45 protein-coding genes and 6 pseudogenes (2 of these 51 running past the window's edge) are annotated in these 57,671 nt (G+C 64.3%); 18 read left to right on the plus strand and 33 right to left on the minus strand.

The genetic code is table 11. From position 1 onward, the window contains the following. A protein-coding gene (locus ACVWYI_RS15050; RefSeq protein ID WP_456662457.1) for a bifunctional [glutamine synthetase] adenylyltransferase/[glutamine synthetase]-adenylyl-L-tyrosine phosphorylase crosses the window boundary here: on the plus strand, nt 1–2,694 show its 3' portion. Its footprint begins 294 nt before the window's first position; the window shows 2,694 of its 2,988 coding nt (coding positions 295–2,988); the start codon falls outside the window, past its left edge; it ends in the stop codon at nt 2,692–2,694. On the opposite strand, the gene ACVWYI_RS15055 is transcribed toward ACVWYI_RS15050, so the two are convergent. From ACVWYI_RS15055 to ACVWYI_RS15075, 5 genes and pseudogenes are all read right to left on the minus strand, one after another. Further along, nucleotides 2,651–2,884, minus strand: coding sequence for a formate dehydrogenase subunit delta (locus ACVWYI_RS15055; RefSeq protein ID WP_247349973.1), 234 nt, complete (start codon nt 2,882–2,884; stop codon nt 2,651–2,653). The two genes, ACVWYI_RS15050 and ACVWYI_RS15055, sit on opposite strands and share 44 nt — an antisense overlap. Then, a complete protein-coding gene (fdhD, locus tag ACVWYI_RS15060) occupies nt 2,874–3,701 on the minus strand; it encodes a formate dehydrogenase accessory sulfurtransferase FdhD (RefSeq protein WP_456662458.1) in 828 nt (275 codons plus the stop codon). Before fdhD ends, ACVWYI_RS15055 begins: the two co-directional genes overlap by 11 nt. A gap of 4 nt (nt 3,702–3,705) precedes the next feature. Further along, nucleotides 3,706–6,580, minus strand: a pseudogene (gene fdhF, locus ACVWYI_RS15065) (formate dehydrogenase subunit alpha). Between the two features lie 10 nt (nt 6,581–6,590). Next, a complete protein-coding gene (locus ACVWYI_RS15070) occupies nt 6,591–8,147 on the minus strand; it encodes a formate dehydrogenase beta subunit (protein ID WP_456662459.1) in 1,557 nt (518 codons plus the stop codon). Then, complete coding sequence (locus ACVWYI_RS15075) at nt 8,144–8,620, minus strand: formate dehydrogenase subunit gamma (protein WP_456662460.1); 477 nt, start codon at nt 8,618–8,620, stop codon at nt 8,144–8,146. Before ACVWYI_RS15075 ends, ACVWYI_RS15070 begins: the two co-directional genes overlap by 4 nt. 222 nt (nt 8,621–8,842) lie before the next feature. Here ACVWYI_RS15075 and ACVWYI_RS15080 point away from each other — a divergent pair, with 222 nt between their 5' ends. Beyond that, entirely contained in the window at nt 8,843–9,736 is an 894-nt protein-coding gene (locus tag ACVWYI_RS15080; protein WP_247349978.1) for a LysR family transcriptional regulator, read from the plus strand. A 3-nt stretch (nt 9,737–9,739) separates the two neighbouring features. On the opposite strand, the gene ACVWYI_RS15085 is transcribed toward ACVWYI_RS15080, so the two are convergent. The 13 genes from ACVWYI_RS15085 to ACVWYI_RS15145 all read right to left on the minus strand — a co-directional run bounded on the left by ACVWYI_RS15085 (nt 9,740) and on the right by ACVWYI_RS15145 (nt 24,447). Continuing rightward, a complete protein-coding gene (locus ACVWYI_RS15085; RefSeq protein WP_456662461.1) occupies nt 9,740–12,070 on the minus strand; it encodes a PAS domain-containing sensor histidine kinase in 2,331 nt (776 codons plus the stop codon). Between the two features lie 225 nt (nt 12,071–12,295). Further along, nucleotides 12,296–13,669, minus strand: coding sequence for a cation diffusion facilitator family transporter (locus ACVWYI_RS15090; protein ID WP_456662462.1), 1,374 nt, complete (start codon nt 13,667–13,669; stop codon nt 12,296–12,298). A gap of 192 nt (nt 13,670–13,861) precedes the next feature. Further along, nucleotides 13,862–14,833, minus strand: coding sequence for a zinc-binding dehydrogenase (locus ACVWYI_RS15095; protein ID WP_456662463.1), 972 nt, complete (start codon nt 14,831–14,833; stop codon nt 13,862–13,864). Between the two features lie 25 nt (nt 14,834–14,858). Beyond that, nucleotides 14,859–15,854: an NAD(P)H-dependent flavin oxidoreductase gene (locus tag ACVWYI_RS15100; protein ID WP_247349989.1), complete on the minus strand. Its 996-nt coding sequence runs from the start codon at nt 15,852–15,854 to the stop codon at nt 14,859–14,861. Between the two features lie 1,018 nt (nt 15,855–16,872). Next, on the minus strand, nt 16,873–17,523 hold the full coding sequence (locus tag ACVWYI_RS15105) for a hypothetical protein (RefSeq protein ID WP_247349991.1): 651 nt from the start codon (nt 17,521–17,523) through the stop codon (nt 16,873–16,875). A gap of 73 nt (nt 17,524–17,596) precedes the next feature. Then, entirely contained in the window at nt 17,597–17,797 is a 201-nt protein-coding gene (locus tag ACVWYI_RS15110) for a hypothetical protein (RefSeq protein ID WP_007608336.1), read from the minus strand. A 210-nt stretch (nt 17,798–18,007) separates the two neighbouring features. Continuing rightward, the gene (locus ACVWYI_RS15115; RefSeq protein ID WP_456662464.1) at nt 18,008–18,409 is read right to left on the minus strand and encodes a hypothetical protein; all 402 of its coding nucleotides are present in this window, start codon (nt 18,407–18,409) and stop codon (nt 18,008–18,010) included. Between the two features lie 148 nt (nt 18,410–18,557). Then, the gene (locus ACVWYI_RS15120) at nt 18,558–19,346 is read right to left on the minus strand and encodes a fumarylacetoacetate hydrolase family protein (protein ID WP_456650619.1); all 789 of its coding nucleotides are present in this window, start codon (nt 19,344–19,346) and stop codon (nt 18,558–18,560) included. Continuing rightward, a complete protein-coding gene (locus tag ACVWYI_RS15125) occupies nt 19,343–20,362 on the minus strand; it encodes a 2-dehydropantoate 2-reductase (protein WP_354044504.1) in 1,020 nt (339 codons plus the stop codon). Before ACVWYI_RS15125 ends, ACVWYI_RS15120 begins: the two co-directional genes overlap by 4 nt. A 234-nt stretch (nt 20,363–20,596) precedes the next feature. After that, complete coding sequence (locus tag ACVWYI_RS15130) at nt 20,597–21,025, minus strand: CBS domain-containing protein (protein ID WP_354107530.1); 429 nt, start codon at nt 21,023–21,025, stop codon at nt 20,597–20,599. 183 nt (nt 21,026–21,208) lie between these two features. Continuing rightward, nucleotides 21,209–22,531, minus strand: coding sequence for an oxalate/formate MFS antiporter (gene oxlT, locus ACVWYI_RS15135; protein ID WP_456650618.1), 1,323 nt, complete (start codon nt 22,529–22,531; stop codon nt 21,209–21,211). A gap of 255 nt (nt 22,532–22,786) precedes the next feature. After that, nucleotides 22,787–24,073: an oxalate/formate MFS antiporter gene (oxlT, locus tag ACVWYI_RS15140; protein ID WP_247350002.1), complete on the minus strand. Its 1,287-nt coding sequence runs from the start codon at nt 24,071–24,073 to the stop codon at nt 22,787–22,789. Between the two features lie 236 nt (nt 24,074–24,309). After that, nucleotides 24,310–24,447 carry a hypothetical protein gene (locus tag ACVWYI_RS15145; protein WP_456662465.1) on the minus strand — a complete coding sequence of 46 codons (138 nt, stop codon included), beginning with the start codon at nt 24,445–24,447 and terminating at the stop codon, nt 24,310–24,312. A gap of 299 nt (nt 24,448–24,746) precedes the next feature. On the opposite strand from ACVWYI_RS15145, the gene ACVWYI_RS15150 reads away from it, so the two are divergent. Continuing rightward, nucleotides 24,747–26,078 (plus strand): Hsp70 family protein, encoded by a 1,332-nt coding sequence (locus ACVWYI_RS15150; RefSeq protein ID WP_354044491.1) that lies wholly within the window; start codon nt 24,747–24,749, stop codon nt 26,076–26,078. 126 nt (nt 26,079–26,204) lie between these two features. Here ACVWYI_RS15150 and ACVWYI_RS15155 read toward each other — a convergent pair whose 3' ends face one another. Further along, nucleotides 26,205–26,648, minus strand: coding sequence for an SRPBCC family protein (locus ACVWYI_RS15155; RefSeq protein ID WP_456662466.1), 444 nt, complete (start codon nt 26,646–26,648; stop codon nt 26,205–26,207). Nucleotides 26,649–27,112: 464 nt separating this feature from the next. On the opposite strand from ACVWYI_RS15155, the gene ACVWYI_RS15160 reads away from it, so the two are divergent. The 3 genes from ACVWYI_RS15160 to ACVWYI_RS15170 all read left to right on the plus strand — a co-directional run bounded on the left by ACVWYI_RS15160 (nt 27,113) and on the right by ACVWYI_RS15170 (nt 27,941). After that, complete coding sequence (locus ACVWYI_RS15160) at nt 27,113–27,322, plus strand: cold-shock protein (protein WP_007593324.1); 210 nt, start codon at nt 27,113–27,115, stop codon at nt 27,320–27,322. Nucleotides 27,323–27,419: 97 nt separating this feature from the next. Next, nucleotides 27,420–27,662, plus strand: a complete 243-nt coding sequence (locus ACVWYI_RS15165) for a transcriptional regulator (RefSeq protein WP_354107527.1) — start codon at nt 27,420–27,422, stop codon at nt 27,660–27,662. Nucleotides 27,663–27,716: 54 nt separating this feature from the next. After that, on the plus strand, nt 27,717–27,941 hold the full coding sequence (locus tag ACVWYI_RS15170; protein WP_247444992.1) for a hypothetical protein: 225 nt from the start codon (nt 27,717–27,719) through the stop codon (nt 27,939–27,941). A 66-nt stretch (nt 27,942–28,007) separates the two neighbouring features. Here the strand turns inward: ACVWYI_RS15170 and ACVWYI_RS15175 are convergent, their stop codons facing one another. The 4 genes from ACVWYI_RS15175 to ACVWYI_RS15190 form a co-directional block, all read right to left on the minus strand. Next, nucleotides 28,008–28,190, minus strand: a complete 183-nt coding sequence (locus ACVWYI_RS15175) for a hypothetical protein (protein WP_247444991.1) — start codon at nt 28,188–28,190, stop codon at nt 28,008–28,010. A 351-nt stretch (nt 28,191–28,541) separates the two neighbouring features. After that, the gene (frc, locus tag ACVWYI_RS15180; protein WP_247350010.1) at nt 28,542–29,819 is read right to left on the minus strand and encodes a formyl-CoA transferase; all 1,278 of its coding nucleotides are present in this window, start codon (nt 29,817–29,819) and stop codon (nt 28,542–28,544) included. A 62-nt stretch (nt 29,820–29,881) separates the two neighbouring features. Continuing rightward, nucleotides 29,882–31,615, minus strand: coding sequence for an oxalyl-CoA decarboxylase (oxc, locus tag ACVWYI_RS15185; RefSeq protein ID WP_456662467.1), 1,734 nt, complete (start codon nt 31,613–31,615; stop codon nt 29,882–29,884). 61 nt (nt 31,616–31,676) lie between these two features. Next, nucleotides 31,677–32,372: a GntR family transcriptional regulator gene (locus ACVWYI_RS15190; RefSeq protein WP_247445015.1), complete on the minus strand. Its 696-nt coding sequence runs from the start codon at nt 32,370–32,372 to the stop codon at nt 31,677–31,679. A gap of 345 nt (nt 32,373–32,717) precedes the next feature. Here ACVWYI_RS15190 and ACVWYI_RS15195 point away from each other — a divergent pair, with 345 nt between their 5' ends. The 8 genes and pseudogenes from ACVWYI_RS15195 (at nt 32,718) to ACVWYI_RS15230 (ending at nt 42,678) form a co-directional block, all read left to right on the plus strand. Beyond that, nucleotides 32,718–34,847 (plus strand): acetate--CoA ligase family protein, encoded by a 2,130-nt coding sequence (locus ACVWYI_RS15195; RefSeq protein WP_456662468.1) that lies wholly within the window; start codon nt 32,718–32,720, stop codon nt 34,845–34,847. Between the two features lie 57 nt (nt 34,848–34,904). After that, on the plus strand, nt 34,905–35,753 hold the full coding sequence (locus ACVWYI_RS15200; protein ID WP_354044470.1) for an IclR family transcriptional regulator: 849 nt from the start codon (nt 34,905–34,907) through the stop codon (nt 35,751–35,753). Between the two features lie 108 nt (nt 35,754–35,861). After that, a pseudogene (locus ACVWYI_RS15205) lies at nt 35,862–36,654 on the plus strand (NYN domain-containing protein). A gap of 84 nt (nt 36,655–36,738) precedes the next feature. Continuing rightward, on the plus strand, nt 36,739–38,541 hold the full coding sequence (locus ACVWYI_RS15210) for an adenine deaminase C-terminal domain-containing protein (protein ID WP_456662469.1): 1,803 nt from the start codon (nt 36,739–36,741) through the stop codon (nt 38,539–38,541). Between the two features lie 151 nt (nt 38,542–38,692). Beyond that, a complete protein-coding gene (gene gcl / locus ACVWYI_RS15215; RefSeq protein WP_456662470.1) occupies nt 38,693–40,483 on the plus strand; it encodes a glyoxylate carboligase in 1,791 nt (596 codons plus the stop codon). An 11-nt stretch (nt 40,484–40,494) separates the two neighbouring features. After that, entirely contained in the window at nt 40,495–41,280 is a 786-nt protein-coding gene (gene hyi / locus ACVWYI_RS15220) for a hydroxypyruvate isomerase (RefSeq protein ID WP_456662471.1), read from the plus strand. A 12-nt stretch (nt 41,281–41,292) separates the two neighbouring features. Beyond that, entirely contained in the window at nt 41,293–42,195 is a 903-nt protein-coding gene (locus ACVWYI_RS15225) for a 2-hydroxy-3-oxopropionate reductase (protein ID WP_456662472.1), read from the plus strand. Nucleotides 42,196–42,294: 99 nt separating this feature from the next. Further along, nucleotides 42,295–42,678, plus strand: a complete 384-nt coding sequence (locus tag ACVWYI_RS15230) for a DUF1236 domain-containing protein (RefSeq protein WP_354044452.1) — start codon at nt 42,295–42,297, stop codon at nt 42,676–42,678. Between the two features lie 42 nt (nt 42,679–42,720). On the opposite strand, the gene ACVWYI_RS15235 is transcribed toward ACVWYI_RS15230, so the two are convergent. From ACVWYI_RS15235 to ACVWYI_RS15245, 3 genes and pseudogenes are all read right to left on the minus strand, one after another. Then, nucleotides 42,721–43,098 carry a VanZ family protein gene (locus ACVWYI_RS15235; RefSeq protein WP_456662473.1) on the minus strand — a complete coding sequence of 126 codons (378 nt, stop codon included), beginning with the start codon at nt 43,096–43,098 and terminating at the stop codon, nt 42,721–42,723. Between the two features lie 76 nt (nt 43,099–43,174). Further along, a pseudogene (locus tag ACVWYI_RS15240) lies at nt 43,175–43,779 on the minus strand (thiamine pyrophosphate-dependent enzyme). An 11-nt stretch (nt 43,780–43,790) separates the two neighbouring features. Beyond that, entirely contained in the window at nt 43,791–44,357 is a 567-nt protein-coding gene (locus ACVWYI_RS15245) for a thiamine pyrophosphate-binding protein (RefSeq protein WP_456662474.1), read from the minus strand. Nucleotides 44,358–44,623: 266 nt separating this feature from the next. Here ACVWYI_RS15245 and ACVWYI_RS15250 point away from each other — a divergent pair, with 266 nt between their 5' ends. Next, nucleotides 44,624–45,673 carry a hydroxyacid dehydrogenase gene (locus tag ACVWYI_RS15250; RefSeq protein ID WP_456662475.1) on the plus strand — a complete coding sequence of 350 codons (1,050 nt, stop codon included), beginning with the start codon at nt 44,624–44,626 and terminating at the stop codon, nt 45,671–45,673. A gap of 133 nt (nt 45,674–45,806) precedes the next feature. Further along, nucleotides 45,807–46,019 carry a hypothetical protein gene (locus ACVWYI_RS15255; RefSeq protein WP_247350040.1) on the plus strand — a complete coding sequence of 71 codons (213 nt, stop codon included), beginning with the start codon at nt 45,807–45,809 and terminating at the stop codon, nt 46,017–46,019. A 37-nt stretch (nt 46,020–46,056) separates the two neighbouring features. On the opposite strand, the gene ACVWYI_RS15260 is transcribed toward ACVWYI_RS15255, so the two are convergent. From ACVWYI_RS15260 to ACVWYI_RS15275, 4 genes and pseudogenes are all read right to left on the minus strand, one after another. Then, nucleotides 46,057–48,258 carry a xanthine dehydrogenase family protein molybdopterin-binding subunit gene (locus tag ACVWYI_RS15260; RefSeq protein WP_456662476.1) on the minus strand — a complete coding sequence of 734 codons (2,202 nt, stop codon included), beginning with the start codon at nt 48,256–48,258 and terminating at the stop codon, nt 46,057–46,059. Between the two features lie 7 nt (nt 48,259–48,265). Further along, nucleotides 48,266–49,282, minus strand: coding sequence for an FAD binding domain-containing protein (locus tag ACVWYI_RS15265; RefSeq protein WP_456662477.1), 1,017 nt, complete (start codon nt 49,280–49,282; stop codon nt 48,266–48,268). Next, nucleotides 49,279–49,771 (minus strand): annotated as a pseudogene (locus ACVWYI_RS15270) ((2Fe-2S)-binding protein). Before ACVWYI_RS15270 ends, ACVWYI_RS15265 begins: the two are co-directional and overlap by 4 nt. A gap of 138 nt (nt 49,772–49,909) precedes the next feature. Then, a pseudogene (locus ACVWYI_RS15275) lies at nt 49,910–50,390 on the minus strand (Lrp/AsnC family transcriptional regulator). A gap of 133 nt (nt 50,391–50,523) precedes the next feature. Between ACVWYI_RS15275 and ald the strand changes: the two are divergent. Further along, complete coding sequence (gene ald, locus ACVWYI_RS15280) at nt 50,524–51,639, plus strand: alanine dehydrogenase (protein ID WP_456662478.1); 1,116 nt, start codon at nt 50,524–50,526, stop codon at nt 51,637–51,639. Between the two features lie 9 nt (nt 51,640–51,648). Here the strand turns inward: ald and ACVWYI_RS15285 are convergent, their stop codons facing one another. Genes ACVWYI_RS15285 through ACVWYI_RS15295 form a run of 3 tightly spaced genes read right to left on the minus strand, consistent with a single transcriptional unit; the run spans nt 51,649 to nt 56,351 of the window. Then, nucleotides 51,649–52,284: a DsbA family protein gene (locus ACVWYI_RS15285; protein WP_456662479.1), complete on the minus strand. Its 636-nt coding sequence runs from the start codon at nt 52,282–52,284 to the stop codon at nt 51,649–51,651. Nucleotides 52,285–52,305: 21 nt separating this feature from the next. Then, on the minus strand, nt 52,306–54,216 hold the full coding sequence (locus ACVWYI_RS15290) for a flavin-containing monooxygenase (RefSeq protein ID WP_456662480.1): 1,911 nt from the start codon (nt 54,214–54,216) through the stop codon (nt 52,306–52,308). Further along, entirely contained in the window at nt 54,213–56,351 is a 2,139-nt protein-coding gene (locus ACVWYI_RS15295; protein ID WP_456662481.1) for an AMP-binding protein, read from the minus strand. The genes ACVWYI_RS15290 and ACVWYI_RS15295 overlap by 4 nt, the downstream gene beginning before the upstream one ends. Nucleotides 56,352–56,522: 171 nt before the next feature. Here ACVWYI_RS15295 and ACVWYI_RS15300 point away from each other — a divergent pair. Continuing rightward, nucleotides 56,523–57,671: pseudogene (locus tag ACVWYI_RS15300) on the plus strand (ABC transporter substrate-binding protein) (it continues 113 nt past the right edge of the window).

Genomic DNA, 57,671 nt, shown 5'->3' on the forward strand with positions numbered 1-57,671 from the left:
ACGCTGATCGCGGAGGCGAGCGGTGCGGTGCTCGCGGCATCCGACGAGGCCGAGGTGATGCGGCTGCTTCGCCGCATGAAGGCGGAGGCCGCGCTCCTGACCGCGCTGTGCGACATCGGCGGCGTCTGGCCGGTGATGCGGGTGACCGCAGCGCTCACCGATGTCGCGGTGTCCTCGGTGCAGGCGGCGCTTCAGTACCTGCTGCGGCAGGAAGCCGCACGCGGCAAGCTCTTGCCGCCCAATCCCGAGGCGCCCGAGGAAGGCTGCGGGCTGATCGTGCTTGCGATGGGCAAGATGGGCGCTGGCGAGCTGAACTATTCCAGCGACATCGATCTGATCGTGTTCTTCGATCCCGACAATACGACGCTGGCAGCGGATATCGAACCCCAGCCATTCTTCGTGAGGGTGACGCAGGGGATGGCACGCATTCTCCAGCAGCGCACCTATGACGGCTATGTCTTCCGCGTCGATCTGCGCCTGCGTCCCGATCCATCCTCGACGCAGGTGGCGATTTCGCGCGACGCCGCGCTGAACTATTACGAGCGGGAAGGGCGCACCTGGGAGCGCGCCGCGATGATCAAGGCGCGACCCTGCGCCGGCGATCCCAAAGCGGGCGAAGCGCTGCTCGCGGAGATCGCGCCCTTCGTCTGGCGCAAGCATCTCGATTTCGCCGCGCTTGCCGACGTTCACGACATGAAGCGGCAGATGCAGACCTATCGCGGCCAGAGCGAGGTCGCGGTCGAAGGGCATAACGTGAAGGTCGGGCGCGGCGGAATCCGCGAGATCGAGTTCTTCGCCCAGACCCAGCAATTGATCGCCGGCGGCCGTCATCCCGAGCTGCGCGTGCGGCCGACGCTCGCCGCGCTCAATATTCTCGCTTCCAGCAACTGGATCACGTTCGCAGCGCGCGACGAACTGGCCACTGCATACGAATTCCTTCGCCGGGTCGAGCATCGGCTCCAGATGATCGCCGACGAGCAGACCCATACGCTGCCCGAGGACAAGGAGGCGGTCGAGCGTTTCGCCTGGTTCTTCGGCTATCCGGATCGCGAGGCCTTTGCCGGCGACCTCTTGCGCCAGCTCGAGATCGTCCAGGGTCACTACGAAAAACTGTTCGAGGGCGACGATCCGACCGGCACGGCCAGGCTGCCGGCACTCGACTACAGTGTGGGTCCCGACGATCCGCGGCTGCTTCAGCAGTTGGCGGCGCTCGGCTTCAAGAAGCCCGCCGCGGTTGCGCAGACCGTGCGTGACTGGATCACCGGCGACTACCGCGTGTTTCGCAATGAGGCGACGCGAAACGCCTTCGTCGAATTCGTGCCGGCCCTGATCGACGGTCTCGCTCATGCCGAAGAGCCGGATCGGGCGGTCGTGGCGTTCGATCAATTCCTTGGGGCGCTCCAGCGCGGCGGCCGGCTGATCACGCTGCTCGGCCAGAACCGCGATCTCGTCGCGCTGGTGGCGCTGGTGCTGGGTGCGGCTCCGCGGCTCGGCGAGATGCTGGCACGGCAGCCGCAGCTCATGGACGGCCTGATCGATCCGCGCTTCTTCGGCGCCATGCCCGACAGGCAGGAATTGTCGGGGCGGCTCGCGACGACGGTGCAGGATGCCGGCTCATACGAAGAGTTCCTCGACCGCCTGCGCCTGTTCGGGCAGGAGAGCCTGTTCCTGATCGGCACGCGCATCCTGTCCGGCACGGTCTCGGCGCAGCAGGCGAGCACCGCCTTTGCCGACGTCGCCGAGGGCATCGTCCACACCGTGCACGGCCTTGTCGCCGACCGCTTTGCCGCCCAGCACGGCCGGATCAAGGGGCAAGAGACCGCGATGATCGCGATGGGCCGGCTCGGCAGCCGAGAGATGACGGCCTCGTCCGATCTCGACCTGATCCTGCTCTACGATTTCGACAGCGACAACCCGGACTCCGACGGTGCGAAGTCACTGCAAGGTGCACACTACTTCGCCCGCTTCACCCAGCGCCTGATCAGCGCCTTCACGACGCGTACCAATTACGGCGTGCTCTACGAGATCGACATGCGGCTGCGCCCCTCGGGGCGTGCCGGCCCTGTGGCGTCGAGCCTCGTCTCCTTCGCGGACTACCAGACCAACGAGGCCTGGACCTGGGAGCACATGGCGCTGACGCGCGCGCGCGTCGTGTCGGCTTCGCCCGCATTTCGGGAACGGATCGAGCACGTCATCCGCGATGTCCTGACCCGCCGCCGCGATCCCGGAATCACCGCCAACGACGTCGCCGACATGCGGCGCGCGATCGCGCAGGAGAAGGGCGAGACCGACCATTGGGATCTCAAATACGCCGCCGGCGGCATGGTCGACATCGACTTCATCGCGCAATATCTCCAGCTCGTGCATGCTCACGAGACACCGGAGATTCTCGACGTCGGCACTATGCAGGTGCTGGAAAATGCATGTCGGCTCGGCGTGCTCGCACAATCGGAGACCGAGATACTGCGCGCCGCAGCGCGGCTCTATCACGACCTGACGCAGATCCTGCGGCTCTGCGTCAGCGACCGCTTCAAGCCGGAAACAGCCGGCACCGACCTCCTGCGCGTGATGGCACGCGCCGGCGACGCGCCGGATTTCTCCTCGCTGGAGGCGCGCGTGAAGGAGACGCAGAGCGAGGTGCGCCGTGTCTTCAGGGCGCTGCTGGAAGGGACGTCGCCGGCTTCAGCGAGGTGAGCGCCTCGCGCACGTTCGGCTCCAAGCCAACGCCGCCGGCATCGAGATGGGCGAAGATCGCGCGCTTCATCCGCGGATCCCAGAACTTCTTGATATGATCGGCGATCCCCGGCACGGCCTTGTCGTGGCCCTGGCTCCGGAAGAACGTGCCGATCTGGTTGGCCATGTAGATCAGGCGGTCAGGCGACATCGGCAATCTCCGTGGCATGACGCGCGATAACCCGGCCGCCATGCGAAAACACTTCGAACCCGTCCTGGCGGGCAATGGCAATCAACGTGATGCCGGCGGCCTCCGCGGTGCGCACCGCGAGCGCGGTCGGCGCAGAGACGGCGACCATCACCGGCGCGCCGATGGCGGCGGTCTTCTGCACCATCTCGACCGAGACGCGGCTGGTCAGCAGCACGATGCCGCCGCTTGCGGTCGTGCGGCTGCGCGCCAGTGAACCAGCGAGCTTGTCGAGCGCGTTGTGGCGGCCGACATCCTCTCGCAGCGCGACGATGCCGCCGGCAGGCGACCAGAACGCGGCGGCGTGAACGGCGCGGGTCTGCAAATTGATCGATTGCAGCGGTGCGACGGTCTGCATCGCCGCCATGACCTGTTCGGGCGTAAACGTCTGTCCCTGCGGCACGACCGCCGCAGGCCGCACGGCTTCGGCAATTGAATCGATGCCGCAAATGCCGCAGCCGGTCGGGCCGGCGATGTGGCGGCGGCGCTCGCCGATGCGCGCGGCATCTTCCGAGGCCAGCCACATGCGCAGCTCGATGCCGTCGTCGAGGCGGACCATTTCGAGCGACTTGATGTCGTCGACCGATTTGATGATGCCTTCATCGAGGCTGAAGCCGACCGCAAAATCTTCCAGGTTCTGCGGCGTCCCCATCATGACGGCATAGGTGCCGCCATTGTAGGTCAGCGCCAGCGGCGTCTCCTCCGGGATCAGCCGTGTCCCCTCGGACGCGATACCGTCGCGCCAGATCTCGCGGTCGATGGCCTGGACCGGCACGTGCATGCCGCTACTCCGCCGCCTCGGCCGGCGCGATACGGCGGGAGTGCCGTGCCTGCGCGTCGTAGGCCTTCTGCCAGTCGGACGGGCCGTTCGACGGCGAGATCTGCACCGCCGTGACCTTGTATTCGGGGCAGTTGGTCGCCCAGTCCGAATAGTCGGTCGTGATGACGTTGGCCTGCGTGTCCGGATGGTGGAACGTGGTGTAGACGACGCCCGGCGCGACGCGATCGGTGATCTCCGCACGCAGCGTGGTCTCGCCGGCACGGCTCTTCAGCCGCACCCAGTCGCCGTCGCGCACGCCGCGCTGCTCGGCATCGTGCGGATGGATCTCCAGCCGGTCCTCGGCATGCCAGACCACGTTCTCGGTGCGCCGGGTCTGCGCGCCGACATTGTACTGGCTGAGGATGCGGCCCGTGGTGAGCAGCAGCGGATAGCGCGGGCCGGTGCGCTCGTCGGTCGCGATATATTCGGTGACGACGAACTTGCCCTTGCCGCGGACGAAGCCGTCGATATGCATCACCGGCGTGCCCTCGGGCGCCTCCTCGTTGCAGGGCCACTGCACCGAGCCGAGCTCGTCGAGCTTGGCGTAGGAGACGCCGGCGAAGGTCGGGGTCAGCGCGGCGATCTCGTCCATGATCTCGGATGGGTGGCTGTAGTTCATCTCGAAGCCCATGGCCTTGGCAAGGCCGATGGTGACCTCCCAGTCGGCGAAGCCGTTCTTCGGCGTCATCACCTTGCGAACGCGCTGGATGCGGCGCTCGGCGTTGGTGAAGGTGCCGTCCTTTTCGAGGAAGCTCGAGCCGGGCAGGAACACATGGGCGTAGTTCGCGGTCTCGTTCAGGAAGAGGTCGTGGACGATGACGCATTCCATCGCCGACAGTGCGGCCACCACGTGCTTGGTGTTGGGATCGGATTGCAGGATGTCTTCGCCCTGCACGTAGATGCCCATGAACGTGCCTTCGACCGCGGCGTCGAACATGTTGGGGATGCGCAGGCCGGGCTCGGGATTGAGCTTGACGTTCCACAGCGCCTCGAACTGCTCGCGCACGGCATCGCCCGCGATGTGACGATAGCCCGGCAGCTCGTGCGGGAACGAGCCCATGTCGCAGGAGCCCTGCACGTTGTTCTGGCCGCGCAGCGGGTTCACGCCGACGCCGGAGCGGCCGATATTGCCCGTGACCATCGCGAGGTTGGCGATCGCGATCACAGTCGTGGAGCCCTGGCTGTGCTCGGTGACGCCGAGACCGTAATAGATCGCGCCGTTGCCGCTGGTGGCGTAGATGCGGGCCGCTTCGCGCAGTTCCTTGGGATTGACGCCGGTGAGGATGGCGGTGGCCTCCGGACTGTTGTTAGTCTGGGAGACGAAAGCCGCCCACTCCTCGAACTCGCTCCAGTCGCAACGCTCGCGCACGAAGGCTTCGTTGGCGAGGCCTTCGGTCACGATCACATGCGCCAGCGCCGTCATCACGGCAACGTTGGTGCCGGGCATCAGTGGCAGGTGCAGCGCCTTCACATGCGGCGATTCCACCATCTCGGTGCGGCGCGGATCGATCACGATCAGCTTGGCGCCCTGGCGCAGCCGCTTCTTCAGGCGCGAGGCGAAGACAGGATGGGCCGAAGCTGGGTTGGCGCCGATGATGACCACGACGTCTGTGTCTTCGACCGAGTCGAAATCCTGCGTGCCGGCAGACGTACCGAACGTGGTGGAGAGGCCGTAGCCGGTCGGGGAGTGGCAGACGCGGGCACAGGTGTCGACATTGTTGTTGCCGAAGCCGGCGCGGATCAGCTTCTGCACCAGATAGGTTTTCTTCATTGGTGCAGCGGGATGAGGTGATGCCGCCGATGGCGTCGCGACCGTACGTCTTCTGGATGCCGCGCATCCTGTCGGCGGCAAACGAGAATGCCTCGTCCCACGACACTTCGCGCCATGGATCCTCGATCCGCTCGCGGATCATCGGCTTGAGGATGCGTTCCTTGTGGTTGGTGTAACCCCAGGCGAAGCGGCCCTTGACGCAGGAATGGCCGCGATTGGCCTTGCCGTCCTTGTACGGCATCATGCGAACGACTTCCTCGCCGCGCATTTCGGCCTTGAAGGTGCAGCCCACGCCGCAATAGGCGCAGGTGGTGACGACGGAGTGTTCGGGCTGGCCGATCTCGATCACGGATTTCTCGGTCAGCGTCGCGGTCGGGCAGGCCTGCACGCAGGCGCCGCAGGAGACGCATTCGGAGCCGAGGAAGCTCTCGCTCATGCCGGGCGAGACGCGGCTGTCGAAGCCGCGGCCGGAGATCGTCAGAGCGAAGGTGCCCTGCACCTCCTCGCAGGCGCGGACGCAGCGCGAGCAGACGATGCACTTGGAGGGATCATAGGTGAAGTACGGATTCGACTCGTCCTTCGGCATCCAGGCGGCGTTGATCTCGCCATTGGATTTGGCAAAGACGTGGTTCTCGCCCTCATAGCCGTAGCGCACGTCGCGCAGGCCGACGGCACCGGCCATATCCTGCAACTCGCAGTCGCCGTTGGCGCCGCAGGTGAGGCAGTCGAGCGGATGGTCGGAGATGTAGAGCTCCATCACGCCCTTGCGCAGCTTCTTCAGCCGTTCGCTCTGGGTGTGCACGACGAGGCCGGGCATGACGGGCGTGGTGCAGGAGGCCGGCGTGCCGGCGCGGCCCTCGATCTCGACGACGCAGAGGCGGCAGGAGCCGAACGCATCGACCATGTCGGTCGCGCAGAGTTTTGGGATCTGGTGGCCCGCATCCATCGCGGCCCGCATGATCGAGGTGCCCTCGGGCACCGTGACCTGGTTGCCGTCGATGGTCAGCGTCACCATCGTTTCCGATTTCGAGCGCGGCGTGCCGAAGTCGATTTCTTCGATCAGAGACATTGTCGCTCTCCTATTCCGCGGCCTGAAGCGTGGTCGGGGCCGGGATAAAATCTTCCCGGAAGTGCTTCAATGCGCTGAGCACAGGGTAGGGTGTGAAGCCGCCGAGTGCGCAGAGCGAGCCGAATTTCATGGTGTTGCAGAGGTCTTCGACGAGCGCCAGATTCTCGCTCACGCGCTCGCCGCGCATGATCTTCTCGATAGTCTCGACGCCGCGGGTCGAACCGATCCGGCACGGTGTGCACTTGCCGCAGGATTCGATGGCGCAGAATTCCATCGCGAAGCGCGCCTGCTTGCGCATGTCGACGCTGTCGTCGAACACGACGATGCCGCCATGGCCGATCAGGCCATCGCGCGCGGCAAAGGCCTCGTAGTCGAACGGGGTGTCGAACAGCGCGCGCGGGAAGTAGGCGCCGAGCGGGCCGCCGACCTGAACCGCGCGAACGGGACGGCCCGTGAACGTGCCGTCGCCGATGTCGTCCACGAGCTCGCCGAGCGTGACGCCGAACGCCGTCTCGAACAGCCCGCCCTGGCGAATGTTGCCGGCGAGCTGGATCGGCATCGTGCCGCGCGAGCGACCCATGCCGAAATCGGCATAAGCCTTGGCGCCTTCGGCCAAGATGAAGGGGATGGCCGCGAACGATAGCACGTTGTTGATGACGGTCGGTCTGCCGAACAGGCCGTGATGCGCGGGCAGCGGCGGCTTTGCACGCACCAGGCCGCGGCGGCCTTCGAGGCTTTCCAGCAGCGAGGTCTCTTCGCCGCAAACGTAAGCGCCGGCGCCGACGCGTATTTCGAGATCGAAGCTGTATGTAGAGTCGCCGATCTTGTCGCCGAGATAGCCGCCGCGTCTAGCCGCGGTGATGGCCGCGTTCATCGCTTCGACGGCATGCGGATATTCGCTGCGAATGTAGATGTAGCCCCTGGTCGCGCCGACGGTGATGCCGGCGGTCGTCATGCCCTCGATCACGAGGAAGGGGTCGCCTTCCATGATCATGCGGTCGGCGAAGGTGCCACTGTCGCCTTCGTCGGCGTTGCAGACGATGAATTTACGATCCGCTTTCGCCTGCGCGACCGTCTTCCATTTGATGCCGGTCGGGAAGCCCGCGCCGCCGCGGCCGCGCAGGCCGGATGCGGTGACTTCGTTCAGGATCGCATCCGAGTCGAGCGAGAGCGCACGCTCAAGGCCCTTGTAGCCGTCATGGGCGCGGTAGTCGTCGAGCGAGCGCGGGTCGATCACGCCGCAGCGCGCGAAGGTGAGGCGGGTCTGGCGCTTCAGCCAGGGGATTTCATCCACGGTGCCGAGCCGCAAGGGATGAGATCCATTGCTCGCCATCGAATCGAGCACGGAGGCAACATCCTCCGGGCCGACCGGGCCGTAGGCGATGCGGCCTCCGGGGGTCGCCACCTCGATCATCGGCTCCAGCCAGCAGAGCCCGCGCGAGCCGGTCCTGACGATCTCAATCGGCAGGCCGCGCTGTGCCGCGACCTGTTCGAGCGCCGTGGCCACGTCATCGGCGCCGACGGCGACTGCAGCCGCATCGCGGGGGACGAGTATCCGCATCTTCATCGCTGCGCCTCCGCAACAAGCGCATCGATACGCTTTTCATCGAGCCGGCCAATGAGACGGCCGTCGAGCATCGCGGACGGTGCGGTCGCGCACAGGCCGAGGCAGTAGATCGGCTCCAGCGTGACGCGGTCGTCGGCGGTCGTGTTGCCGAGCGAGACGCCAAGCTTCGCCTCGGCACGCGCAGCCAGCGCATCGCCGCCCGCCGCCTGACAGGCCTCCGCGCGGCAGAGTTTCAGCACATGGCGGCCGGCCGGCTTGTGGCGGAAATCATGATAAAACGTGAACACGCCATGTACTTCGGCGCGCGACAGATTGAGCGTTTGCGCCACCATCGGAATGGCTGCTTCCGGCACGTAGCCGAACGCCCCCTGGAGCGCGTGCAGGATCACCAGCGTCGCGCCTTCCTGCTTGCTGTGTTCGGCGATGATATCGGCGCCGCGCGTTTCGTCCCAAGGCTCAAAAACCGCTGTCATTCTTCGTTCTCAACCAGAGCGTCTGCTCATCGCAAACTATTTGGAATCATTCGAAGATCAATAAAGCTGTCCCATGCTGCGATTGCGAATTCCGATCGATTTGCGTTGGCGATCAGTTGATCTGAAATTGCAATCGGAGCTGTCTGCCGGGCGGTTTTTGCGTGTTGGGCGGGGCAGGGCGTGCTAGCTTGTATGCCACCACACAATCCGAGGGGATGACGGTTGCTCGACAAGCTTGAATTGCTGCTGGCGCTGGCGAAAGAGCGGCATTTCGGCCGGGCCGCAGAGGTGTGCGGCGTGACGCAACCGACGATGTCGACCGGGCTCAAGCAGCTCGAGGAGATTCTCGGCGTGATGCTGGTCCAGCGCGGCTCTCGCTTCCAGGGTTTTACGCCGGAAGGCGAGCGGGCGCTGGATTGGGCCCGTCGGATCGTGGGCGATGCACGCGCGATGCGTGACGAGATCAATGGGCTGAAGCATCAGCTCTCCGGCGAGATACGTATTGCCGCGATCCCGACCGTGCTCGGCATGGTCGCCGCGCTGACGACGCCGTTCCGCGCCAGGCATCCCGAGGTGCGCTTCAGCATCCGGTCCACCACCTCGTCCGAGGTGCTGGGGCTGCTCGAAAATCTCGAGGTGGACGCGGGGCTGACCTATATCGAGAACGAGCCGATCGGCAAGGTGCGCACCATTCCGCTCTACAACGAGAGCTATCGCCTGCTCACCGCGCCGGATGGAATGTTTGGCGATCGCGAGACGGTAACGTGGACGGAGGTCGGGCAGGTGCCGCTGTGCCTGCTGACGCCCGACATGCAGAACCGCCGCATCATCGACCGCGCGCTGCGTTCGGTCGGCGCGGAGGCGACGCCGACCTTGACGTCGAACTCGCTGCTGGTGCTGTTCACGCACGTGAAGACGGGACGCTGGGCCAGCGTGATGCCGGCCAAGCTCGCCGAGACGCTCGGCCTGTCCGACACGGTGCGCTCGATCCCGATCACCGATCCGGATGTCAATTACAGCATCGGCATGGTGATCCCGCAGCGCGATCCGATGACGCCGTTGATTGCGGCGCTGGTCAATGTCGCGCGCGAAGTCGCGCCGTCGCTGCAATCTTAGGATTCAGGCCGCGGCCGATATTCCGGACGCCGCCTTGATCGCGTCGCGCGGCAGGGTCACGCGCACGACGGTGCCGACTTCGAGCTTGGAGCGCAGCCGCATCGAGCCGCCATGGAGCTGCGCCAGCGAGCGGGCGATCGCAAGCCCCAGTCCCGAGCCGTGATAGGTCTTGGTGAGCTGGCTCTCGACCTGCTCGAAGGGGCGGCCGAGCCGCGCCAGTGAATGCGGGGCGATCCCGATGCCGGTGTCGGCGATCATCAGCACGATCCTGTCGTCGAACTGCCGGCTGCGCACCACGATGCGTCCGCCGTCGGGCGTGAACTTCACGGCGTTGGAGAGCAAATTGACGATGATCTGCTTGGTGGCGCGGCGATCGGCGACGACGGAGAGGGATTTTTCGATGTCGGCGTCGAGCGTCAGGTGCTTGTCCTGCGCCCGGCCGGTGACGACCCGCAAGGATTCCGCCAGCGTCTGCGCCAGGTCGAGCTCTTCCATGTCGAGCTTCATGCGGCCGGCCTCGATCTTGGACATGTCGAGGATGTCGTTGATGACTTCGAGCAGATAATGCCCGCTGGTCAGGATGTCGTGGCAGTATTCCTGGTACTTTTCCGAACCGAGTTCGCCGAACATGCCCGAGCCCATGATCTCGGAGAAGCCGATGATCGCGTTCAGCGGCGTGCGCAGCTCGTGGCTCATATTGGCGAGGAATTTCGACTTGGTCTGGTTGGCTTCCTCGGCGCGGGTCTTCTCGCGCTGGTATTTTTCGGCGAGATCGGCGAGCTCGCCTGCCTGTCGTTCCAGAGCTGCCTGCGAGCGTTTCAGGTCGATGACGGTGGCGCGCAGGCGCAGATCGTTGTCGACCAGCTTCTGCTCGTGCTCCTTGATGCGGGTGATGTCGGTGCCGACCGAGACGTAGCCGCCGTCCTTGGTGCGGCGCTCGCTGATGTGCAGCCAGCTGCCGTCGTCGAGTTGCGCCTCGAAGGTGCGCGCGCCGGGGCCCTGGCTGGCGGTCTCGTTATGGCGGGTTCGCACCTCCGGCATGCGGCCGACCTCGAGCACGGTCTCGTAAGAGGTACCGGAGGTGACGGCACTGTCGGGCAGCTTGTGCAGGCGCTGGAAGTGCGAGTTGCATAGCACCAGGCGGTCGCTGGCGTCCCACAGCACGAAGGCTTCGGGAATGGTCTCGATCGCGTCGCGCAGGCGCAGATCGGCTTCCACGGTCCGCTCGGCGAGGCTCTTCTGCTCGGTGATGTCGACGGCGATCCCGATCAGGTGCACGCTGGAATCGGTCGCACCGTGGGTCTTTTCGCAGCGGACGCGGAGCCAGATCCAATGGCCGTCGACATGCTGCATGCGAAAGGTCTGGTCGATGTGGTCGATCTTCTCGGAGATGAGCTGGTCGGCGATCTCGAACAGGTCGATGTCGTCGGACTTCACCAGTGCGTTGACCTCGCCGAAGGTGAGGAGCTCGTTGCGGCCGTCGAGGCCGAGCATCGAAAACATCGACTGCGACCAGAAGATGCGGCCGCGCGACAGGTCCCAGTCCCACAGCCCGCAGCGGCCGCGGTTGAGCGCGGTGTCGATCCGGCCGCGCACGGCGTCGTTGATCAAGTCGCCCTCGCGGGCACGGGTGGATTGCCAGTGGAAGGCGAAGCCGAGGATCAGGACGACGAAGCCGGTGGTGGCCGACAGCGTCACCGACAGCGCGGCGTCCGAGCCCCAGATCGGCTCGTTGCGCTCCTGGATCACGGTGACGAAGCCGGGCAGCGACTTGATCTGCCGCGAGGTCGCCATCGCGGCGTTGCCGTTCGGCAGCGTCATGTCGGAGATGTTGCCGTCGCGCGGCGGCGCCGCCAGCAGTTGCGCCGTCGTGATTGCGTCGAGCAGACGATCGTTGCCCGAGGGATCGCTGTCGACCGGGATGCGGGCGAGGATGCGGCGATCGAGGCCGGCCGAGGTGACGATGACGTGGCGGCCCGAGGCGGTGCCCCAGGACGGAATGAGATCGGACAGCAGCGTCGGCAGGTTCTCGATGTTCTTCAGCCGCTCCTGTCGCGCCGAGGTGAGGCGGTCGATGCGCTCGGCGAGCAGGTCAGCGAGCGCCGACATGTCGTGGCGGATCACCAGCCGCTTCTGGCGCGTCTGATCGACGACCTGCACGAACGCGCCGAGGCAGATCGTGATCAGGAACGCGATGATGAGCGTCGGCACCGCGCGGCGCAGCGCCGGCTCCGCGATCAGCAGCCGATGGTAGGCAGGTTTCGCGATCGATTGCGCCAATCCTTTTATCGAATCGGATTGCACGCACGCGTTCGCGGCGTCTGCACGCGCCATGCCCTAGGCCCCCTGGAAACTCTGCTGCGACTGATTTCGAAAGCAGCCCCACATCGCTTTCGAATCACAGCGATTTGAATCCAGTTTTCGCGGCCTGTCGAGAGTCAATGAATCGTTAATGCCGAATAATTCTTATCCAATGGAGAGTTCGCGCCTCTCGCGTCCGTAAATTGACGTGCGTTACGAGTCCGAAACGGGAACGTGTGACTCCTCGCACATTCTGCATCATGCGCGCGGCGGTTCGGCGTGACTGATCACGCGCTTCACGCTCGGGAACGCGCGCCGCAGCGCACGCTCGATCGCGTCGACGTGCTCGTGCACTTTGATCACGCTCATCGACGGCTCGGCGCGGCAGTGGAAGTTGACGATCTCGCCGGCGTCGGTGTTGCGGACGCGGACATTGTGGATGTCGTGGATCTCGCCGCCGGCGGCATATTCCGTCAGAGCGGCGGCGATGGCCTGCACCCGTTCCGGCGCGGCATCGACTCCGAACGGCAGTTCAGGTTCCAACGGCTCGATGTGGACGTCGACCTCGACGTCCGCGCCGAACTCCTCCTGGATGTTGCGCTCCAGCGTGTTGGCGACGTCATGGGCAGCGTCGAGCTGCATTCCGGCGTCGACCTCGAGGTCGATGCTGACGATCAGCTTGCCGCCGAGGTCGTGCACCGTGACGTGGTGGACGGCGAGTCCCGAATTATGCGCGATCACCATGATGCGGTCGCGGACGGTCTCGTTGTCGCGGGCGACAGGGACCGCGGTGAAGGTGAGGTCGGTTTCGCCGAATGCTTTGTCGACGGCCGCTTGCGCCTTGCGCTTGATCTCCTCGACGCGGTCGATCGGATAGGTCCGCGGCACCTTTGCGATGGTGTCGATGAAGGTGGTCGCTCCGACCATGCGCACGCGCAGCCGTTCGACGTCGATCACGCCGGACACGCCCCGGATCGCGGCCGTGGCCTTCTCCTGCGCGCCCTCCGGAGCGCGGTCGAGCAGCGTCTGCACGGTCGAGCCGGCCATGCGCAAGCCGAGCAGGGCGATCATCACGGCGACCGCGGCGGCCGCGGCGGCATCGCCCCACCAGAAGCCGAGGGCGGCGAGGACCAGGCCCACGATCACGGCGAAAGAGCCCATCACGTCGGAGGCGAAATGCAGCGCGTCGGCGGCCAGCGCCTGGCTCCGCGTCTCCCGCGCGGCGCGGTGCAGGGCGCGGGCGCGCCAGAGATTGACGACGATGTCGATCACCAGCACCACGAACGGCGCGGCCGAAATGGTCGGTGGCGGGGTTCCCTCGCGCAGCCGGCTGTAGGATTCGACCAGGATGCCGCCGGCGAGCACGTAGAGCAGGGCCGTGACGCCCAGCGCCGAGATGCTTTCGAGCTTGCCGTGGCCGTAATGATGCTCCTCGTCCGCCGGCTTGTCGGACACCCGTACCACCGCCCAGGTGATGATGGTGGCGACCAGGTCGACCGAGGAGTGCAGGGCCTCGGAGATCAGCGCCAGCGAGCCGATCGCGATCCCGACTGCGAACTTGGCCGCCGCCATGCCGCCGCTGGCGAAGATCGAGATCGCCGCGACCGAGGTCTTGTTGTGTTGGGAGCTCATGGCGTGGGATTTAGCAGGCCACGGGTGAACATCAAGCTGCAGTCCACAGACGTAGTCGCAAGTGAGTTGCAGGAGCACCTTTTCGTAGGGTGGACAGAGGCGCCATGGCGCCGTGCCTACCAACAGGCGTCTCCTGATCAACCGCTTGTGGTGGGCACGCTTCGCTTTGCCCACCCTGCAAGACTGGGACCGCTACGGCACCGTCACCACGATCTTGCCGAGGTGCTTGTTCGCCTCCATGTGCTCGAATGCCTTGTCGATGTCGTCGAAGGCAAACACCTTGTCGATCGGCAGCTGCAGTTTTCGCGACTCGACCGCGCCCCAGATGTCTTTGCGGACCTCCTCAAAAATCTCGCGGACCTCCTCGATGGTGCGGGTGCGGAAGGTGACGCCGACATAGTCGATGCGGCGCGCCGCGTGCAGGTCGAAGTTGAAATCGGCATGGGTGCCGCCGAGCCGGCCGACATTGACGATGCGGCCTTTTACCTTTGTCGCGGCGAGGTTCTGGTTGGCGACTTGGCCTGAGACCTGGTCGACGATGAGGTCGACGCCTTCGCCGTTCGTCGCCTTCAACACCTCGTCGACCCATGTGGGATCGGAGGAATCGACGGCAAGGTCGGCGCCATATTCCTGCAGCCGGCCGCGGCGAGTGGCATCGGTCGACGAGCCGATCACGAGTTTGGCGCCCTTGAGCCTGGCGATCTGCATCGCCATCAGGCCGACGCCGGAGCTTGCGCCCTGGATCAGCACGGCTTGCCCGGGCTGCACGCCGCCGACGGTGACGACGGCGTTGTGCATGGTCGCGAGCGCGACGGGGAGGGTGGCGGCTTCCTCGAAATTCATGTTCGAGGGCGCGCGGAACAGCCGGCCGTGATCGGCCAGCGTGTATTCGGCGAACGCTGCGCCGCCCGAGCCCATAATGCGGTCGCCGACCTTCACGCCCTTGGCATCCGGTCCGAGCTCGGCGACTTCGCCGGCCCATTCCATACCGAGCACGGTGCCGGCGCCGCCGGCCGCGCCATGGGCGTGGCCCTTGCGCATGCCGGTGTCGGCGCGATTTAGTCCGCAGGCGCGGACGCGGACCAGCACCTGCGTGCCGTTAGGTTTTGGTTGAGCGACGTCGGAAATCGTAGCGCCACCAGGGCCGTAGACATAAGCCTTCATAAATTGCTCTCGCTTCTTACAGTGACTATTCAGCAGCTTGCGCTGTCGGATGAACGATCATGCCTTCGAGCCGGCTGCGGATGATGGCCTCGGCTTCGCGCACGATCCGGGAGACGAGTTCGGCGCAGCTCGGGATATCATGGATCAGGCCCTGCACCTGGCCCGCCGACCAGATGCCTTCGTCCGAGTTGCCGGTCGCATAGACCATCTTGCCACGGGCGCCGGCGACGAGCTCGCGGATGTCCTCGAACTTGGCGCCTTCCTTCTCCATCGCGACGACCTTGGTCGAGATCTCGTTCCTGGCGACGCGGGAGGTGTTGCGCATGGTGCGGAAGATCAGCTCGGTCTCGCGCTCGTCGTTGGCGACGATCTTCTCCTTGATGAGCTGGTGGATCGGACTTTCCCTGGTGGCCATGAAACGCGTGCCCATGTTGATGCCTTCGGCGCCCAGCGCCAGCGCGGCGACGAGGCCGCGGGCGTCGGCAAAGCCGCCTGAAGCGATCATCGGGATCTTGATCTTGTTGGCGGCGGCCGGGATCAGGATCAGGCCGGGGGTATCGTCCTCGCCGGGGTGGCCGGCGCATTCGAACCCGTCGATCGAGATGGCGTCCACGCCCATGCGCTCAGCCGAGAGCCCGTGACGGACGCTGGTGCATTTGTGCACGACCTTGACGCCGTGCTTCTTGAACTCGTCGACATGCTCCTGCGGCTTGTTGCCGGCGGTTTCGACCACCGTGATGCCGCTCTCGATGATGGCGGCGCGGTATTCGGCATAAGGCGGCGGCTTGATCGCGGGCAGGATGGTGAGGTTGACGCCAAACGGCTTGTCGGTGAGGTCGCGGCAGCGCGCGATCTCCTTCCTGAGGTCCTCCGGCGTCGGCTGGGTCAGCGCCGTGATGAATCCGAGCGCCCCGGCATTGGCGACGGCAGCGACCAGCTCGGCACGGCCGACCCATTGCATGCCGCCCTGGACGATCGGGTGCTCGACACCGACGAGCTTCGTGAACCGCGTCTGCAACATGATCTGTTTCCCCCGCCTGCGTGGCGCTCTGTTATCGGTTGATGGCGGCAGGATGCCGCCCGGGTCGGGAAAAGTCTATTGCGAGGTCGGACAGGGCGATCATGCGGGGGAGTGGAGGATTCCGTGGGGCGGATAATTGGGGCGCGATGAGTGTGGGCGACAGCGTCTCTCCGTCTCGTGTCCCGGACGCGCTGCAACGTCCTTCACGTTGCGGCGCAGAGCCGGGAACCATGCCCCACGAGCACTCTGAAAGATGGGCCCCGGCTCTGCAGGGCACCGTCGAGGGACGCTGCGCTGCATCCGGGGCACGGACGAACCGTCTGCGGATCAATCCCGACCCAACTTTCAAACAGTGGACACACCTTCGCCTCCTCGCGGCGCATTTCGCCCGAGCTTTGCCTGATCGCATCGCCCTCGTCGTGACAAGGGCGCAGGGAAGGCCGGGCGCCGGCTGGCACCCAGGTCCGTGCGCAGGAAGATGCACACGGGGTGGACCACAGGTCAGCCAATCGCCCGGCCTTCCCTGCGCAATGGTTTACGGCTTACTTCGTGCTCTCCTCGGGGAGCGATGCACTATTGCCCCCGTCGCCGAGCGGATCGCTGATGCGCACGCCCGGTCGGGCAGCAACATCACCGCTGGACTTGACGCACAGACCCCGGGCGTCAGGACCACACGACTTGACCGTCCGCGCACATCCTCGCTGGGACTTCGAGAGCTGGCGTGTGCTCACGCCCGAAGCCATGCGAAAACGCTGTCGGCATCGTGTCGTACGCGCGGTGGTGACTGCTCACGGCAAGGCCGCCCTGCAATTCCGATCGCGCCCGACGCCGTCGCGTCCATCGCTACCCTGCCCGCCGTTCGTGACGATCGCGATCCGTCCCTTGTCTCGGACAGGGTGGTTCGTGTGTACGGTAAATCAGAATTTCGGTAAAGTGGTATATTTTTGGCGCGGAGGATTGACAAGCGAGGTGGGGGAATTGCGCGGAGTGTTTTGCCCGACGGGTGACAAGGCTGCGGCTACTCCGCCGACAGTCGCACCATCTGGCGGCCGCCGTTTATTTCCTTGAGGCTGTTGACGAAGTTTTCCGGCCGCTGCCAGCGGTAGGGGACCTTCAATCCCATGTACTCGGCGATGTCGCCGATGAAGCCGGTGCAGTTGGTGGTCTCGGCGTTCCAGACCGGCGAGCTCGCCTGCAATTTCTTGATATAGGCAAACACGCGCTTGGCGTCGGCTTCGTTCAAATAGACGCGGTAGTTCGCGGTCAGATAGTCCGGGTCGAGATCGCCGTAACTCGCGCCGGTCTCCGCCGGCACCCAGGTGACGTGACCGAGCACATAGGCCCAGGTGTCGCCGGCGGGCGTGAGCCCTGCCACCTCGACGGCGCGCTCGCTGGTCTTGCCGTACCAGACGAAGGCGTGGCCCCAGCTCGCGGCCGTGCGGGCGCGGAAATCGACGTAGTACGGACCTTTCTCCGCGCGCGCGACCGCGCGCCGCGTCGATGGCGGCGCCGGCCGCGATACAGTGTCGGTCGTGGCAAGCGCGTTTGCGTCAGCAACGCGCTTGTTCGCTTCGTGGGCCGAGGCCGAGGGTGTCGTACACGCGATCATGGCCGCGAGCGCAAATCCCGCAAGGATGCAGGGTCCCGATCGATCAGGTTTGTTCGTCACCCTGTGCCCCTCGACTGTCGGCCGCTTACGCCAAGTCTGCGCTTGCTTCTTCTGCGCGTACTTCGCTAACGCGTCAGTAGCGCGCCGCGACCGGGCCGGGCGCCTTGCCGATCGGGGCCTTTCCAACCGGGCTCTTGCCAATCGGCATCTTGCCGATCGGCGCCTGCTCCGAATAGACGGGAACGGGCTGGCGGCGCGGCAGATCCGCAGCATTCGCAACCGTCACCAGAGCAAGCGTGGCACCCACGACAAATACAATCTTCTTCACAGTCATACCCCTAGAAGGTTTGGTCCAAACACGGCACCGCCGTGCCCCCAGACACGCCTCACAGAAGGGCGGCCGAATGCGTCCACAGTGCGGCATCCGCGCGACATGTTGGCGGCATCTGCCGGGCGCATGGAGATGTGATGTGTCTGAACGTTTCGGAGCACGCGGCTCGCAGGACGAGTTGAACGCAGCGAAACCATCCTACGCAGCTGGGCCTCACCCGATCCGGTTCAGGCTGCTCCGAATCGTCGAGAAAATCCCGCCGATGTCTTTCCGTAATCCGTCGAGCGCGTTGAAATTGTCGAAGATGCGGGCGAGGCGGTCTTCGACCTCGCGCTTGCTCTTGGTCAGCGCGTCGACGCGCGAGGCGAGGGTGACGTCGCCGCTCGCCTCGATCTCGCCGACGGTTTTGGCGAGGAGGTCGCGGGTGGTGCCGACGTCCGTAATCAGAGCCTCGATGCCGAACACCGGGGCCTTCAGCGGGACGAGGTCGGCCTGCGACTTCGACAGCTCCGTCTTGAAGCCGTTCAGCGTCGCCAGCGTCTCCTGCAACGCGCCGAGGCGCTGGCGCGAAAGGGTCGCGGGGCTTTCCCGGACGTTTCCGGTAGCGCGATCCACGGCTGGTTGCGTCAGCCGATCGGTGGAGGGGCGGTGGAGAGTACCGGATTTTCCCGAATTGGAGCGGGCGACGTCAGGTCCCCTTGGCCGTCATTCCGGGGCGGCGCGTAGCGCCGAGCCCGGAATCCATCGAACGACAGAGATTGCGCTACAGCCGAAACTCGTTGGTCAACTCGCCGATGCCGTCGATCGCGACGGTCACCGTGTTCACCGGCTCTTTCATCACGCCGACGCCGACGGAGGTGCCGACCGCGATGAGGTCGCCGGGGAGCAGGGTCATGTCGTGGGAGATCTTGCTGACCAGTTCCTGCGCGGTGAAGATCATGTCCGATATCGGATAGTTCTGCCGCTCCGCGCCGTTGAGGATGGTGCGGACCACCAGCTTGGCCGGATCGAGACCGGTGGCGATGACGGGGCCGAACGGGCCGTAATCGTCGATGCCCTTGGCGCGAGCCCATTGCGGGAACGTGGGATCGCTGGTCAGGATGTCGTTGGCGGTGATGTCGTTGACGCAGGTGTAGCCGAAGATGAAGCTGTCTGCTTCCGCCGGCGAGACGCGGGCGCAGGTCTTGCCGATGACGATGCCGAGCTCGCCCTCATATGTTGTCTTGCCGTCGTAATAAGAGGGACGGCGGATCACGGCGCCAGGTGTCGTGATGCTGGTGATGGCCTTCAGCAGATAGAGCGGCTCCGGTGGCTCAGGCTGGTTGAGCTTGGCCGCGAGCGCGTGAAAATTATTCCAGAGCGCGACGATCTTGCTGGGCGCGCAGGGCGCGAGCAGCTCGACCTCCGACAGTGCCAGCGTCTTGCCGGTGGCTGCATGGCGGCCGAACATCTCGCCCTCGTGCACGCTGATGCCTGACGAATTCAACGTGCCGAAGCCGGTCGCACCGCTGTTGCGGAAGCGGAGCCATTGTTTCATCTCGCCGGCCATCATGCCACCGCCAGTGCGCGCGGATCTGATGGCGTCGTGATACCGTCATAGAGACCGGCGATGCGGGCGCGCTGGGTCACCATTGCGAGCACGGAGTCGAGCGCGGGGGTGGGGACGCCGGTGAGGCGGCCCATCTCCTGCACGACGGTGACGAGCGGGTCGATCTCCATCGGACGGCCGCGCTCGAGATCCTGGAGCATCGAGGTCTTGTGCGCACCGACTTTGCGCGCGCCCTCGATGCGGCGCTCGACGTCGACGCGGAATTTGACGCCGAACGTCTCGGCGATGCCTTGCGTCTCCATCATGATCGCGCGGGACAGCGCGCGGGTGGCCGGATCGGTGCAGATCACGTCGAGCGTTGCGTGGGTCAACGCGCTGATCGGGTTGAAGCAGACATTGCCCCACAGCTTCAGCCAGATCTCGTCGCGGATGCGGTCGAGCACGGGCGCTTTCAGCCCGGCGGCGACGAAGAGATCGGCGAGGCGTTGCACGTCCGGGGTGATTTCACCGGAGGGCTCGCCGAGCGGGAAATTGTTGCCGTAGACGTGGCGGATCACGCCGGGCGCCTCGATTTCGGTGGCGGGATAGACGATGCAGCCGATGGCGCGCCCGGCGCCGATTTCGCGCCACTGCCGTCCGCCGGGGTCGATGCTCTCCAGCGTCGCGTTCTCGTATTGGCCGCCGTGCTTGTAGAAGTACCAATAGGGGATGCCGTTGACGGCGGTGACGATGCGGGTGTGGGGTCCGAGCAGCGGCTGCATCTTCTCGATCACGCCGGTGATCGAGTGCGCCTTCAGCGTGATGATGATGTAATCCTGCACGCCGAGCTCGGCGGGATCGTCGGTGCAGCGCGGATGCACGGTGTGCTTCTCCTCGCCCGCGAGCAGCGTCAAGCCGCGCTCGCGCATCGCGGCGAGGTGGGCGCCGCGTGCGATGAGACTGACGTCGGCGCCAGCGCGCGCGAGCTGAACCCCGAGATATCCGCCGATCGCGCCGGCGCCGTAGATGCAGATCTTCATGGAATCCTCGCGGGACCAAAATTGGTCGTTCGTTCGATCGTTCACGCCACAGGCTCTCTGCACCTCTCCCGCTTGCGGGAGAGGTCGACGCGCTCGAAGAGCACGGCGGGTGAGGGCTCTATCCTCTTGGGGAGTCTTCCTAGCGGAGAGACCCTCTCCCCAACCCTCTCCCGCAAGCGGGAGAGGGGGCGCCCTTTTTCCGTGGCTGCAGTTTCAGGAAGTGCGGCGACGCCTTCAGGCTGCTGCTTGCGGCGTGCGGTTGATCGCTTCGTCCATGGCAGCGGCGATGTCGCGCATGCTGACGACCGAGACCAGACTGTAATCGTCGATGACAGGCAGGTGGCGGATGTGATTCTGGTTCATCAGATGGCGGATGTGCTCGATCGTGTCGCTCGACGTGCAGGACACGAGCTGCTGCACCGAGACCAGCTGCGAGACCTTGACGTTGACGGCATTGGCGCCGTGCTCGGCGACGGCGCGCACGACGTCGCGCTCGGTGAACATGCCGACCGCGGTGTTACCCTCGGAGCGGACCACGTCCTTCACCACCAGTGCGCTGATATTGTTGGCGCGCATCAGCTTGGCGGCGATACCCACCGTTTCGTTCATTCGCACCGTGACAACGCGCGGTGTCTTCTTGCGCAGAATGTCTCCGACCAGCATTGCAACCTCCCTGGGTGAATGTTGGAGCAAGTGTGGTATACATAATGCCAATGGTCAAGCGTTGGATTTGGCTGATCCGAAAAATCTTGCGGCAGCACTGCTGACGTTTGCCGTTCCCCAAAAACAAAAAAGAAAGGGGCGCATCGCTGCGCCCCTGTCTCAACCGAGCAAGATGTGTGGCCGTTACGCCGTCTCGGTCTTGGCGTTAGCCGTCGCGGCGTTGACGCTCTCGGCTTCCTTGCCGAGGATGAAGGAGCGGCGCATCGGCTTGATCACGAACAGCGCCATCAGCGCCGCCGTCGCGTTCAGCGCCACCGCGACCACGAACACGGCTTTCCACCCGTACGTCGCCGAGATCACGCTGGCGAGCGGAACGAGCAGGGATGCCGTGCCCTTCGCGGTGTAGAGCATGCCGTTGTTTGTGGTTGCGAACTTCGAGCCGAAGGTGTCGCCGCAGGTGGCGGGGAACAGCGAGTAGATCTCGCCGAACACGCCGAAATAGACCGCGGTCGCGAGCACGAAGACGACCGGCACGTGGCCATAGGACGACAGCGTCAGCAACATCAGCGCGGCGGTGCCGAAGGCGATGAACATGGTGTTCTCGCGGCCGATCGTGTCGGAGACGAAGCCGAAAAAGGGGCGTCCGAAACCGTCGAAGATGCGGTCGAGCGAGATCGCGAACGTCAGTGCCGCCATCTGGAAGCCTGCAAGCGTCACCGGCGTGTCGGCGATCTTGAAGTCGTGCGCGATCGGGGCGATCTGCGCCGCGGTCATCAGGCCGCCGGAGGCGACCATGACGAAGACGAGATACATCACCCAGAAAATAGGGGCGCGCAGCACCTGCGGCGGGGTGAAGTCGATCTTGGTCTGCGGCAGATTGAGCTGCCTCTTCTTCGGCGGGATCGAAATCCGCGGCGGCTGGATGAAGAAGGCGAGCACGAAGACGATCACGCCCTGGCCGATGCCGAAGGTGAAGAACGCGTGCTGATAGCCGCTCGTTGCGATCATGGTCGCGATCGGCACGATGGTGAGCGCGGCGCCTGCGCCGAAGCCGGCGGCAGTTGCGCCGGCGGCAAGGCCGCGGCGGTCGGGAAACCACTTCAGCGCGTTGCCGACGCAGGTGCCGTACACCGCGCCCGCGCCCATGCCCCCGATGATCGCGGCCGCATAGAGCAAAGTGAGGCTATCGGCGTAGGAGTTGAGAATCCACGACAGCGTGATCATGACGCCGCCGAACATGATGACGAGGCGCGGGCCGTATTTGTCGACGAACCAGGCCTCGATCGGCACCAGCCAGGTTTCGGTGACGACGAAGATGGTGAAAGCGAGCTGGATTGCGGCGCGGCCCCAGTGGTGCGTGTGATCGATCGGATCGACGAACAGCGTCCAGCCGTATTGCAGATTGGCGATCATCGCCATGCAGACAATGCCCATGACGAGCTGGAGCCAACGGAAACCTGTGCGAAGGGGCGCGGCCGTGACGGCGCCGTCGGTGCCGGAAATCATCAAGAACCTCCCAAGCGCCTGTCTGTTCGACACCGGTTGCAAGATGACCTGATGTCGCAATATTGTGGCTTATCGTCGCAAGCGCGGCCGGGACCTTGGTATACCATATTCCAGATTGCAAGCCCTAACTTGGCGCCCTGGTGACAAAAGGCGGGTTCCATTGGGAAAAATTGGGCTCGCGAAAGCTTCGCGCAAAACGAAAACGCCCGGCCTGAGGCCGGGCGTTTTGCGCAAGAAGCGCTTTTGGAGCGTGTGTCAGATAGTCGATTGCGCGACCACGACCTTGCGCCAGGGCTTGAGCACCGCGATCGCCAGCGCCGAGGCCAGGATGTTGGCGCCGGCCGCGATGATGAACACGTGGTCCCAACTGCCCGACGACTGCTGCATGTAGTTGCCGATCGGGACCAGCAGCGAGGCCGTACCCTTCGCCGTGTAGAGCAGGCCCGCATTGGTGGTCGCGAACTTGGCGCCGAACGTGTCGGTGCAGGTCGAGGGGAACAGCGAGTAGATCTCACCCCAGGCGAAGAACACGAAGCCCGAGAGCAGCACGAACCAGAGCGGATCGTGGCCCCAGAGGTAGAGCATCCAGATGCCGATGCCTTCCATACCGAAGGCGATGAACATCGTGTTCTCGCGTCCGATCATGTCGGAGATCCAGCCGAAGAACGGACGCGTCAGGCCGTTGAGCACGCGGTCGATCGTGGCCGCGAAAGTCACCGCGGTCATCGTCACCGCCATCAGCGTGACCGGCACGTTGTCGACCTTCCAGTCGAGCGCGATCGGCTTCAGGTTCGCCGTCACCATCAGGCCGCCGGCGCCGACGATCACGAACATGAAGTACATCAGCCAGAAGATCGGCTGACGCAGGACCTCGGTCGGCTGGTAGTTGCGGCGCGTCTGCACCAGCGCGGCGTTCGCGACCACGCTCGGCACCTGACCTGCTTTCGGCGCGAGCAGGAAGAAGGCGAGGATGCAAATGACGATGCCCTGGCCGAGACCGAAATAGAGGAAGGTGGTCTGGAACCCACTATCCTTGATCATGGCCTGGATCGGCGCGACCGTGAGCGCGGAGCCCGCGCCGAAGCCGGCAGCCGTGATGCCGGCGGCAAGGCCGCGCTTGTCAGGAAACCATTTCAGCGCGTTGCCGACGCAGGTGCCATAGACGCCGCCCGCGCCGATGCCCGCGATGATCATGCCGAGATAGAAGCCGTTGAGCGTGGTGGCCTGGGCATTGATCGCCCAGCCGATGGCGCACAGCACGCCGCAGATGAGCACGACGAGGCGCGGGCCGTATTTGTCGACGAACCAGCCTTCGACCGGCACGAGCCAGGTCTCGAACAGCACGAACAGTGTGAAGGCCCATTGGATCGACGCGCGATCCCAGCCGAATTTCTTCTGGATGTCGGGGACGAAGAACGTCCAGCCGTATTGATAGTTGGCGATCATCACCATCGCCCCGACCCCGACCGCCAGTTGCGTCCAGCGATACGTGTCGCTAACGCGCGCAGCTGTAGGGGCGGTTGCTTGCACCATGTCCGTCATAAAGCCTCCCGTGGCGCCTCTCATTTTTCTGCGAGCGCTGGAACGGCATTCTTGTATGCATTATGCCAAGCTTCAAGCGCTGGTCCGGTCACCGTGCGCAAATGCCGCAGCACCTTGACCGGTTGCGGCTGTGACTCAGGCCAGCACAAGTAGAAATGGCCCCGTCCTGCGGGGCCATTCATCAAAAGTAGTATGCGAGCCGGTCTGAAACCGTCGTGCTGCTCGGCAGCGCGGGCTTACAGGCCGAAACGGGGGAGGTCGCCGTTGTGATTCGAAATCTCGGCGCTCGCCATCAGGAGGCGGTCGATCGTGGCCATCAGGCGAGCGAACAGCGAGGAGGACGGTGCGAGAGTGACGGCAGCGGTCTTGGACATCGGAAATCCTTTCTTAAGACGGTCAGTATTGCTGTCTCATTTCGAAGGGCAATCTATGTATACCAGATGCCACTGTCTATGCATGCCATTGCATGGCAGCATGCGATATCCCGCATTGCAACATAACGCGGGTTAATGGGGCCGTTTCGCGCTTAACGTCCTCCTGGACAGCCGAAACGCGGTGTTTGGCGGTCCGGCAGGGTCTTGGCAGGGCAAGGTCTTGGCAGGGCAAGGTCTTGGCAGGGCAAGGCAAAGCCGTTAGTGGTCTGCCCCCTTCCAATCATCTGTCAGAGTGGTTCATGTCGAGCGCCTCGCCCGCCGTCTCGATCGGCATCGATTTTGGGACCAGCAACACGGTCGTAGCCATTGCAGCGGACGACCGCCGGGTCGAGGCCATCCGTTTCGACCATGGCGGACAGCGCCACAGCGTCTTTGTCTCGGCGCTGTGCTTCTGGGAGGACCGGCCGGGAGCCGGGGCCCAGGCCGAAGGCGGCCCTTGGGCGATCGAGCAGTTCCTCGAAGGGCGCCACGTCTACCGCTTCCTCCAGTCGTTCAAGACCTTCGCGGCGAGCTCGAGCTTCAACACCACCCAGGTGTTCCGGCAGCGCTACAAGTTCGAGGATATTCTGGCGGCGTTCCTGCGGACGCTGGCGCGCCATGGCGGCGACAAATTCGGCTTCGAGACGTCGACCATCACGGTCGGCCGCCCGGTGCGCTTCGCCGGCGGCAATCCCGACGAAGCGCTGGCGATGCAGCGCTACCGGGCCGCGTTCGAGCGCCTTGGCGCCGGTCACGCGCGCTATGTCTACGAGCCGGTCGGCGCCGCGTTCTCCTTCGCCCGCCGGCTGGAGCGCGACGCCACCGTGCTGGTCGCGGATTTTGGCGGCGGCACCAGCGATTTCTCCGTGATGCGTTTCTCGCGCAAAGGCGGCAGCTTGCGTGCCGAGCCGCTCGGCCATGCCGGCATCGGCATTGCGGGCGACACCTTCGATTACCGCATCGTCGACCATGTCGTTTCGCCGCGCCTCGGCAAAGGCTCCAGCTTCCGCTCGTTCGACAAGGTGCTGCCGATCCCCACCGGCCACTACACCAATCTCGCGCGCTGGCATCAGCTCGCGATGATGAAGAGCAACGGCGACCTGCGCGAGCTCCGGGACCTTGCGCGCACCGCGGTGAAGCCGGCTCTGCTCGAGGACTTCATCACCATCGTCGATCTCGACCTCGGCTTTTCGCTGTACCGCGCGGTGTCCGACGCCAAGGTCGCGTTGTCGGCGCAGGATCAGGTCGAGTTCCGCTTCAAGGGCGGCGGGGTCGACATTGGCTCGACCATTACACGGAAGAATTTTGAAGCCTGGATTGCCGACGATATCGCGAGGCTCGGGGCCACCGTCGACAAGGTGCTGGGCGAAGCCGGCATCACCGCGCGCGAAATTGAGAAGGTGTTTTTGACCGGCGGCACGTCCTTCGTGCCCGCTGTCCGAAAACTGTTCGCCGAGCGGTTCGGCAACGAACGGCTGATGTCGGGCGACCAGTTCGAGTCGATTGCCTACGGCCTGGCCTTGATCGGACACAGCCCCGACCCGGAGCGCTGGACCGCAAGCGGCGGGCTGGAGTCGAGAGTGGGCGCGTAAGCGCTGTGAGACTGGGCTCGATCGCTTGCCCCGCTTCCGGACAGGACTATCGCATTCAAGGCTGTTCTCTGCCGCCCATCCTTCGAGACGCCCGCCTTTGGCGCGCGCTCGGCTCCGCGTGGGACGCTACTGGTTGATCTCGGGCTCGACGAGCTTCGCCAGATTCCGCAGCGACTCCTGCCAGCCGAGATAACAGGCCTCCGGCGGGATGACGTCGGGAACGCCGGCCTGCGTGATATCCACCTCGGTGCCGACGGATACTTTCTTCAGCAACACCGTCACCTGGATCTCACCCGGCAGATTGGGGTCGTCGAACTTGTCGGTGTAGCGGAGACGTTCGCCGGGGATGAGCTCGAGATATTCGCCGCCGAAGGCGTGGCTGTTGCCCGTCGTGAAGTTACGGAACGACATCTTGAACGTGCCCCCGACCTTCGGCTCGAAATGATGCACGGTGCAGGTAAAGCCATTCGGCGGAAGCCATTTCGCCAGCGCATCCGCCTCCAGAAAAGCGCGATAGACTTTCTCGGGGCTGGTCGAGAGAACGCGGTGCAGGCGGACAGTGCTGGGCATGATCGTTCTTCCTCATGAATCGCCGGGCTCGACCTCAGCGTCTATTGCCCATTCATGTCTAGATGACGAACGAGATACTTCCGATCCGACAGGGCGTCTCGAAGTTCTATAGGGATCCCTGGCGAGAGCTGGCATACTGGCGCCATCCTGCGGCATCATGCCTACTCCGTCCGTCCTGACGCGGGCGTATCTCGCCGTCGAGTTCCTGAGGCATGGGGTCCGGCCAATCCTTGATTCCGGCCAAGCCTTGAAGGCTGGCCGAGCCATGAAGGCTGGCCAAGCGCCTTGGAATCCGCCCAAGCCTTGCAAATGAGGCAGATGTGGTATACGTTAGAGCTGTTCGTTCAGCCGCTGGTGCCTTGTTGAATGCGCCCGCGGGCTCCTTTTCCATAGACATCGACGAATTGACTTGGTTCTGCGTGCCTATCGCGCGGGGCGCGCGCGTATGCGCTTTGGAGAAGAAAATGACAACAGGTACTGTGAAGTGGTTTAACGGCCAGAAGGGCTTTGGATTCATTCAGCCGAACGACGGTGGTAATGATGTGTTCGTTCACATCAGCGCGGTCGAACGGGCTGGTCTTGCGGGTCTCGCAGAGGGCCAAAAGGTCAACTTCGAGCTCAAGACCGACAAGATGCGGGGCAAGGTCAGCGCAGAGAATCTCTCGCTGGCTTAAAGCCCTGGTGCCGTTTCACGGATGTACTGAAACGGCCACGCCACCCGCTCGATCCCAGGATTGAGCGGGTTTTGTCTGTTGCAGAGCAGGGTGAATAATGAGCGCCAGGAAATCGGCCGAACCATCACCTGAAGCCATAGCGCGCACCAATCGTCAGCGTTTGGCTGCCGAAGAAGGCGTGCGAGCCATGGCGGATGCCGAAAAGCAAGCCGTCGATGTTCGCAAGAACATGGCGCGGCTTCGAGAGCTGCGCCGGGCCAAGGAAGCGGCCGACGCGACCCTTCAAGCGTCGTTGCCGGCGCCTGTCCCCGCGAAGCGCAAGAAGAAGCTGCCGCCATAGCCGGCACTAAAAGCGCCGACGAAAATCTGGAGAGGGCCGGTCACATGCCAAAGAGTGCGGGTCGTGCCTAGAATCAAGTCGGACAGCGGTGGCACAATCACTTTCTTTCTCGCGCTTGGCGCGGGCCGGCAAATGTGTCGACTTGCCACCACGTTCCTGACGCAGAAGCAGGCCTTCAGCTATCTTCAAAAGAACCGAACGGAATTAGAGCGCGTCGCGCGGACTCGGCTGGCCCTAGGCGAGCTTGTAGACGGGATCGTCGTGCTCTCGATGCTTTAGATCGGGGTCGATTTCGATGCCAGGCTTCCAGCGCGTTTGCGATCGGAAGCTGGTTCAGAGCGGCTCCTAATCGGAATCTTTTCCCGGCTTGGCTTCGCGGGCCAATCGCTCGGCTTTCAGCCGCTCCCGGTTCTCGTTGAAGGAGTTCTGGTCCTTCGCATAATCATTCACCGGCTTTTGGGTTGTGGTTGGCTTGAACGCCTTGTTGGCTTCACGCTTGGCGCGATCAGGGGATTGATCTTTCAACATTTCGACCTCACTTTCATCAACGTTCGTGGTTCGACCGGGACGCGACGCCTTCCTCTCGCATGCTGCATGATTAGGCCTCGCCTTCCAGGGAGAAGGCGGCCAGTTCTTCATCGGTATGCAGGTCTTTTGCGAGGCGTTCAGTCACTCGCTATGGCCGCGGCACGCCCGCATTTGAGAGCACACCGGTCGAGATAACAACGGCCGGCTGCCGCATCGGTTCCCCGAGATTAGTCCTTATTCGCTTTGGCGGGTCAACCCAGGAAACGTGCCGATTGCGCGACATGCTTCATCTCGGCGCCAGCAAAAAGGCCGCCGAAACCGGCGGCCTTCTGTTTTCTCGGGTAGCTCCGCTTACTCCGCGGCCTGCTTCTGCGGCGGATCGAGCGCGCCGGACTTGTGAATGTCGGCGACCTGGTGGTCCGAGAAGCCGAGTACGCTGCGCAGGATCTCGTCGGTGTGCTCGCCGAGCAGCGGGGAGCGCTCCACGTCGCTTGGGGAGTCCGACAGCTTGATCGGGTTGCCGACCGAGATGTACTTGCCGCGGGTAGGGTGGTCGACCTCGACCACGGTGCCGGTCGCGCGCAGCGACTGGTCCTCGGCGATCTCCTTCATCGACAGGATCGGGCCGCAGGGGATGTCGTCCTTGTTGAGGATTTCCATCGCCTCGAACTTCGTCTTGGTCATCGTCCACTGTTCGATGCGGCCGAAGATCTCGTTCAGGCGCGGCAGGCGGACGGCCGGCTTGGCGTAGTTCGGATCGGTCTTCCAGGTCGGCTCGCCGATCACGTCGCAGATCTTCTCCCAGACCGGGGCCTGGGTGATGAAGTAGATGTAGGCGTTGGGATCGGTCTCCCAGCCCTTGCACTTCAGGATGCGGCCGGGCTGGCCACCGCCGGAATCGTTGCCGGCGCGCGGCACGGCATCGCCGAACGGAATGCCTTCGCCGAACTGGCTGTATTCCTTCAGTGGGCCATGGGCGAGGCGCTGCTGGTCGCGCAGCTTGACGCGTGCGAGGTTGAGCACGCCGTCCTGCATCGCGGCAGTGACCTTCTGGCCCTTGCCGGAATGGGTACGATGATAGAGTGCGGTGACGATGCCGAGCGCCAGATGCAGACCGGTGCCGCTGTCGCCGATCTGTGCGCCGGTGACCAGTGGAAGACCGTCGCGGAAGCCGGTGGTGGAGGCGGCGCCGCCGGTGCACTGCGCGACGTTCTCATAGACCTTGCAGTCTTCGTACGGTCCGGGACCAAAGCCCTTGATCGAGGCGACGATCATCTTCGGGTTGATCGCCTGGATCTTTTCCCACGGGAAACCCATGCGGTCGAGCACGCCGGGGCCGAAGTTCTCGACCAGCACGTCGCACTTCTTGATCAGCTCGGTGAGGACTTCCTTGCCCTTGGGGTTCTTGGTGTCGAGCGTGATCGAGCGCTTGTTGTGGTTGAGCATGGTGAAATACAGGCTGTCCACGTTCGGGATGTCCTGCAGCTGGCCACGGGTGATGTCACCCACGCCCGGACGTTCCACCTTGATCACGTCGGCGCCGAACCAGGCCAGCAGCTGTGTGCAGGTCGGTCCGGACTGGACGTGGGTGAAGTCGAGAATGCGAACGCCCTCAAGCGCCTTGGTCATCGTGTTGCTCCGTACTCTGTCTGCCCCTGCCAACCGCAGGGAATAAAGGGTTGAAGGGGGACTTACTTTTTCTTCTGCAGAACGCTCTGCGGATTGAGGTTGCCGATGCGGCCGCTCTCGGAACCTGCAGCCGGATCGATCACCGCGTTGACGAGCGTCGGCTTGCCCGAGGCCATCGCCTCGTTGACGGCGCGCTTGAGCTCGTCCGGCGAGGTCGCGTTCACGCCGACGCCGCCGAAGGCTTCCATCATCTTGTCGTAGCGCGCACCCTTGACGAACACCGTCGTCGCCGGATCGGCGTTGGCGCCGTTGACGTCGGTGCCGCGATAGATGCCGTCATTGTTGAAGATGACGATGCAGATCGGCAAATTGTAGCGGCAGATGGTCTCGACCTCCATGCCGGAGAAGCCGAACGCGCTGTCGCCTTCCACCGCGAGCACGGGGTGGCCGGTCTCAAGCGTTGCCGCGATCGCCTGGCCCATGCCGATGCCCATCACGCCCCAGGTGCCGACGTCGAGACGCTTGCGCGGCTTGTACATGTCGATGACGCCGCGGGCGAGATCGAGCGTGTTGGCGCCCTCGTTGACGAGGATCGCCTCGGGGTGATCCTTGATCACGTTCTTCAGCACGCCGAGCGCGCCGTGATAGTCCATCGGCGATTTGTTGTTCATGAGCTTCGGCGCCATCTTGGCGACGTTCTCTTCACGCTTGGTCGAAATCGCCTTGGTCCATTCGGTCGACGGAGCGGTCCAGCCCGAAGCCATCGCCTGGTTGAAGGCGGAGACGACCGAGCCGATGTCGCCGACGACGGGCGCGACGATCTCGACGTTGGAGTCCATTTCCCTGGGCTCGATGTCGACCTGGATGAACTTCTTGGGCGCTTCGCCCCAGTTCTTGCCCTTGCCGTGCGAGAGCAGCCAGTTCAGACGGGCGCCAATCAGCAGCACGACGTCGGATTCTTTCAGCACCGTCGAGCGAGCAGCACCTGCGCATAGCGGATGGGTGTCGGAGAGGAGGCCCTTCGCCATGCTCATCGGCAGGAAGGGGACGCCGCTCTTCTCGACGAAGGTTTTGATCTCCTCGTCGGCCTGCGCGTAGGCCGCGCCCTTGCCGAGGATGATGAGCGGACGTTTTGCGTTCTTCAAAACATCAAGCGCGCGCTTGATCGAAGCGGGCGAGGGGATCTGCGCGGGAGCCGCGTCGATCACCTTGACCAGCGACTTCCGGCCGGCATCGGCGTTCATCACCTGGCCGAATAGCTTTGCCGGCAAATCGAGATAGACGCCGCCGGGACGGCCGGAGACGGCGGCACGGATGGCGCGGGCCAGACCGATGCCGATGTCCTGGGCGTGCAGCACGCGATAGGCCGCCTTGCACAGCGGCTTGGCAATCGCGAGCTGGTCCATCTCTTCGTAGTCGCCCTGCTGGAGGTCGACGATCTCGCGCTCGGAGGAGCCCGAGATTAGGATCATCGGATAGCAGTTGGTGGTGGCGTGCGCGAGCGCGGTGAGACCGTTGAGGAAGCCGGGCGCGGAGACGGTGAGGCAGATACCGGGCTTCTTGGTGAGGTAGCCGGCGATGCCCGCCGCATAACCGGCGTTCTGCTCGTGGCGGAACGAGATCATGCGAATACCGGCCGCCTGCGCCATGCGGCCCAAATCCGTAATCGGGATGCCCGGCACATTATAGATCGTGTTGATGCCGTTCAGCTTGAGCGCGTCGATAACGAGATGAAAACCATCCGTCAATTCCTGCTCGGTGCCCGGTGCTTCGGACTTGGTCGCGGTATTCAGCATGGGCGTTGTCTCCCTGGTCTCAGCTACTGGGGCGAGTGCTTCGCCCTTCTGGTGAACGTTGCTAGTTGAATAATTCCTGGCCGTGCGCTTCGACATAAGCAGCAAGGCCGAGGGTGTGGTCGCGGGCGCGCTTCTCGGCGAGCTCGGTGTCGCGCGCTTCCAGTGCTTCGATCATGCCGAGATGCTCGGGCAGCGAAGTCGCGGTGCGGTCCTTGCGTCCGATGGTCAGCTGGCGATAGCCGCGCACGTGCAGCAGGAGGTCGTTGGTGAGATCGACCAGTACCGACGATTCCGACAGCGAGATCAGCGCCTGGTGGAAGGCGATGTTGGCGCGCGAATATTCCTCGACGTGATCCTCGGGCAGGCGGTCCTTGCCAAAGTCCTTGAAGTAGTCGCGCAGCGCCGTGATATCTTTCTTGCGCGCGGTGGTGGTGATGAGGCGGGCTGCCATGCTTTCCAGCGCCGCCCAGGCGCGGATCATGTCCACGATCTCGGTCTTGGTCCTTCGCACCACCATGATGCCGCGGCGCGGAACCGTTTTCACGAAACCGTCCTGCTCGAGCATCGCGATGGCTTCGCGGATCGGCGTGCGGCTCACACCCAGGCGTTCGGACAGCGCGCGCTCGTCGAGCATCACCGGCTCGGGCGTCGAGTAGATGTCCATCTTGAGGATAGCTTGCTTCAAGGCGTCATACGCCTTGTTCTTGAAGCTGCTCTCCGGGGCAATACGAACGATTGCGATATCTGCCTCGGCCATGTTCGGCAACGCCTTGGTTGGTTTCCGCAGTGACACGACGAATCTCCTCCAGTGGGAGTCGTCTTTTACAGGAATATTAACCGGAAAGTTTTTGGCATACCAAATACCAAGATGTCAAGCTGCCTATTTTTTGCAGCATTCTAAGGTGCGCTGCAGCTTGACAAGTTGGCTTCTGGCATACCAAATGCCATCGCCAGCCATTTTTGATCCAAAGCTGCGGAGTAGTCTCAGGCTTAAGCCACTCCGTTCCGCGACATGGAACAGAGCGCGGCGATTGGCAAGCATCACGGGCAGCCGCAACACGCGCGCGCTTTGAGAAAGAACTAAGGTCCAGGGAGAAGCCACATGTCCAATTCCAAAGATGCCGTCCGCAAGGTGCTTGACCAGGTCAAGGCGGACAACCGCACCAGCCTGACCGCGCCGGAAGGCAAGCTGGTCTGCGACGCCTACGGCATTCCGGTGCCGAAGGAGGGCGTGGCGAAGTCGGCCGGCGAGGCTGGCAAGATGGCCTCGTCCATGGGCTTCCCGGTGGTGATGAAGATCGTCTCGCCGGACATTCTCCACAAGACCGAAGCCGGCGGCGTCATCGTCGGCCTCAAGACGGCCGAAGACGCCGAGAAGGCCTACGAGACCATTCTCGGCAACGCCAAGAAGTACAAATCCGATGCCAAGATCGAGGGCGTCCAGGTGCAGCAGATGCTGGCCGGCGGCACCGAAGTGATCGTCGGGTCGATCACCGACGCTTCGTTCGGCAAGCTGGTTGCCTTCGGCCTTGGCGGCGTGCTGGTCGAGGTCCTGAAGGACATCACCTTCCGCCTCGCGCCCGCGACCAAGCAAGACGCGCTGTCGATGCTCGACGGCATCCAGGCACATGAGATTTTGAAGGGCGTTCGCGGCGGCGAGCCGGTGAACCGCACGGCGCTTGCGGATATCATCGTCAAGGTCTCGCAGCTCGTCACTGATTTCCCCGAGATGGTCGAGCTCGATCTCAACCCGGTGTTCGCCACGGCCAAGGACGCGATCGCCGCCGACGTCCGCATCGTCGTCGACTTCGCTTACGTGCCCAAGCCGAAGCCGCGCCCGACCGAAGAGATCGTCGCGGCCATGAGCCGCATCATGCAGCCGAAGGCGGTTGCGGTGGTCGGTGCCTCGGCCGAAGACGGCAAGATCGGCAATTCCGTGATGAAGAACCTCATCAACGGCGGCTACAAGGGCGACATCTACCCGATCCATCCCAAGGCCGCCGAGATCCTCGGCTACAAGGCGTATAAGAGCGTCAAGGACGTGCCGGGCGTGATCGATACCGCGGTGTTCGCAATTCCCGCGAAATTCGTGGCCGCAGCGCTCGTCGAATGCGGCGAGAAGAAAATTCCCGGCGCGGTTCTGATCCCGTCGGGCTTCGCGGAAGCCGGCGCACCGGAGCTCCAGGCCGAGATCGTCGAGGTCGGCAAGAAATACGACATCCGCCTGATGGGGCCGAATATCTACGGCTTCTACTACACGCCGGCCAATCTCTGCGCGACCTTCTGCACCGCCTACGACGTCAAGGGCCACGCGGCGCTGTCATCGCAGTCGGGTGGCATCGGCATGGCCATCATCGGTTTTTCGCGCTCGGCAAAAATGGGTGTGTCGGCCATCGTCGGTCTCGGCAACAAGTCCGATATCGACGAGGACGATCTGCTCGCCTTCTTCGAGCAGGATCCGAACACCAACCTGATTGCGCAGCACTGCGAGGATCTCAAGGACGGCCGCGCCTTTGCCGAAGCCGCAAAACGCGTCTCCAAGAAGAAGCCTGTCATCGTGCTCAAGGCCGGCCGCACCTCCGCCGGTGCGAAGGCAGCCTCGTCGCACACCGGCGCGCTCGCCGGCAACGACAAGATCTACGAGGACGTCCTGGCGCAGTCCGGCGTGATCCGCGCCCGCTCGCTGCGGCAGCTGCTCGAGTTCGCGCGCGGCGTGCCGGTGCTGCCGACGCCCAAGGGCGAAAACGTCCTGATCATCACCGGTGCAGGCGGCTCGGGCGTGCTGCTGTCGGACTCCTGCGTCGACAACGGCCTGTCGCTGATGTCGATGCCGCCGGATCTCGATGCGGCCTTCCGCAAGTTCATCCCGCCGTTCGGCGCGGCCGGAAATCCTGTGGACATCACCGGTGGCGAGCCGCCGATCACCTACGTCAACACGGTCAAGCTCGGCCTGACGGACGAGCGCATCCATTCGCTGATCCTCGGCTACTGGCACACTATCGTCACGCCGCCGATGGTGTTCGCCCGTAACATGGTCGAGGTGAAGAAGGAGATGGAGGCGAAGGGTTTTGTGAAGCCGATCGTCGCCTCGCTCGCCGGCGACGTCGAGGTCGAGGAAGCCGCCGAATATCTCTACCAGAACGGCATCCCGGCCTATGCCTATTCGACCGAACTGCCGGTCGAGGTCCTGGGCGCCAAGTACAAATGGGCGCGCGGGGCAGGGCTGCTCTGACACGAGGACTTTCACCTCTATCCGCACGCGGAGAGAGGTGACAATTGTCAGGTCGCGATGGGCAAGAACGTGATCCGGCGCAAATCGCTCGAGCCTCGATCGTCATCGGAGGCAGACCACGACGCGCGCGACGGCGGTGTGCAGTCCGTCGGCCGCGCGCTGTCGATCCTCGAGACGCTGGCCGAGGACGACGAAGGCTATCGCCTCAGCGATCTCGCCGTCCGCACCGGCCTGTCGGCCTCAACCGTGCATCGCCTGCTGGCGACGCTGGAAAGCCGCCGCTTCGTGCAATTCGACCGCGCCGAATCCAAATGGCATGTCGGCGTGCGCAGCTTCACGGTCGGCGCGAGCTTTGCCCGACGGCGCAATTTCAGCGCCCAGGCCATTCCCTATTTGCGCAAGCTGCGCGATCTCACCCGCGAGACCGCCAATCTCGCCGTCGTCGACGACGAGTTCATCATCGTGCTGACCCGGATGGAGAGCCGCGAGATCATGCGCTCGCTGACCAAGGTCGGCGGTCGCGTCGCCATGGTGACATCGGGTGTCGGCAAGGCGGTGCTTGCGACCTACTCCGACGAGGACGTCGGTGCCGTCATCCGCCATCACGGCATGCCACGCCTGACCGAGAAATCCATCGTGCGACCGAGCGATCTGTTCAGGGAGCTCGCGACCATCCGCAAGCAGGGTTTTGCAGTGGATGATGAAGAGGCCGAGATGGGTCTGCGCTGCGTCGCAGCCGTGGTCTACAGCCCCAGCGCCGAGCCGCTCGCCGCGATCTCGGTGTCCGGCTTGACCAGCCGCGTCACCGACGCCCGGCTGCCCGAGATCGGCCGCGTGGTGCGGGACGTCGCGGCGGAACTGACGGCAGCGCTTGGCGGCGTCATGCCGGCGGCAAAGCCGGGTTGAGCCAGGCCTGCGCTCCACCGCCACCTTGCGGGAGAAATCAGGTCTGGCGGCAAGAGCCCCGACATCGGTATATCCGTCCACCGTTGTCGCGTCCTTTTGGGGAAAATCATGCCGTCAGAGCTCCGTTCGCCCCGTCTCGCCGTCCTGATTGATGCCGACAATGCTTCGGCCAAGATCGCGGATGGACTGTTCGAGGAGATCGCCAAGATCGGCGAGGCCAGCGTCCGCCGTATCTACGGCGATTTCTCCCAATGCCAGGTCCAGGGGCTGGGCCGACATCCTGTCGAAACACGCCATCATCCCGCAGCAGCAATTCGCCTATACGACGGGAAAGAATGCATCCGACATAACGCTGGTCATCGACGCGATGGACCTGCTTCACAGCAGCCGGTTCGATGGCTTCTGCCTGGTGTCGTCCGACAGCGACTTTACCCGTCTTGCCGCCCGTATCCGCGAGCAGGGCGTCGATGTCTTTGGGTTCGGCGAGCAGAAGACGCCGGAAAGCTTCCGGCAGGCCTGCCGAAGGTTCGTCTATACGGAGAACCTGCTTCCCGCCCCCGCGAACACGCAGGATGCGGCGGCGAGGTCAGCGCCACTTCAGCCGCCCGATGGGGCAACCCCCATCATCAAGAGGGTCATCACCCAGATGGAGAGCGAAGACGGCTGGGTCACGCTCGGGGAGGTCGGGCGGCAGCTTGCCAATCTGGCGTCCGATTTCGATCCGAGGACGTTCGGTTTCCGCAAGCTGAGTGACCTCGTGCGGAAGACAAACTCCTTCGAGATCGATGAGCCGAAGGGGCGGTCGATGCGGATTCGGGTCAAGCCCGCTGCCGCACCACCGTCGAAAACGCGGAACCCGCGCAGAAGGTCAGGGACGGCAGGCGTTCCACCCAAGGCGTAAGCAGGCGTGCTGTTATATTTGAGCTTGCCCGGTCTGGCTCAGGGCGTAACCATCGCGGGGCCGTAACATCCCGCGAGAGCGCTCATGACAAAACTCACCCGCTTTGCCGTCGCGCCGCTGCACGCGATGACGCGGCGTCTGGCCGATGTCGCCTCCGCGCGCGTCGCGCCCGATCTCGTCATATCAGGTGCGCGGGTGCTCTCGACCTATTCCGAGCGCATCCACGCGAACCGCGAGGTCTGGATTACCGGGGGGCGCATTGCGGCGGTGAAGCCGGCGGGGGCTGCGAAGCGATTCTTCGGCGACGTGCCGCTGTACGACGCCGCCGGCGGCATCATCGCGCCCGGCCTGGTCGATCCGCACATCCACATCGAATCCTCGATGGTGACGGCCTGCGCCTATGCCGAGGCGGCACTGCTCAACGGCACCACCACGATCTTCTGCGACAGCCACGAGATCGGCAACGTCATGGACGTCGCCGGCGTTGAGGCCATGTTGGAGGACGCGCGCGAAGCCCCGCTTTCGATCTTCCTGACGGTGCCGAGCACGGTACCGGCCACCTCGGCCGCACTGGAGACTGCGGGCGGCGACCTCACGCCGGACAAGATCGCCGGCCTGTTCGACCGCTGGCCGGAAGCAGTCGGGCTCGGCGAGAAGATGGATTTTGTGCCTGTCACCATGGGCGATGAACGCAGCCACGCCATCCTCGCCGCCGCCCTGAAGCGCGGGCGACCGGTGTCCGGCCATGTCTATGGCCGCGAATTCGTCGCGGCCTATGCGGCATCCGGCGTCACCGACACCCATGAGGCGATCGACCGCGACATCGCCGACGATTTGCTCGATGCCGGCGTCTGGGTGTTTTTGCGCGGCGGCCCGCCGACCACGCCATGGCACTCGCTGCCGCAGGCGATCCGCACCATCACCGAGCTCGGCGCCTCGCACAAGCGCACCGCCGTGTGCACCGATGACCGCGACGCCGATGATCTGCTGCTGTTCGGCCTCGACTGGGTAGTGCGGGAGGCGGTGAAGGCGGGAATGTCGCCCGAGCAGGCCTGGTCGATGGGGTCGCTGCATGGTGCGACGCGTTTTGGCATCGATGGCGATATCGGCGGGCTCGGCGGCGGCCGCCGCGCCGATCTGGTGCTGATGGACGATAATCTCAGGCCGCAATGCACCTGGTACGGCGGCGAACTCGTGGTCGAGCACCGTAAGATCACGCCGAAGCTCGATCAGGCGCTGTCGCAGCGTTATCAATATCCGAGGGCGGCATATGCGACCGTGAAGCTGCCCGAGAAGGTCAAGCTGACGCCGGAGTTGCCGGCGAAAGCCTGTACCGTCAACGCGATCAAGACCGCGCTGCCCGGCATCACGCTCATCCATGAGAAGATCGCGATCGAGCCCGCAAAAGACTGGCCGTCGCTGTTTGCGCGCTACGGCCTGTGCTTCGTTACGGTGGTCGAGCGCCACGGCAAATCGGCCGGCAACGTCGCCTATGGCTTGCTGAAGGATTTTGGCCTGAAGCGCGGGGCGGTAGCCTCCAGCGTCGGGCACGACAGCCACAACATCATCGTTGCCGGAACCAACGAGGCCGACATGCAGGTGGCGGTATCGGCCATCAAGGCACAGCAGGGCGCCGTCTGTGTCGTCGCCGACGGCAAGGTGAGGGCGCTGGTGCCGCTGCCAATCGCCGGGCTCTTGTCCGACAAGCGCGTCACGGAGGTGGCCGAGGAGGTCAAAGCTCTGAAGAAGGAATGGGCGGAGGCCGGCTGCACCATCCCCTACATGGGCTTCAATTTGATTCCGCTATCGGTCATTCCGGAAATTCGCATCACCGACAAGGGTCTCGTGCTGGTGCCGCAGATGGAGCTGGCGCCGCTGTTCGAGTGAGCGCTTTCACGCGTTTCTCGACCTAACCGATTGAGACCGCCACGTTTTTTCCGCGGCTGCCGCATCGTGGAAAATAAAATCGATCTCGTTGAGATCGTATCCTGCGCGCCCGATGATCTCGCTCAGCCAATGCAACCGAGCGAGGTCCGATATGGCGAAAATGCGAGCCATCGATGCTGCCGTGCGAATTCTGGAGAAGGAAGGCATCTCGACTGCCTTCGGCGTTCCCGGGGCCGCGATCAATCCGCTCTACTCGGCGCTGAAGAAGCGCGGTTCGATCCGCCATATCCTGGCGCGGCATGTCGAGGGTGCCTCGCACATGGCCGAGGGCTACACGCGGGCCAAGGCCGGCAACATCGGCGTCTGCATCGGAACCTCTGGGCCGGCGGGCACCGACATGATCACCGGGCTTTATTCGGCGATCGCCGATTCCATCCCGATCCTCTGCATCACGGGGCAGGCGCCACGGGCGCGGCTCTACAAGGAAGATTTCCAGGCCGTCGACATCGAGTCGATCGCAAAGCCCGTGACCAAATGGGCGGTGACCGTGCGCGAGCCCGCGCTGGTGCCCCGCGTGTTCAGCCAGGCTTTTCACGTGATGCGCTCCGGCCGCCCGGGGCCGGTGCTGATCGACATGCCGCTCGACGTGCAACTCGCCGAGATCGAGTTCGACGACGAGACCTACGAGCCACTGCCGGTCTACAAGCCCACCGCGACGCGCAAGCAGGTCGAGAAGGCGCTGGAGATGCTCAACGCCGCCGAGCGGCCGCTGATCGTGGCGGGCGGTGGCGTCATCAATGCGGACGCCTCCGACCTGCTGGTCGAGTTTGCCGAGATCGCGAATGTTCCGGTGGTGCCGACGCTGATGGGGTGGGGCGCCATCCCCGACGACCACGTGCTGATGGCCGGTATGGTCGGTCTCCAGACCAGCCATCGTTACGGCAACGCCACGATGCTCGAATCCGATTTCGTGCTCGGTATCGGCAACCGCTGGGCCAATCGCCACACCGGCTCGGTCGAAACCTTCACCAAGGGCCGCACCTTCGTGCATGTCGACATCGAGCCGACCCAGATCGGGCGCGTGTTCAATCCCGATCTCGGCATCGTCTCGGACGCGAAGGCCGCGCTCGAACTGTTCGTCACCGTCGCCGGGGAGTGGCGCCGGTCAGGCAGGCTGCGCGAGCGCCAGGCGTGGCCCGCGGCCTGCCGCGATCGCAAGAAGACGATGCTGCGCAAGAGCCATTTCGACAACGTGCCGATCAAGCCGCAGCGCGTCTACGAGGAGATGACCAAGGCCTTTGGCCGTGACACCTGCTACGTCTCCGTGATCGGCCTATCGCAAATCGCCGGCGCGCAGTTCCTCGGCGTTTACAAGCCGCGTAACTGGATCAATGCCGGGCAGGCGGGGCCGCTCGGATGGACGCTGCCCGCCGCCCTCGGGGTGCGCGCGGCGTGTCCGGATCGCGACATCGTCGCGCTCTCCGGCGACTACGATTTCCAGTTCCTGATCGAGGAGCTCGCGGTCGGCGCGCAGTTCAATCTGCCCTACATCCACGTCGTCGTGAACAATTCCTATCTCGGGCTGATCCGCCAGGCCCAGCGTGGCTTCGACATGGACTATCACGTCCAGCTCTCCTTCGATAACATCAACGCGCCCGAGCTCGGTGGCTACGGCGTCGATCACGTCGCGGTCGCCGAAGGCCTCGGTTGCAAGGCGATCCGCGTCACCGATCCCAAGGACGCGCAGGCCGCGTTTGCCACAGCGCGCGAATGGATGGCGAAGTACCGCGTGCCCGTGATGGTCGAGTTCATCCTCGAACGCGTCACCAACATCGCGATGGGCACGGAGATCGACAACATCGTCGAGTTCGAGGAGGTGCTGGATCTGCCGCTCGACGAGGTCGCGAGCGCGCGGTCCGGCGTGCTGCAGCCGGCGGAATAGGGAACAGCATCATGCCGAAATTCGCCGCCAACCTCACCATGCTCTTCAACGAGATGCCGTTCGTGGACCGCTTCGCTGCGGCCAAGGCGGCGGGCTTCTCCGGGGTCGAATATCTCTTTCCCTATGATTTCGACAAGGCGCTTTTGCGCGAGCAGCTCGACAGCCATGGGCTGACGCAGGTGCTGCACAATCTGCCGGCCGGCAACTGGGCCGCAGGCGAGCGCGGCATCGCGATCCTGCCCGATCGCGTCGCCGAATTCCGCGACGGCGTGTTTCGCGCCATCGACTATGCCAAGGCGCTCGATTGCGAGCAGCTCAACTGCCTCGTCGGCATCGCGCCAGTGGACGCCGATCCGCGCGAGCTGAACGAGACGCTGGTCGGGAATTTGCGCTTCGCGGCCTCGACGCTGGCGCGGGAGAACATCAAGCTGCTGGTCGAGCCGATCAACACGCTCGACATTCCCGGCTTCTTCCTCAACGGCACCGAGCAGGCCGTGCAGCTCATCTCGGAGGTGCGGTCGAACAACCTGTTCGTCCAGTACGACATCTATCACATGCAGATCATGGAGGGTGACCTCGCCCGTACCATGCAGGAATATCTCCCCCAGATCGCCCACATCCAGCTCGCCGACAATCCCGGCCGCCACGAACCGGGCACCGGCGAGATCAACTATCCCTTCCTGTTCCGCCATCTCGACGCGATCGGTTATCGCGGCTGGGTCGGCTGTGAGTACAAGCCGCGCACCACGACGCTGGAAGGCCTATCCTGGCATGCGGCGCAGACATTCGAGACCTGAGGAAATTTGGACATGATCGACATCGGCTTCATCGGACTTGGCACCATGGGACGGCCGATGGCCGGCCATCTTCTGGCCGCAGGACATCGCGTTCTCCTGCATGACGTCGCGCCTGTTGCGCCGGAGCTGATCGCGGCTGGCGGCGTTGCCTGCAAGTCGAGCAAGGAGGTCGCAGAGGAGGCGGATGCCGTCATCATCATGGTGCCCGATACGCCGCATGTGGAAGCCGTGCTGTTCGGCACGGACGGCGTCGCGAGCGGCATCTCCAAGGGCAAGATCGTGGTCGACATGAGCTCGATCTCGCCGCTGGCGACCAAGGAGTTCGCAAAGAGGATCGAGGCGCTCGGCGCGGATTATCTCGACGCACCGGTTTCGGGCGGGGAGGTCGGTGCCAGGGCGGCAAGCCTCACCATCATGGTCGGCGGGCCCGAGCGCGCCTTCAACACCATGAAGCCAATCTTCGACCGCATGGGAAAGAACGTCACCCGGGTCGGCGCCAATGGCGACGGCCAGACAACGAAGGTCGCCAACCAGATCATCGTCGCGTTGACGATCGAGGCGGTGAGCGAAGCGCTGCTGTTCGCGTCGAAAGCCGGAGCCGATCCGGCACTGGTGCGGCAGGCCCTGATGGGCGGCTTTGCCTCGTCGCGGATCCTCGAAGTGCATGGCGAGCGCATGGTGAAGCGCAATTTCGATCCCGGTTTCCGCATCGAGCTGCACCAGAAGGATCTCAACCTCGCGCTTGAAGGCGCTCGCGCGCTCGGCCTGTCGTTGCCGAGCACGGCGGTGGCGCAGCAATTGTTTTCGTCCTGCACCGCGCATGGCGGCAAGGACTGGGATCACTCGGCGATGGTGCGGGCGCTGGAACTGATGGCGGGCCACGAGATCGCCGCGGCCCGAACTGTTACGGGGTAAACCGTCTCCGGATCTGGCGCGTCTTTCGCTACGGGGAACCGGAACAATGCTCCGGCCCCGTGGTTAAAGGCGCACAACAATCACTGGAGACATCAGGACATGAAAACCCGTCTTGCGATTTCGTTGGCTGCCGCGTCGCTGCTGGTGTCAAGCGCAGCCTTTGCTCAGTCGACGACCGCCGAGGGCGCTGCGAACGGTGCACGTGCGGGCGGCGACATCGGCGGTCCGGTTGGCGCGATGGTCGGCGGCACCGTCGGTGCAGCGGTCGGCGCCGGCCTGGAAATTCCGAATGCGATCCTGGGCGGAATCCCGCGTAGCGATTCGGTCGTCGTCGAGGATCGCGTCGTTGTCGGCGAGCCGCTGCCGCCGACCGTTGTGCTGCGCCCCGTTCCGAATTACACCGAGTATCGCTATGCAGTCGTCAATGATCGCCGCGTGATCGTCGAGCCGCGCACACGCCGCGTCGTCAAGATCATCGACTGATCGATCAGAGTCTAGGCTTGAACAGTTGGGCCCTGCGGAGCGTCACTCCGCGGGGCCTTCGCTCGTCAGGGCCGAATTTGCGCGGAAGCGTGTCATGACCCAATCGACGGCGGTCGCGAACGCAAACCCGATGCAGGCCGTGCCGGCATCGACCAAAAAATCCTCCAGCCGCGCATGCCGACCCGGCGCCCAGAATTGCATCAGTTCGAGCACGCCGATCAGAATTACCGCCGCGGCAGCCACAGCCCAGCGACGGTTCCGGTAAGCCAGGCCGAAGGCTAATCCGACCAGAACAAAGGCAAGGGCATGCTCGCCGTCCTGGCCGAGGTCGGAGCGGGGCCGCAGGCCGGGCGGGCCGAGTGTTGCGAAAGTGACGGCGGCTGCGAGCAGCCAGGCAAAAAAGCGGATGAACATGGACATACGCCCCGCTTAGCACGGATTTGCCGCGCCTGCAGTGAGGCGGGGATCAGATCGCCGTGTGGTTAATGACGAAACGTTAAAGTGCCTCGCGCACGCCAAGGCCGTGCATGAAGCGTTCCCGGATCTGCACGGGATCGCGCCGGGTGGCGCCGACGCCCGGCTTGTCGTCGATGCGGACGGCGATCAGGCTCGGCCCGGAGGCCGCCATGGCTTCCTCGACCAGCCGCTCGAAATCCTCTTCGTCCGCGGCCCAGGCGCTGTTGGCAAGCCCCGACCCGGCGGCGATGGCGACGATGTCAGCCACGTTCGCGGCGGGTGTCGGCTGCGCGCCGGTGATCTGGTAGATGCCGTTGTCCATCACGATCATGATGAGGTTCTCAGGCTTCAACGCCGCAATCGTCGAGAGAGCGCGCCGAGCTGCATCAGCAGCGAGCCGTCGCCTTCGAGCGCAAAGACGCGCCGGTCCGGCTGCGCCAGCGCCACGCCCAGCGCGATTGGAAAGGCAAGCCCCATGCTGCCGAGCATGTAGAAATTCTGCGGACGGTGGCCGGCGGCCCAGAGATCGAAGTTGGTGTTGCCGATGCCGCCGATCACGGCTTCCTCGTGCTCGAGTTTCGCGATCAGGCGCGAGGTGACGTCGAAGCGGTTCATCACTTTGGTGTTGCGCGCGTCTGTATTCATTTGGGCCGGCCTCACTTGTCGAAAGTCTTGCCGCCCGTGAGCAGCGGGTTGAGGATCAGCGCCACCGGCGCCTGTGTCGTGACGGCCTGCTTGATCGAACGGTCGGTGATGAATTCGAGCTCGTCGAGCCGGGTGATGGTGTGATGCTCGAGCGCCAGCGAATCCAGCACCGGACGCATGGTGCGGCAGACCAGCGACTGGCCGTAGTTGAACTCGCCGAGCGTGCCGCGCTCGGACACGAACATGATCAGCGGGATCTGGTAGGGCACCGCGAGCGAGGCCAGCACGTTGGCGAGCGTGGCAAAGCCGGAGGTCTGCATCAGCACCGCAGCCCGCCGCCCGCCCATCCATGCGCCCGAGACGATGCCGACGGCTTCCTCCTCACGGGCGGTGGCAAAGGTGGTGAAGAAGGGATCGGCGTGCAGGTTCCTGATCAGCGGCGTCAGCACGCGGTCGGGCACGTAAGGGACGAGGCTGATCTCGTTCCGCTTCAGGGTTTGCAGGACGATGCCGTGCCAGCTCTTGTCACTGGAGGTCTGCGCCGCCTCGGACGAGGTATGTTGCTCCGCAATCGCCATTGCGTTCTCCCTTCAGCCGCGCATGCTTCTTGGTCTTGGCCATTGCCTTAGGCGTCGCCTTGGCCGTCGCGGCGGTCTTCCGAACTTGACGCGGCGGGCGGGATTGTCAACATGTCCGGGCTGCACCGTGATCTGCGCCAGACGGCCTGCCGCGACCGGTACCGACGTGTCATAAGCGGCAATAACAAGAGAACGGAGGAACGCATGACAGGAGCGCGCGCTGCGCTGGCCCTGCGGATCTCCTGGAGAGAGCCGGAAGGGTCCTGATGTCCGTCAACAGCAAGCGTGTCTTCTACGTCAAATATCTGGCCAATCCGATTTATATCGACATCCTGAAGGCGCGGCTCGACGTCCGGCTCGATCGCATCGAGAACGAAAGCCCGGCGGATTTCTACGCGCCGATCCTGAGCGCAGCCCATGTCTACCAGATCGGGGCTGCTCGCGATGAACTCGCGCCGCATTTCCATGTTGACGCCGCCTTCCTGAAGCGTACGCCGAACCTCCTGCTCGTTTCCAGCAACGGCGCGGGCTTCGATCCCGTCGACGCCGAAGCGTGCACCGATGCGGGCGTGCTCGTCGTCAACCAGTCCGGCGGCAACGCGCATTCGGTCGCCGAGCATGCGCTGGCGATGATGCTGACGCTGTCCAAGCGTATCATCCAGTCCGACCGCAAGCTTCGCAGGGAGGCCAACGTCAATCGCAACGAACTCGTCGGCAACGAGGTCGAGCACAAGACCGTCGGCATCGTGGGGCTCGGCAATGTCGGCCGCCGCATCGCCGCGCTGTGCAAGGGCCTGCTCGGCATGAAGGTGCTGGCCTATGATCCCTATCTCACGGCCGAGGTGATGTCCGAGCGAGGCGGGGAGAAGGTCGAACTCGACGAGCTGCTGCGCCGCGCCGATTTCGTCTCGATCTCCTGTCCCCTCAACAAGGGCAGCCGCAACATGATCAGCGTGCGCGAGTTCGCGCTGATGCAGCCGCATGCGTATTTTGTCACCACGGCCCGGGGCTTCATTCACGACGAGGACGCGCTGCTCCAGGCGTTGCGCGACAAGCGCATCGCGGGTGCCGGCCTCGACGTCTGGTCCAAGGAGCCGCCGCCGCCGGAGCATCCGCTGCTGCAGTTCGACAACGTGCTGGCGAGCCCGCATACCGCAGGCGTCACGATCGAGGCGCGCCAGAACATGGGCCGCATCGCCGCCGAGCAGGTGCTGGACACGCTCGACGGCAAACGCCCGCCGCGCATCATCAATCCCGAGGTTTGGCCGCGCTATGCCGAGCGCTTCAAGCAGGCGTTCGGGGTAACGCCGGGGTAGGGCTAGGAGCTTGCCATTCCGGGGCAGCGTGGAACCGCCTACCGGCCTTGATGCGCGTCAAATTCTCCCTCCCTCATTCAGGCTAAATGGTATTAGAGTGTCGCCGGGGCTGGCCGTGGCAGCAGGAGGTCCCATGTCAACTTATGTCGTCAGATTCATGAAGGACGTGCTCGGCCAGTACGGCCGGCAGATCGAGGTGTGCCAGGGCTCGCTCGAGATCGACGCCACCGACGAGAACGAGGCCAGGGAGCGGGCGAAGGCGAGGTTTTGCAAGGACCAGGCCTTGCACCACTGGTCGCTGCATGCCGACCGCATCCAGGTCAGGCCGGCTGACTTTCCGTCGTGAGGTCTAGCGGCCGGCTCCGAGCCACCGCTGCAACGTCTCAGTCGAGCACTTTGTCCAATGTAATCGGGAAGCGGCGGATGCGTTTGCCGGTGGCGTGATAGACGGCGTTCGCGATCGCGGCGGGGACGCCGACGATGCCGATCTCGCCCAGTCCCTTGATGCCGAGCGCGTTGATGTGCGCGTCCGGCTCGTCGACGAAGATCACGTCGATGTCGTGAACATCCGCATTCACCGGGATGTGGTACTCGGCGATGTTCGCGTTCATGATCCGGCCGAAGCGGTGGTCCATCACCGTCTCCTCGTGCAGGGCCATCCCGATCCCCCAGACCACGCCGCCCATGATCTGGCTGCGGCCGGTCTTGGTGTTGAGAATCCGCCCGGCCGCGATTGCGCTCACGACCCGCGTGACGCGGATGACGCCAAGCAATTCGTCCACCTTGACCTCGGCAAAGACGGCCGAATGGGTATTGCGCGCGTGCTTCTTGTCCTCACCGAACTGGTTGAGCTTTTCCTTCTCGATACGTTCGACGCCGCCATGGCGCATCGCGTCGGCGATCGAGACCGCGCGGCGGTTGTCGCTGGCCCTGGCAATGCTGCCGTCGGTCAGCACCGTATCGGCCAACTCGGCGCCGGCGAGCGGCGAGCCAGGCATTTTCCCGGCCAAGCGCAACAGCTCCTTGCGCACCTCTTCAGCGGCTGCGAGCACCGCATGCGCGCTCGATGCGGCCATCCAGGAGCCGCCCTCGACCGGCGCCTGCGGCAGAGTGGAATCGGCAAGCCGGACGCTGATGTTCTCGATCGGCAGGCCGAGCGCATCGGCCGCAACCTGCGCCACGATGGTGTAGGTGCCGGTGCCGATGTCGGATGCGGCGCAGGACACTTCGGCATGTCCGTTCGACGTCAGCACGATGCGCACCGCGACCGGCATCTGCAACGCTTCCCACACGCCCGTCGCCATGCCCCAGCCGACCAGCTCTTTGCCATCGCGCATCGAGCGCGGCGCAGGATTGCGTCTGCTCCAGCCGAAGGCGTCCGCGCCGCGCGCGTAGCATTCGCGCAACTGCTTGCTGGTGTAGGGGAGGTTTTCGCTCTGGTCGCGATCCGAATAGCACTTCAACCGCAGTTCGATCGGGTCGAGCTTGAGCGCGACGGAGAGCTCGTCCATGGCGCATTCGAGGGCGCAGACGCCCGACGCCGCGCCCGGTGCGCGCATGTCGCAGGGGGTGGAGACGTCAAGGTGGACGAGCTTGTGGGAGAAACGGCTGTTCGGGCTGCTGTAGAGCTGTTCGGCCCAGCCGGTGTCATTGCGTGCGAAATCCTCGTAGCGGGAGGTGACGGCAATCGCCTCGTGCGTGACCGCATCGAGCGTACCGTCGGATTTTGCGCCGAGGCCGACGCGCTCGATCGTCATCGGCCGGTAGCCGAGCCCGTACATCTGCTGCCGCGTCAGCACGACGCGAACAGACCGCTTCAGTGCGAGCGCGCCAAGCGTTGCCAGCACCACCTGGTATTGCGGTCGCAAGCCGGAGCCGAAGGCGCCGCCGACGTAAGGCGAGGCCACGCGAATGTCATCCGGCTTCTTGTCGAACACGCCGCAGAGAAATTTGTGGACGTTTTGAACGCCCTGCGTCTTGTCGTAGATCGTGAGCTTGCCATTGCTGTCCCAGATCGCCGTGGTCGCATAGAGCTCCATCGGGTTGTGATGCTCGGTCGGTATCACGTACTCCGCCTCGTGGCGCACGCCGGCTTTGGCAAGAGTTGCTGCGGCGTCGCCGCGAGGCTTATGCGGCTTGTCCATCTCGGCAGCCTTGCTGCGCTCGCCTTCGAGGTCGGTCGCAAAGCCGCGCGGCTCATACTCGACCCGCACCAGTGTGGCCGCGAATTTCGCGGTTTCCCAGTCCTCCGCCACGACCAACGCGATCGGTTGGCCGTTGAACTTGACCGTGTCGTCGTAGAGTGGACGGAAAGGCGAACCCTCCGGTGCAACCTCGTCCCTCCACGCCTCGTCCTTGTCGGCGAGCGGCGGACGGTTCGCATGCGTAAGCACGTCGAGCACGCCCTTGACCTGCAGCGCCGTACTGGTGTCGAGGCGGGCAATGCGCCCGCATGGAATGGTGGCCTCGACGACGAAGCCATGGAGGAGTCCGTCGGCCGGGAATTCGCCGGCGTATTTGGCGGCCCCGGTGACTTTGGCCCGGCCGTCGACACGCGACGTTGGCGTTCCGATATAGGCCTTCATCGGTCCCTCACGCGATCTTCTTGTGGGCCTGGGATTGCGGCGTTGCATTCGCCGCCTGTGTCAGCGTCCGCACAATGGCGCGGCGTGCGAGCTCGACCTTGAAGCCGTTATGTGAGCGGGTCGTAGCTCCCTGGAGCAAGAGATCCGCGGCGTGCGAGAAGTGGTCGGGCGTCGCGGCCTGGCCGCGCAACGCCGCTTCGGCTTCGAGGCTGCGCCAGGGCTTGTGAGCCACGCCGCCGAGCGCCACCCGTGCCCCGCTGATCGCGTTGCCTTCCAGTTCGAGCGCGGCAGCGACCGAGACCAGAGCAAAAGCATAGGACATCCGGTCGCGAATTTTCAGATAGCTGTAGTTTTGAGCGAAGCCGCGGGCCGGGAGCTCGATTCCCGTGATGATCTCGCTGGTACCGAGATTGGTGTCGACATGAGGCGTGTCGCCGGGAAGCCGGTGGAAATCGGTCAGCGCGATGGTGCGCTCGCCGGAGCGGCCTGCGATGTGCACCAGCGCCCCAAGTGCAGCCAGCGCCACGCTCATGTCGGACGGGTTGGTCGCGATGCAGGCGGCGCTCGTACCGAGGATCGCATGGTTGCGATTGAGGCCGTCCATTGCCGAGCAGCCGCTGCTGGGACGTCGCTTGTTGCAGGGCGTGGCCGTGTCATAGAAATAGGCGCAGCGCGTTCGCTGCATCAGATTGCCTCCGACCGACGCCATGTTGCGCAGTTGCGCCGAGGCACCGGCCAGGATGGCGCTGGCGAGCAGAGGATAGCGCTGCTCGATCAGCGGGTGGTAGGCGAGGTCCGAGTTCGGCACCAGGGCGCCAATGCGCAAGGACCCGTCCGCCGTCTCCTCGACCTTGCGGAGCGGCAGGCGGGAAATGTCAATCAGCCGGGAGGGGCGCTCGACATTCTCTTTCATCAGGTCGATCAGATTGGTGCCGCCGGCAATCAGTTTGGCGCCGGGATCGGCGGCGAGCAGGCGGATCGCGTCGGCAACGTCCGTGGCTCGGGCATACTGGAAGTTGTTCATGGCTGTGCCATTGCCTGTTGGATGGCGGCGAGGATGTTCGGATAGGCGCCGCAGCGGCAGAGATTCCCGCTCATCAGCTCGCGGATCTCGTCGGCATCCCGGGCATGGCCTTCGGCGAGCAGTCCGGCCGCCGAACATATTTGTCCAGGCGTGCAATAGCCGCACTGGAAGGCGTCATGGTCGATGAAAGCCTGTTGCAGGGGATGCAGCGTACCGTCCCTTGGCAAGACCTTCGACGGTCGTGATCTCCGCGCCGTCATTCATGACGGCGAGCGTGAGGCAGGAATTGACGCGCCGGCCGTCCACCAGCACCGTGCAGGCGCCGCACTGACCATGGTCGCACCCCTTCTTGGTGCCGCTCAACGCAAGATGGTCCCGCAAGGCGTCCAGCAACGTGGTCCAGGGCACGAGATCAAGCTTGTGACTGACGCCGTTGACGACAAGATGGATCGGAATGCGTTCGGGAATCTGATGCGTGAGATCGCCCATGTCCTGCTCCCTGCGACGGCGACGATGCCGGACGTCAGCCGAGTTGACGCGGGGCACGCCTCCGCCGGCCAATAGCGCCCAACGGACCACCGGCCGGTTGGTTCCTTGGCGGCAGTTCGCCTTTCCGAGAGGCCGCAGTCAGCGCTTTGCTTCCCCGAACACCACATTCGGCACCGCGCGGTTGACGACCTCGCGGAGCGCAAAGCTTGATTGTACCCGTGCTACGCGCGGCAGGCGCGACAACTCGGTGCGGTGGATACGTTCGAAATCCTGGATGTCGCGGGCGAGCACGATCAGGATGTAGTCGTCGGTCCCCGACATCAGGAAGCAGCGCACCATGGAGGGGCATTTCACCACCTCCGCCTCGAACGCCTTCAACGCCTCGTCGCTCTGGCTTTCCAGCGCGATACGGACCAGCACCGTGGTGGTGAGGCCGAATTGCGCTGAGGTCGAGCGCGGCCTGATAGGCCTGGATGTAGCCGTCGTCCTCCAGCGCCTTCTGCCGCCGTGCCAGCGCGGTGCTGGACATGCCGACTTTGTTGGCGAGCTCGGTATGGCTGGCCCGCGCATTGGTGGTGAGTTCCGCGAGGATGGCGAGATCTTTCCGGTCGAGGGCCAAGGTTTCGTTTCCAGCGTGAAAGGGCGTTTGCGCGCCGGAAACCGGCGCGGGGAAGCCAAAGCTAGCGGATATTTGCACGAAACCAAACCGGCCCCGTCGCTACGATCAGGAGGTGAATCAAAAGGAGCCCGGAATGCGTGTCGGTGTGCCCAAGGAGATCAAGGTGCAGGAATATCGCGTCGGGCTCACCCCGGGCGTGGTCCGCGAATATATCGCCGCCGGTCACCAGGTGACGGTCGAGATCGGCGCGGGCGGCGGCATCGGCGCCTCCGACGAGGTGTACCGGCGGGCAGGGGCCATCATTGCCGAGAGCGCGCGCGACATCTTCGCGAACTCCGACATGATCGTGAAGGTGAAGGAGCCGCAGAAGAGCGAATGGGCCCAGCTTCGCGAAAGCCAGATCCTGTTTGCTTACCTCCATCTCGCGCCGGATCCCGAACAAGCCAAAGGTTTGCTCGCCTCCGGCTGTACTGCGATCGCCTATGAAACCGTCACCGACGCGGCCGGTCACCTCCCCCTGCTTGCGCCGATGAGCGAAGTCGCCGGCCGCCTTGCCATAGAGGCTGCCGGCGCCGCCCTCAAAAGCTCGGCCGGCGGCCGCGGGCTGTTGCTGGGCGGTGTTCCCGGCGTGCAGCCGGCAAGGGTCGTCGTGCTCGGCGGCGGAGTGGTGGGAACGCAGGCTGCGCGCATGGCCGCAGGGCTCGGTGCCGAGGTCACGGTGATCGACCGCTCGATTCCACGGTTGCGCGAACTTGACGATCTCTTTGCCGGCCGCGTGCGCACCCGGTTCTCGACCATCGAGTCGGTCGAGGAGGAGGTGTTCGCCGCCGACGTCGTGATCGGCGCGGTGCTGCTGCCGGGCGCCAGCGCACCAAAGCTCGTCACGCGTGCGATGCTGACGTCGATGCGGCCGGGCGCCGTGCTGGTCGACGTCGCGATCGATCAGGGTGGCTGCTTCGAGACCTCGCACCCGACGACACATGCAGAACCAACTTATTTGGTCGACGGCATCGTGCATTATTGCGTCGCCAACATGCCCGGCGCGGTGCCGGTGACGTCAAGCCACGCGCTGAATAACGCGACGCTACCGTTCGGCTTGATGCTTGCGAACAAGGGCTTTGCCGCGGTGCTGGAAAATCCACATCTGCGCAACGGGCTGAATGTGCATCGCGGCCGCATCACCAACAAGGCCGTGGCGGAAAGCCTCGGGCTGGAGTTTGCTCCGGTGGAGAGCGGACTGGCGGCGTAGCGTTGCTGCTCATGCCGGCTTGCGATGGCGGCTGCCGAGCGCGGCTTCGATCGTCTCGGGCTTCTCGATGCGTTCGATCAGCATGTCGATGCGGTCGCCGCCCCAAAACAGCTCGCCGTTGAACACCATGGTTGGAACGCCAAACACGCCGAGCGCCTCGGCCTCGTCGATGATGCGGTCATGTTCGGCGCGCGCGGAGCCGTGGACGTAGGCTCCGAACTCGCTCGCCGAGCCGCCGCACGATCTGATGACGTCAGTGATTGCGGCGAGGTCGTCGATTTCGAGTTCGTGGCTCCAGAAACGGCGAAACACCGTGTCGTGATACGGACGGAAGAAGCCGTGCGCCTGTGCGAACAGCATGCCGACGCTGGAATGGAAAGCGTCGTAAATCCGTCGGGGCCCTTTCATGACAAGCCCTTGCGCATTGGCATAGCGCCGCGCGTCCATATAGGCGTAGCGCACCTTGCGCCAGAAATGCGGCGTGCGCTCTTCGACCGTTCCCATGAATTCGGCGACGCGCAGCGTGTAGGGCCGCCATTCGAGCTCGACGCCGTGCGTCTCCTCAAGCTCGAACAGACGCTTGTTGGCCACGAACGCGTAGGGGCTCTTGTAATCGGTGTAGACGCGCACGCGTGGCTTCGGCATGGCCAACTCCCTCCCTTAAGCTCACGCCTTCGTCAGTCTGTACTGCCGCAGATCAGGATCATGCGTCATGCGCCAGTAGTCGACGAAGCGCCAGGGCATTGCGGAAAACACGCGGCCGCTCGAATTGCGATAGTAGGTGCTCATGCCGGGATGAGTCCAGATCATCGTCTCGTGCTCGGCATCGACCTTCCGGATATAGTCGTCCAGCACATCCTTGCGGACGTCGATCGCTGCGACGTCGTGCTCGATCATGTCGGCGAGGCAGGCGGAGATGTAGCGGCTCTGACATTCCGACTGGAAGATGACGCTGCCGCCATGCGCGGGACCGGAATTTGGACCCAGCATGCAGAAGAAGTTTGGGAAATCGGGCACGGTGAGGCCGAGAAACGCGGTCGGATTGTCGTTGCCCCAGGCCTCGCGCAAATCCTTGCCGTTGCGGCCGCTGATGTTGAGGCGCGCGGCCATTTCCGTGACCTTGAAGCCGGTCGCGACCACGATGACGTCGGCGGCGCGATGCTCGCCCTCCGCGGTGACGATGCCGCCCTGGTCGAAATGATCGATCGCGTCGGTGACGAGCTGGACATTATCCAGCATCAGCGTCTTGAACCAGTTGTTGTCGAGCAGGATGCGCTTGCCATAGGGCGGATAGGTCGGCACGCACTTCTCGATCAGATCGGGGCGGTCCTTCAGCTCGGTGAGGATGAAGTCGGTCAGCTCCCGGCGGTGCCGGTCGTTGCCCTTGTTGACGGCGCGCTCAGGATACGGCCAGGCCGGGTCCTTGCGCAGGAACGGCAGCAGACCGTCGCCGTAACGCCAGAACATGTTGAAGCGGTACCATTGCACATAGAACGGCAGATGCGCGAGCAGCCAGCGCGCGCCTTCGCTGATCGGATCGGCATAGCCCTTCACCGGCCGTGCCCATTGCGCGCTGCGCTGGTAGACGGTGACCGAGGCAACGCGGCCGGCAATCGCCGGCACCAGTTGCATCGATGTCGCGCCGGTGCCGATCACGGCGACATGCTTGCCGTCGATATTGGTGTCGCTGGACCACAGCGCCGAATGCAGGATCGTTCCCTTGAAGTCTTCCTCGCCCTCGAAACGGGCGCGTGAGGGATCGTTGAGCTGGCCGATCGCACTCACCAGCGCAGTGGATTCGAAGGTTTCGGCGCCATTCTCAGTCCTGAGGGTCGAGATCCAGCGCCGCTTGCCTTCGTCCCAGCGCGACGACGTCAGCTCGGTGTTGACGCGCAGATGCTTGCGGATGCCATATTCGTCCGCGACCTTGAGCAGATATCCGTGCAGCTCCTCGCGCTGGCAGAAGTAGCGGGTCCATGCATTGCCCGAGCCGAAGGAGTAGGAATAGGAGTGGTTCGGCGTGTCGACACCGCAGCCGGGATAGCGATTGATCCACCAGGTGCCGCCGAGCTCCTCGTTCTTCTCGACGATGGTGTAGGGTATGCCGAGATGGCCGAGCGCGACGCCGAGTGCGATGGCGCAGACGCCGGCACCGACGATCAGCACATGCTGCTCGGCGAGTTTTTCGTCTGAAGGGCGCTTGACCCATCGCGCCTCGCGCGGCACAAAACCCATCTCCTCGCGCATCAGGGGTGCGTATTCCGGCGAGACATTCTCGCCGAGACAGGCGCGCATCATCTTGAGCAGCAGTTCATCACCGGGATCGGTGATGACAGGCTCGGGTGGGCCATCGGCAAAGAGCTTGACGACCGCGGCGCGGATTTCGTCCTGGACTTCTCTGGGCACGCCGGCCTCGGGATCGGGGATGAGGCGGATGTCGCGCTTGGGCAGATAGGGTGGCTCCAGCCAGCGCTCGTCGCCGGTCATGTGCACGAGCACCATCAGCAGGCAGCGGATGTCGCCTTCTTCAATCGTCGAGGTGAGGTCGAGCGCCTTGTGCGGAGATTCGATGTTCATGGCGTGTCCTGATCTCCGGATGCAATGAAGAGGCCGCGTGTCATCAGCTTGCGATAGGCAGAGATGACGTGCTCGGGTAAGGCGGTGACGCCATCGGCGGAATAGGAGTAGCGCCGGCTGAGATAGCCACGCGAGCCCATCAGCATGTGGACGATGGCCTCGAACTCCTCGTCGCTGTAATTCTCGATGGCGCCTGAGCGTCGCGCGCGACGCAAAATGCGGACATAGGCGACCGAGATGTTGTCGAGATGCTTCTGGTAACCGGGAGGTGCGAAGAACTCGGCCTCGTTGAGGATGCGCAAAAATTCCGGCACTTCGCGGATGAAGTCGAAGAATGCTGAGAAGCGCTCGATCTCCTGCCGTGCCGCATCCGCCGTGCCGGTGCGGGCGCGGATGAACTCGACCATGTCGAGGCCGATCTTGGGCAGCAGCTGGTCGAGCAGCTCCTGACGGTTCTCGAAATGATTGTAGAAGGTGCCTTGCGCGACGCCGGCCTGCTCGGTGATGCGGGCCACGGAGGCCTCGGCATAGCCATGCTTGCCGACGACTTTTGTGGCGGCCTCGAAGATCTTCTGCTTGGTCCAGGCGTTGCGCTCGACGCGGTTGAGTTTTGTGACTTTCTCGCTGGCGGGGCCTTGCGTCATGCCACGGTCTCCAGTTCGGCGCGCAGCACGCGCTTGAGAATCTTTCCGGACGGGTTGCGCGGCAGGCTGCCGCGGATGATGAGTTGTTTCGGTACCTTGAAGCTCGCCAGCCGCGTGCGGCAGTGCTCGGTGAGGGCGGGGAAGTTCGAGGCTCGCGCCGTCAGCCAGCACGACGATGGCGACCGGCCGCTCGCCCCAGCGCGCATCGCGCAGGCCGATCACCGCGACCTCGCGCACCTCAGGCAAATCGTAGATGACGCGCTCGACCTCGGAGGAGGCGATGTTCTCGCCGCCGGAGATGATCATGTCCTTCTTGCGGTCGGTCAGATACAGAAAGCCATCGTCGTCGAGATAACCGACGTCGCCGCTGCGGAACCAGTCGCCGAAGAAGGCGGACGCCGTCTTCTCCGGATCCTTCCAATAGCCGCGCGTGATTTTTGGCCCGCGCAGGCAGATCTCGCCGTTCACGTTCGGCGGCAGCGTCCTGCCATCCTCATCGCGGATCTCGATCTCGACATGAGCAATGGCGCGCCCGGTGGAGCCGATTTTTTCGATCTCGCGGCCGGCTTCCATGAAAGTGTCGCCGCCCACGGTTTCGGTCAGGCCATAGGCGTCGATGTAGCGCGCATTGCGGAAGAACTCCGCGAAGGCGCGGATGCGCAGCTCCGGTGTCTTCTCGCCGCCGCCGATCGCCCATTTCAGGCTCGACACATCGTAGCGCTCACGGGTGGGGCAGGTGAGCATCGCAGTGGTCATCACAGGCGCGAACCAGGCGGCGTTGAGCTTGTCCTCCGCGATCGCGGCAAGCGCGCTTTCCGGCTCGAAGTTGCGTTCAATCATGATGAAGCCGCCATGCCAGAGCACGGCGGTGCCGGGCAAATCGAGCGCGCCGACGTGATAGAGCGGGCCGACGATCAGGAGCCGCGTCTCCGCGCTCAAGGACAGCGCGATCATCTGGTCGGCGGACTTCCAGTAGAAATTGTCGTAACTGATCATCACGCCCTTGGGACGGTCGGTGGTGCCCGAGGTGTACATCAGCCGCATCAGATCTGACGGCTGGCGGACGTGCATCGGGGCGGGCGGCGCTTCGCTCGCGAGGCGCATCACGCTCTGCTGCGCGGCCTCGTCGAGTACGACGACGGTTGCACCGGCTGCGTTCGCAGCCAGCTCTTCGTCGGCAATCAGCAGCCGCGCGCCTGCATTGCCGGCGATGTAGCCGACCTCGTCGCGCGAGAGGCGGAAGTTGATCGGCAAAAACACTGCGCCGAGATGGCTGGTGGCGAAGACCAATTCCAGGAATGCCGCGCTGTTCTTCATCAGCACGGCCACGATATCGCCGGCGCCGATGCCTTGTGCGGCGAGCCAGCCAGCGGCCTTCCGGACGCGCGCGTCGAAGATCGCGTAGGAAATCTCCTCGCCGCGATATTTCAGCGCAGGCCGGTCCGGCGTGCGCCGAGCATGAAAGGCGATGAAGCTCGACAGGTTGATCATTGCGCGGATTTTGGGCCGATTTCCGGCGCCGTTTCCTCTTTGATGAATTCTGACTCATAATTCATCTTTGGCTTGACGTCACCCCCTCCCTCTGAAATCCTTCGACACACGGAGACGAGACGATCTCCGGCAGGGATCAGGACACGCCGACCCGACAGAGGGAGGGAAAAGATGACGAGAACCCGCACACCGGGCATCAGCCGCCGTTCAACATTGGCGCTGATGGGCGCCGGTGCGATCAGTGTTGCCGCGCCGTGGGTGGCGCGTGCGCAAGCCAAGACCATCAAGATCGGCATGCCGACGATCCTGTCGGGCCGGGTCGCGCAGCTCGGCACGTCGTCGCGCAACGCGGTGATGCTCGAGGTCGACAAGGTGAACGCAGCCGGCGGGCTCGCCGGCCGGCAGATCGAGATGGTGATCCGCGACTCCAAGGGCCAGCCGCAGGAAGCTGCACGCGTCGCGCGCGAACTCGTCAACACCGACGGCTGCGAGTGGCTGATCGACGGCGAGGCCTCGTCCGGATCGTTCGCGGTTCACGAAGTGGCGCGCGATCTCGGTGTGCTCTGCGTCCACACCTGCTCGGAAGCGTCGTCGCTGACGGCCGATCCGAAGCAGCACATCCCGAACGCGTTCCGCTGCGTGCGCCAGGGGTATCCACGATTCCATCGTCGGGGGCAGCTACGCCGCGTCGATTTCCAAGGCCAAGGGCCTGAAGAAATGGGCGACCTGCTCGCCCGACTATGCCTATGGCCGCGACACCACCGGCGAGTTCACTCTGTACCTGAAGCGCTTCGCGCCCGACGTCGAAATCATCAGCGAGTCCTGGCCAAAGCTGTTCCAGCCCGACTACACCGAAGTGGTGACCAAGATTTTGCAGGCCAAGCCGCAGGCGCTGTACTCTTGTCTATGGGGCGGCGATCTCACCTCCTATATCGACCAGGCCAATATCTACGCGATGTTCGGCCAGATGGAGGTGTTCGCGGTCAACATGGCCGACTACACCGCGCTCACCGTGGTGAAGAACCTGCCGAAGGGCATCCACTCCGGCAACCGCTACATCAAGTCGTTCCCGAGCACGCCGGAAAACGCCGCCTGGGGCGATGCCTACAAGGCCAAGTACAACGAATATCCGACCAACTGGTCATGGCAGAAACGCGACCGCGGTGATGTTCCTTAGCGAAGCCGCGAAGAAGGCCAACTCGACCGACGGCAAGAAGATCGCGGAAGTCTTGAAGGGTCTCACCATCAAGTGCCCGTTCGGCGCCGACGGCACCGTGACCATGCGCGGCGACGACCACACGCTGGTCGGCTACGCCATCG

This window comes from Bradyrhizobium sp. LB13.1 (genome assembly GCF_054056815.1).

Excerpts from the sequence above, each read along its gene's own strand:
- ACVWYI_RS15245 (WP_456662474.1), bottom strand. The coding sequence starts at position 44,357 with ATGGCGATTGCGGAGCAACATACCTCGTCCGAGGCGGCGCAGACCTCC.
- ACVWYI_RS15160 (WP_007593324.1), top strand. The coding sequence starts at position 27,113 with ATGACAACAGGTACTGTGAAGTGGTTTAACGGCCAGAAGGGCTTTGGA.
- ACVWYI_RS15260 (WP_456662476.1), bottom strand. The coding sequence starts at position 48,258 with ATGAAGGCCTATATCGGAACGCCAACGTCGCGTGTCGACGGCCGGGCC.
- ACVWYI_RS15085 (WP_456662461.1), bottom strand. The coding sequence starts at position 12,070 with ATGGCGCGTGCAGACGCCGCGAACGCGTGCGTGCAATCCGATTCGATA.
- ACVWYI_RS15195 (WP_456662468.1), top strand. The coding sequence starts at position 32,718 with ATGTCCAATTCCAAAGATGCCGTCCGCAAGGTGCTTGACCAGGTCAAG.
- ACVWYI_RS15150 (WP_354044491.1), top strand. The coding sequence starts at position 24,747 with ATGTCGAGCGCCTCGCCCGCCGTCTCGATCGGCATCGATTTTGGGACC.
- ACVWYI_RS15250 (WP_456662475.1), top strand. The coding sequence starts at position 44,624 with ATGTCCGTCAACAGCAAGCGTGTCTTCTACGTCAAATATCTGGCCAAT.
- ACVWYI_RS15145 (WP_456662465.1), bottom strand. The coding sequence starts at position 24,447 with ATGTCCAAGACCGCTGCCGTCACTCTCGCACCGTCCTCCTCGCTGTTC.
- ACVWYI_RS15235 (WP_456662473.1), bottom strand. The coding sequence starts at position 43,098 with ATGTCCATGTTCATCCGCTTTTTTGCCTGGCTGCTCGCAGCCGCCGTC.
- ACVWYI_RS15100 (WP_247349989.1), bottom strand. The coding sequence starts at position 15,854 with ATGTTGCAGACGCGGTTCACGAAGCTCGTCGGTGTCGAGCACCCGATC.
- ACVWYI_RS15090 (WP_456662462.1), bottom strand. The coding sequence starts at position 13,669 with ATGAGCTCCCAACACAACAAGACCTCGGTCGCGGCGATCTCGATCTTC.
- ACVWYI_RS15110 (WP_007608336.1), bottom strand. The coding sequence starts at position 17,797 with ATGACTGTGAAGAAGATTGTATTTGTCGTGGGTGCCACGCTTGCTCTG.
- ACVWYI_RS15190 (WP_247445015.1), bottom strand. The coding sequence starts at position 32,372 with ATGGCCGAGGCAGATATCGCAATCGTTCGTATTGCCCCGGAGAGCAGC.
- fdhD (WP_456662458.1), bottom strand. The coding sequence starts at position 3,701 with ATGCACGTGCCGGTCCAGGCCATCGACCGCGAGATCTGGCGCGACGGT.
- ald (WP_456662478.1), top strand. The coding sequence starts at position 50,524 with ATGCGTGTCGGTGTGCCCAAGGAGATCAAGGTGCAGGAATATCGCGTC.
- ACVWYI_RS15225 (WP_456662472.1), top strand. The coding sequence starts at position 41,293 with ATGATCGACATCGGCTTCATCGGACTTGGCACCATGGGACGGCCGATG.
- ACVWYI_RS15055 (WP_247349973.1), bottom strand. The coding sequence starts at position 2,884 with ATGTCGCCTGACCGCCTGATCTACATGGCCAACCAGATCGGCACGTTC.
- ACVWYI_RS15295 (WP_456662481.1), bottom strand. The coding sequence starts at position 56,351 with ATGATCAACCTGTCGAGCTTCATCGCCTTTCATGCTCGGCGCACGCCG.
- ACVWYI_RS15075 (WP_456662460.1), bottom strand. The coding sequence starts at position 8,620 with ATGACAGCGGTTTTTGAGCCTTGGGACGAAACGCGCGGCGCCGATATC.
- ACVWYI_RS15095 (WP_456662463.1), bottom strand. The coding sequence starts at position 14,833 with ATGAAGGCTTATGTCTACGGCCCTGGTGGCGCTACGATTTCCGACGTC.
- ACVWYI_RS15285 (WP_456662479.1), bottom strand. The coding sequence starts at position 52,284 with ATGCCGAAGCCACGCGTGCGCGTCTACACCGATTACAAGAGCCCCTAC.
- ACVWYI_RS15210 (WP_456662469.1), top strand. The coding sequence starts at position 36,739 with ATGACAAAACTCACCCGCTTTGCCGTCGCGCCGCTGCACGCGATGACG.
- ACVWYI_RS15125 (WP_354044504.1), bottom strand. The coding sequence starts at position 20,362 with ATGAAGATCTGCATCTACGGCGCCGGCGCGATCGGCGGATATCTCGGG.
- ACVWYI_RS15290 (WP_456662480.1), bottom strand. The coding sequence starts at position 54,216 with ATGAACATCGAATCTCCGCACAAGGCGCTCGACCTCACCTCGACGATT.
- ACVWYI_RS15155 (WP_456662466.1), bottom strand. The coding sequence starts at position 26,648 with ATGCCCAGCACTGTCCGCCTGCACCGCGTTCTCTCGACCAGCCCCGAG.
- ACVWYI_RS15200 (WP_354044470.1), top strand. The coding sequence starts at position 34,905 with ATGGGCAAGAACGTGATCCGGCGCAAATCGCTCGAGCCTCGATCGTCA.
- ACVWYI_RS15120 (WP_456650619.1), bottom strand. The coding sequence starts at position 19,346 with ATGATGGCCGGCGAGATGAAACAATGGCTCCGCTTCCGCAACAGCGGT.
- frc (WP_247350010.1), bottom strand. The coding sequence starts at position 29,819 with ATGACCAAGGCGCTTGAGGGCGTTCGCATTCTCGACTTCACCCACGTC.
- hyi (WP_456662471.1), top strand. The coding sequence starts at position 40,495 with ATGCCGAAATTCGCCGCCAACCTCACCATGCTCTTCAACGAGATGCCG.
- ACVWYI_RS15165 (WP_354107527.1), top strand. The coding sequence starts at position 27,420 with ATGAGCGCCAGGAAATCGGCCGAACCATCACCTGAAGCCATAGCGCGC.
- ACVWYI_RS15070 (WP_456662459.1), bottom strand. The coding sequence starts at position 8,147 with ATGAAGATGCGGATACTCGTCCCCCGCGATGCGGCTGCAGTCGCCGTC.
- oxc (WP_456662467.1), bottom strand. The coding sequence starts at position 31,615 with ATGCTGAATACCGCGACCAAGTCCGAAGCACCGGGCACCGAGCAGGAA.
- gcl (WP_456662470.1), top strand. The coding sequence starts at position 38,693 with ATGGCGAAAATGCGAGCCATCGATGCTGCCGTGCGAATTCTGGAGAAG.
- ACVWYI_RS15255 (WP_247350040.1), top strand. The coding sequence starts at position 45,807 with ATGTCAACTTATGTCGTCAGATTCATGAAGGACGTGCTCGGCCAGTAC.
- oxlT (WP_247350002.1), bottom strand. The coding sequence starts at position 24,073 with ATGACGGACATGGTGCAAGCAACCGCCCCTACAGCTGCGCGCGTTAGC.
- ACVWYI_RS15265 (WP_456662477.1), bottom strand. The coding sequence starts at position 49,282 with ATGAACAACTTCCAGTATGCCCGAGCCACGGACGTTGCCGACGCGATC.
- oxlT (WP_456650618.1), bottom strand. The coding sequence starts at position 22,531 with ATGATTTCCGGCACCGACGGCGCCGTCACGGCCGCGCCCCTTCGCACA.
- ACVWYI_RS15230 (WP_354044452.1), top strand. The coding sequence starts at position 42,295 with ATGAAAACCCGTCTTGCGATTTCGTTGGCTGCCGCGTCGCTGCTGGTG.
- ACVWYI_RS15175 (WP_247444991.1), bottom strand. The coding sequence starts at position 28,190 with ATGTTGAAAGATCAATCCCCTGATCGCGCCAAGCGTGAAGCCAACAAG.
- ACVWYI_RS15130 (WP_354107530.1), bottom strand. The coding sequence starts at position 21,025 with ATGCTGGTCGGAGACATTCTGCGCAAGAAGACACCGCGCGTTGTCACG.